A 45,937-nucleotide genomic window follows, 5' to 3' on the forward strand; every position below is an offset into this window, starting at 1 on the left:
AAATGAAGGCATTCGCCTATTGGCATTAGCATAGAAACAAAAACTCTTGGAACAAGAGGGTTAGCTCGGTCAGTTTTCGTTGGCTAGTAAAAGCAACGATAAGTCGAGAAGCCCCCACTTCAATTAGACCGCAAGGTCAATAAGTGGTGGGTAGTTCACAACAGATATTAGCTACCGCACTTTTATTGGTCGTGGTAGTGGTGAGTCTATCCAAATGGCTTTTTCAGGTGAAGGTTTTGTTATTATCCAGCCATTTGAAGAAGTTTATACAGCTGGCACAGAAGGTTGAGTAAAATAGTACAAAGCTACTAGTAAGTGTGTAGCTTTGTATTTTTTTTGCAAAATACACCGAAATTTCAATCAAAGTTCACATTTGTCTTATACAATGAAAAAAGATTTCACATAGACAGGAGCAGATTGAATTGAAAAAAATACTAGCCTTCACATTTTTATTACTAGCAACAACATGGTCAACAGCATTTGCGCATACGCATATTGCGAGCTCAACGCCAGCAGATGGTGATGTGATTACAACACCATTACAAGAAATGACGTTAACATTTGAAGGTAAGCTAGAAGCAGGTAGCACATTTACATTAAAGCAAGATGGTCAAGATGTAGCGGTAACGACAGCAGTTGACGATGCAGTATTAACGGGTACAACAACTGAACCATTAACAAATGGTGCATATGATTTACATTGGCATATTATTGGCGCAGATGGTCACGTGATTGAGGGCGACATTGCCTTTACTGTTGATGCACCTGTAGAAGAGCCTAAAGAAGAAACTATTGAACAAGAAAAAGTAGAAGTTACTTCAGAGGTACAACCAACTGAAACAGTGGAAGCACCTCAACAAGAAAAAGCACAAGCATCTAAGGCACCTTTACTTATTGGTGGCGGTTTAGCCATTATTTTATTATTAGCAGTAGTTATGATGCGCAGAAAGAAATAAGCTGATGCTAATTGTGACACAGGCACTTTTATACACAGGTCTTGCTGTGATGATGGGTGTTATTATTGTGCGCTTAAGCCCGCTAACCATTACAGTACCTCGTAGTGTTTTGCCACTTGCGGTTGTAACAGTAGTGAGCTGTGCGGCACTGCCTGTACTTAAACTTATACTGTTTTTAAATGCACAGTATGATGTGGCAACAAGTACTAAAATGGTGCTCTTTACTTTTGAAGTGGGGCGCTCATGGTTAGTAGTAGCATTACTTGGTGGTGCATTATTACTTAGCTCTCAGCGCTCTACTGCAGTTCAACTAGTGCTCGCTTTAGCGATGATTATTGCCTTTAGTTGGTCGAGTCATGCGAGTTCATTTAATCAATTTACAGGTTTTATGAGTCATACTGTGCATACAATGGCTGTTTCTATTTGGGTGGGCGTATTACTCGTAGCAAGTTTATTTGCGAGTGAGCAACAATTAGGTAAACCATTTTTACGTTGGTTTACACCAATTGCCTTAACAGCATTACTAGCAGTGAGCATAAGCGGTATTTTGTTAGTAACTATTATTACACCTGCCTATGTAACAGCATGGCGAATCCCTTATGGTCAAGCATTAATCATCAAGCATGCATTAATTGTACCGCTAGTATTATATGCATTAATCAATGGTGTACTTAATCGTAATGAGCGTCGTAGCAGTAAAGCCTGGTTACGTGCAGAGAGTATGATTATGTTAACGATATTTACTGCAACGGCTGTGCTCAGTATTAGTTCACCAGATAGTAAAACCGAAAAAACAGCGGCACTGTATCACGCATTTCATGCTAATCTTGCAGCACCTATATTAAGTTGGACGTTTGAAGGTTGTATTTTTTTAGTGGCAACACTCGCATTTAGTGCGTTACTCCTTCAAAGCTTTACTAAAAATCAACCCGCTAAGCTATCACTTATACTTGGCTTTGCAACAGCTTGTAGTATGTATTGCACAGCTATGCTTATGATAAGTGCATAAAAAAACGAGTCGTCATCCTTTGGGTGACGGCTCGCTTTGTTTTAGCTTCTTTTTAACTTGGTAATATAAATAATTTGCCCAACGTGCTCACTATAATGAACAAGCATGCGTGTTAAAGCCTCAATAACCGAAATTTGCTCACCACGTAATAATACATATTTATGAACATCATAAGGGCGTAGGTTTTGTAACATAGCAAGTAATCTGTCCCAGCCTTCTTGCCACAGTGCTAGTAATTCCTTTTTGGAAGAAATATCATTATAAAATTCTGCACTACGATTACGTGTTGGCTTTTCGCCATCTGTATGCAAAAAATTAGTAGCGCGTGATACCATATTGCCATGCAAATGCTTGACCAAAATACTAACACTATTTGAATCTTTATTAGGTTGCCATGTTAAGGCAGATTCAGCGATTTCAGCAAGCATTTCATCACCTTGCTGTTTAATAACGGAAAAACGTCGGTACATTTCTTGTAGGAAAATCGTTTCCATCTAAAAACCTCCTTAAATTAGGTTACAATATGTAAAAGAGAGAGTGACATTGTGGGAAAAACAATTGAGATTGTACGGATGAGCGTGCGCCGTATTATTACGGATCCGCGTGATTACATTATAGGCTTTATGATTTTACAATTACTACAGTGGATTGTCGCAATACCCATTTTATCATTTTTATTTCATCGTGCGTTAAGTGCTGCAGGAATGCAGGGGATAACAGATGGTAACATCGGACAATTACTGCACAGCCCCCTAGCCATTATTTTATTGGTAGTGTTGGTCTTATTATTAACCATATTTATTTATTATGAGTTAGGTTTTTATTTTTTACTAGCGGATTTTCAGCGTAAGCAACAAACGTTTACGTACCGTACCATTTTTAAGCAGTTAAATAAAAAATCTAAATATTTTTTGAGTGTGCATACTTTATTATTTAGCTTATATTTTATGCTAATTGTGCCTGTGGCAACGGTTGGCGTAAACTCAAGTTTTACTGAGCAACTTAAAGTACCTGACTTTATTGTGGATGAAGTAATGACAACGACAAGTGGTCAAATTTTATGGATAGGGTTAATGGCGCTACTATTTTATATTAACTTACGCCTAATTTTTAGCATTATGTTTTTTGTGACAGGTAAAGATACAACTATTTTGCAGGCAATGAAGCAGAGTTGGCAGCTGTCACGTAAAAATATGTGGCTATTAGTATCTGTATTAGGTGGCATTATTATAAGCTTTACACTAACGATGACAGTATTAACTACTTTGATATTAGTACCGTTAGTAGTAATCGAAAGCACAATTAAATTAAGTATGCCTATCTTTGCAGGTATTACATTAACTTTTATTCAAATTTTATTCTTCTGTGGTGGTGCTGTTTTACAACCACTATTAGCAGAGGCTTTAACATCAATTAGTCATAAGGTTGAGCAACAGCCACTTAAACAACTAGAGCGTCATTTGGTACGCCCTAAAATCTTAGGTTGGCTTGCTGACCATAAATTGCTACAAGCAGGGTTAGTACTAGGCTTTATTGTACTATGTGTGAGCAATTATATTACGCTGCAACAAACGGTATATCAGCCTACAACACAAATTGTGGCACACCGTGGCTATGCAAATAAAGCATTAGAAAATAGTATTACCGCTATGGAAAAGGCAGCAGAAGCAGGTGCAGATTTTGTTGAGATGGATATTCAACAAACGAAGGATGGTAAGTTTGTTGTCTACCATGATGCTACATTATCACGCTTAGCAGGACGAAGCGGTCATATTTATAATATGAATTTAGACGAGCTTGTCGGCATTCCAATCAAAAATAATCAATTTAAGGACGAAATCCCGTCCTTTGAAGCGTATGTGGATCGCGCGAAGGAATTAAAAATAAAATTGCTTGTGGAGATTAAAACACATGGGCACGAAACTCAAGATATGGAAGAGCAACTCGTGGATTTATTGCGCGCAAAAGGTGTGGCTAACGATTATATTATCCACTCATTAGACCGCGCCTCATTAGAGCGTGTACTAGCTTATGATCCGACGATTACGACAAGCTATATTTTAGCGATGAGTATAGGGCGCTTGCCTGATGTGCCAATGCCTTACTTAGGTATTGAAGAGTTTTGGATGACGAGTGATTTATTAAAGCAAGCGGATGAGCAAGGTAAGGGAATTATGGTATGGACCGTCAATAAAGAAAACTTATTGCATAAGTATGTGCGTATGAATACCTTTAGCTTAATTACGAATAATGTGGATAAAGCTATTGAAGTGCGTGATTCTTACGATAAGCAAAAAACATTATATGAGCGCATCCAAATTATTATAGAGCGCTTATAATATAACGTAATGCGTTTAAATAAAAGAACGTGGGTATAAGTTGGATAGAGGGGTGAGTGTATGAAGCGGTTAATGAAAATGAGCTTCCAACAATTTATTCAATACAGTTCTAATTATCCTAGAGGGCTCTTTTATTTATACAGCTTGCAGTGGCTACTAGGGTTACCTGTAGCCTTTTTTTTATATTATAAACTCGTTGATATTGCAGGGATGCAAGGGTTTTTAAAAGGGCCTATTACACAGTGGCTGAATTCGCCAGCTATAGTCGTTGTCGTTACGTTATTAGCATTTGGTGCCTGCTGTGCTTATCAGTATACGTTAAATTATTATTTTATGAGTGCGCATTTACAAACGACTGAACCTGCGCCTATTTTTGCGGCACTACGCTTAAAAAAGCGACGTTTTTATTTACTGCCAGCCAGCTTGATGACACTTATGCTATTACTTGTCGTACCTTATTCGCCAATAGGTATAGGGCCTGCACTGTTAAAAAGTTCAGGTTTTTGGATGCCATTTACTACGGTAATTGGCCTCGTGCTGTGGATAATCATTATGGCTATGTTAGTTTATAGTAGTTTACGTTTACTATTTAGTGCTTATTATTACATGGCTGAAGACACAACATTTGTGCAAGCGATGCGTCATAGCATGTATGTTTCACGTATAAAATTAGCGCAGAGCATGGCCATTTTTATAGGCGCATTATTATTATATGGCATTGTACTTATTACGTTAGCTAGCGTTTTTAGCCTACCATTAATTTTAAGCGAAGCTATGATAAACAAGGGCTTACCAATGCTAGCGGGTATTACAGTTAGCGTAATTTTAGTCGCTATGTTTTGGGTGACAGCTTATGCTCAAATTGTACTAGCACAAGTCATAATGCAGTTAGCTGTTTATACAGGGCCAGCACCTAAAGTAAGACCTTGTAATAAAAAGCATAAAATGCATATAGGTATAGTAACGGTTATTAGTGTCGTGTTATTAACAGCAATTAATAGTTATGTATTGACATATAGCGTATATCAACCTACGACAAAAATTGTAGCGCATCGTGGTTATTCTCAAAAAGCGCTCGAAAATACTATTCCGGCAATGGAAAAAGCGAAGCAAGCAGGTGCTAATCTAGTAGAGTTAGATATTCAACAAACAAAAGATGGCAAGTTTATCGTCTATCACGATGAATCTTTAAAGCGTTTAGCAAAGGATAAACAAAAAATTTACAAGGCCACAGAACGAGAGTTAGTAGGTACTGCGATACAAAAGAAATCATTAAAAGGTACAATACCTAGCTTTGTGTCATATCTCGAAGCTGCTAAGGCTACTCATACTAACTTGCTTGTTGAGATTAAAGTACACGGTCATGAAAAGGAAGGTTATGTGGAAGACATTGTGAAAATTTTAAAAAAGTATAACGTAGCTAATGACTACATTGTACAATCACTTGATCAATCAGCAATTGAAGCTGTAAAAAAAGCAGACCCTACTATTAAAACGAGTTATTTAGTTAAAGATGAGGAAACAGATATGTATGATATACCGACGGAGTTTTTAGGCGTCAAAGAAAAATATGTTGATGCTACCTTACAGAAAAAATCCCACGACGCTCATAAAGGTGTAATGGTTTGGACAGTAGAAGGAGAAAAAGACTTGCAAAAGTTTATTGAACACGATGTGTATGCTGTCATTACTAACGAAGTAGCAAAAGCAGTGAAGTTACGTGATGATTATAATAAGACAAAAGGGTTTATCGAGAGATTATGGTTAATTCGTCAACGTTTATGAACGTAAAAGATAGTGAAAAAAACGCACGGCATCCAAAAGATGCTGCGCGTTTTTTATTTAGCCTAATTCATTTTACTAGCAAGTAAACGTTCGTTAACAATGTCCCAATCTACAGTATGCCACCAGTTAGTGACAAATTCAGGGCGACGGTTTTGATATTTCAAATAATATGCATGTTCCCAAACATCAATAATTAATAAAGGATTTTTGCCAGCGGCGAGCGGTGTGTTTTGATTAGCAGTACTTAAAACTTCAAGCTTTCCGTTATGCTCGACTAACCAGCCATAGCCGCTACCGAAACGGCTTATCGCTGCTTTTGATAGTTCGCTTTGAAAATTATCAAACGTAGAAAAATACTTTTCAATTTCACGCTTAATATCGGCAGTAGGTTCGCCGCCCCCGTTAGGTTTCATCGATTCCCAAAATAAAGAATGGCAATAGTGACCGCCACCATTATTTTGCACGGCTGTGCGTATATTTTCAGGCACTTCTTGTAAATTTGCTAAAATTTCTGCAATAGGTTTTTGCTGTAATGCTTCATGTCCTTCTAGGGCAACATTTAGATTATTAACATACGTAGCATGGTGCTTACCATGATGAATTTCAAGCGTTTGTGCGTCGATATAAGGTTCGAGTGCGTCAACAGCATAAGGCAATTTTGGTAATATAAATGGATTCATTTGGAGACCTCCTATATTGTTTTAATGAAACTATCTTTCCTAAAGGAAACTTTAAAGCGAAAATATAAATAAAGCAAGCTATCATTCAATTATTAATAGGTTAAGACGCAAAATATTGAATTATTGTACGATATTATTGTTTTTTCGAGAATAAATTGTTATATTGTATAAAAATATAGAATTTTCAGAAAAAGGAGTGATACTATGCATGTAAGTGAAGCGTTAGCGATTAATGCAACAAGACACCCAAATAAATTAATTTTTGCTTGTGAGGGGCGTGAGTACACGTATCGTCAATTTAATGAGGAGGTTAACCGTTTAGCTCATGGCTTATTAGCAAATGGTTATCATAAGGGCGATAAAATTGGTATCTTTATGAAAAATTCGGATCATTTTATGTTAGTTTTTTTAGCAATTGTGCGTGCTGGCTTTGTAGCTGTACCGATTAATTTTAGGTTAACTAGTACGGAGACATCGTATATTTTAGAGCAGTCAGAGGCTAAGGCAGTATTTTGTGATGACGTGTTTGAAGAAACTGTCGTAGGGGCGAGCGCAAAAACTGAACGCTCGCATGACATTATAGTGCAGCCGATTGCACAGCATGCAGACTCAGTAGATTGGGCAACGGTGCGCACAGATGATACAAGTTATCCACGTGTTTTTATTACCGGTACAGATGATGCCGAAATTTTATACACATCAGGTACGACGGGCTATCCGAAAGGTGCCTTGTTTGATCATCAAACGGTCGTTAATGTGCATATCTCTTATACATTATGTTTAACTTTAACGAGTGAACATCGTGCGTTATGTATTGCACCTTTATTTCATTCGGCACAATTAAATGGCATGACATTAACCGCAATTTATTTAGGTATGTTTACCGTGATTCATCGTGATTTTAATCCAGAGGCAGTGCTTGCAGATATCGAAAAATATAAGCTAAGTGCTTTCTTTGGTGTACCTGCGATGTATACAGCATTACTACAAGTACCCAATAAGGAACAATATGATTTATCCACAATTGATAAATGTATGTATGGTGCAGCGCCAATGGCTCCAGCATTAATTGAGAGTGCTATGCAATTGTTTGGTACACGTTCATTTTATAATTTTTGCGGTATGACAGAGGCAGGGCCAGGCGGCATATTTTTAAAACCTGAGGAGCATGATACTAAACTTGGCGCAGGTGGCAAAGCTATGTTTTTATATAATACGCGTGTGGTGGATGAGGATATGAATGATGTAGCACCTGGTGAAATTGGCGAATTTATTATGCGCGGGGCAACTATTATGAAAGAGTACTACCGTAAGCCAGAAGAAACACAAAAAACATTTCGTGATGGTTGGTTAATGACAGGTGATCTTGCAACGATTGATGAGGATGGTTACATCACAGTAGTGGACCGCAAAAAAGACATGATCATCTCAGGTGGCGAAAATGTATACTCTGTTGAGGTAGAGCAAGTACTAAATAGTCATCCTGACATATTAGAAGCAGCCACTATCGGTTTGCCAGATGAAAAATGGGGAGAGAGTGTAACAGCAGTTATCGTTGCTAAGCCGAATGTAGAGATTGACGAAGAAGCGCTAATTGCATATTGCCGTGAGCATATTGCAAGTTATAAAATTCCGCGTAAATTTTTATACGAAGATGCATTACCACGAAATGCATCGGGTAAAATTTTAAAATACCAATTACGTGATGAGTATATTAAAACGCAAGTTTAGCAAACTGTATGCTACAGTTTGCTAAGAGGTGGCAAAGGATGAATCGTTATTTTTGTACAGCTTGTAAAGTCAAATCAACCGATAGTGCTGAGGAGCTTGCGCGAAAGATGCAACCTCGTATTTGTATTGGTCATGTGGGGCTAGCTATTACAGGCATTATTATTGTAGCAATTGAGTTATTTGTATAGTAGGAATGATGAGGTGAACCTCATCATTCTTTTTTTATGTTATTTTTTATTTTTCGACAGATAACTTGATGTTAAGTAGAAAAATTGGTAAAGTTTTAATTAGAAAGAAAAATCAGAAAATTTTGCTTGAAGGGGAGGAATTGGGATGAGAGAGGTAGTAATTGTTGCGGCAGCTCGTACAGCAGTGGGCAAACGAAAAGGGGCGTTAGCTACGACACGTGCAGATGATTTAGCAGCAGAGGTGTTAGCTGAGGTGGTGCGCCGCGCTACTATTGAAAAGGGGCAAGTTGAGGACGTTATTTTAGGTTGTGTTACCCAGACTGCAGAGCAAGCAGGTAATGTCGCACGTTCAGCACTATTAATTGCTGGCTTCCCTGTACATGTACCGGGTGTAACAATTGACCGACAGTGTGGTTCAAGTCAGCAAGCTGTTCACTTTGCAGCGCAGGCCATTTTAGCGGGGGATATGGATATTGTGATTGCTGGTGGCGTGGAGAGTATGACGCGTATGCCTATGGGCTCTAATTATTTGGATACTAAGCCTAGCCAAAAGTTAACGGCACAACACGAAATTATTCATCAAGGTCTCTCAGCAGAGCGTATTGCAGCACAGTGGGGTTTTAGTGCAGAAAAACTGAATGACTATGCACTCGAGAGTCATAAACGTGCATTAGCAGCTATTGCCGCAGGTCATTTTAAAAAAGAAATTGTTGGTGTTGATGTTACAACAGACGAAGGTATCAAGCATTTTGATACCGATGAGGGACCAAGGGCTAATACTACACGAGAAAGTTTAGCTGAATTAAAAACCGTCTTTAAGGAAGATGGTGTAATTACAGCAGGTAATGCTAGTCAAATGAGCGACGGAGCATCAGCTGTAGTGTTGATGTCTAGTGATAAAGCAAAAGAGCTTGGTATTAAACCCCTCGCTCGTATTGTAGCGCGTTCAGTAGTAGGCTCAGACCCAACGTTGATGCTAACAGGTCCGATTGCAGCAACAGAAAAAGTATTGCAAAAAGCTGGACTTACAATTAACGACATGGATACGTATGAGGTAAATGAAGCATTTGCACCTGTACCACTTGCATGGCTTAAAGATACAGGAGCGGATGCGAGTAAATTAAATGTAGACGGCGGTGCCATTGCCCTAGGTCATCCGCTAGGTGCAACAGGCACGAAACTATTAACGACAATGCTTTATCGTATGCATCGAGAAAATCAACGTTATGGCTTATTAGCAATCTGTGAAGGCATGGGCATGGCTAATGCCACAATCATTGAAAAATTATAAGGGGTGAAGGATATGCAATTAAATGAAGTTGTAGCTTTTATAACAGGTGGTGCTTCGGGGATGGGAGCTGCTACGGCACAACATATCGTGTCAGCAGGAGGTAAGGCTATCTTAGTAGATGTGAATGAACAAAAGGGGCAGGAGCTTGTAGCGAGCAATCCTTCAAGTATAGTGTTTGCCAAAACAGACGTTACAGATGAAGCCTCTGTTAATGCGGCATTAGATAAAGGAATCCAAGCCTTTGGCAAAATAAATGTAGTGGTTAACTGCGCAGGTATCGCGCCACCTGCTAAGTTATTGTCGCGTAAAGGTATCCATACATTGGCACAATTTGAGCAAGTGATTTCCATTAACCTTGTAGGAACATTCAATGTTATTCGGTTAGCATCAGACCGTATGCAACATAATACACCTGATGTTGATGGGCAACGCGGCGTAATTGTTAATACAGCTTCAGTAGCTGCATTTGATGGGCAAATTGGACAAGCAGCCTATAGTGCCTCTAAAGGCGGCGTAGTAGCCATGACTTTACCTATTGCTCGTGAGTTAGCAGAGCATGGCATACGTGTAATGACGATTGCTCCAGGCTTAATCGAAACCCCGATGTTTGCGGGGCTACCAGAGCCAGCACAACAAGCATTAGCAAAAATGACACCGTTTCCAAAGCGTTTAGGGAAACCATCGGAGTATGCCTTTTTAGTAGAGAGTATTATTCGTAATACGATGTTAAACGGTGAAGTAATCCGCTTTGATGGCGGAATTCGTATGCAACCAAAATAAAGGAGTGTGGGGATATGGTACGTTATCGATTTGAAACAAAGGAGCATGATTTATTTCGTAAATCATTACGTCAGTTTTTAGCAGAGGAAGCTGTGCCCTATTACGACGAGTGGGAGCAAAACCACCTTATCCCTAAGGATTTTTGGCGCAAGCTTGGAGAGATGGGATATTTATGCCCTCAAGTAGAAGAAAAGTATGGCGGTCTTGATTTAGATTTTAGCTTTGGCGTAGTTATAGGTGAGGAGCTAGAGCGCGTAGGTAGTGGTTTAATTGGTGTTGGTTTACACAATGATATTGTAGTGCCTTATATCGAAGCCTACGGTAATGAAGAGCAAAAAGAGCGCTGGTTACCGAAATGTGTAACAGGTGAGTATATTACTGCTATTGCAATGACAGAGCCCGGGGCAGGGTCTGATTTAGCAAGTATTAAAACGACAGCTATTCGAGATGGTGATCATTATATTGTAAATGGGCAAAAAACATTCATTACAAATGGCATTCATACAAATCTCGCAGTAGTAGCAGTAAAGACAGACCCAAAGGAGCGCCATCATGGTGTAAGTTTACTTGTCATTGAAGAAGGGACACCAGGTTTTACTAAAGGGCAAAAATTGAACAAGGTAGGTATGCATTCGCAGGATACTGCAGAGTTATACTTTGAAGATTGTCGTGTGCCTGTAGCTAATTTATTAGGTGAGGAAGGTAAGGGTTTTACCTACTTAATGGAAAAGTTACAACAAGAACGTTTATTTGTAGCTATTTCAGCACAAATTGCAGCTGAGGATATGTTTGAGCTAACAATGACTTACATTAAGGAACGCGAGGCTTTTGGGAAGTCAATTAGCCAATTTCAAAATACACAATTTAAAATGGCGGAGATGGCAACACAATTAGAGTTAGGTAAAACATTTCTCGAGTCATTAATTGAGGATCATATTGCAGGCAAGGATGTTGTCACTAAAGTATCTATGGCAAAGTATTGGATTACCGAAAAGGCACGTGATATTGCTACGGAGTGTATGCAATTGCACGGTGGTTACGGCTATATGGAGGAGTACAAAATCGCAAGACGTTACCGCGATATTCCGGTAATGTCGATTTATGCAGGTACTAATGAAATTATGAAGGTCATTATTGCTAAAAATTTAGGTATATAAAAGCCCATAGCATAGGGCTACGGGCAAATTACTTATTTAAAGGCTACAAAAATTTCGACACGACCATCTTCTAGGTAGCGTTCAAAATCAATAGTGTAGGCACGGTTAATCGAGCCTTCAGACTCACGTTGCCAAATTGATTCCCACGTATCAAAAATATGGGGAGCAGAAGTAATATACGTTGTGTACTTAGTTTGAGGTAGTGTTAGCACATCATCACTAATTGGTGATGTGGTAGCTACGCTTAACGTATAGTCTCCGCGGTAGTCACTTTCGTAATTATGATAAATACCATAAAGCATGCCACCATCATTTTTTTCGCGAGCTGTGTGCCAAACTGCACGAACTTTATCTTGCAAGGCATCATCTGTAAAATTATTCGTACGTATCGACGATAGTATGTAAACTTCTTTTTCCATAGTAACAACTCCTTTCTCTAGATTGTAGCATGCTTGCGCAGTGTAATCGAAAAATACGTTTAAAAATATGAGGAGTGATGAGTAATGATGATGGATACACCTTTATTATTAACGGGATTTTTGGAGAGGGCTAGACGCTATTACCCTAATAAAATGATTGTGTCACGCACAAGCGAAACGATGATACATCGCTTTACGTATACGACATATGTTGAACGCACAAAGCGTTTAGCTGATGCATTAACAAAGCTTGGAATGACAAAGGGGATGAAAGTAGGCTCTTTTGCATGGAATCATCATCGACATTTAGAGGCCTATTTCGCTGTACCTTGTACAGGTGCGGTATTGCATATGATTAATATTAGGTTAGCACCTGAGCATATCGTTTATGTAATTAATCATGCAGAAGACGAAATCCTATTAGTAGATAGCGATTTATATACGCTAATGGCACCCTTAGTGCCACAGCTTACAACGGTTAAAAAAATTGTCATTATGCAAGATATGCCTAAGTTACCACCAGCGCCGACAGGTATTACACTTTATGATTATGAAACATTATTAGCTGAAGCCTCGGCAGCGTTTACTTTCCCAGAAGATTTAGACGAAAACACACCAGCGGGCATGTGTTATACGAGCGCAACAACAGGGATGCCAAAGGGTGTAGTGTACACGCACCGAAGCCTTGTCTTGCACAGTATGATTAGTGGTTTATCAGATACACTTGCGCTTGCAGAGCGCGATGTGGTGATGCCAATTGTACCGATGTTTCATGCTAATGCTTGGGGGCTACCATTTGCGGCAGTTAACTTTGGCGCTACACAAGTATTGCCAGGTCCAGCATTTACACCAGCATTGTTACTAGACCTAATTGAACAGGAAAAGGTAACGATTACTGCAGGTGTACCAACGATTTGGTTAGGTCTGGTTAAGGAGCAGGATAATGCGCCGCGTGATTTATCCTCATTACGTCTTGTAGTAAGTGGTGGCTCAGCGTCGCCAAAAGGCTTAATTCGTAAATTTGAACAGGACTACGGCGTGCCATTTTTAGTAGGCTATGGCATGACGGAAACCTCGCCCCTTGTTAGTGTTTCTAATTTTAAAGAGGAAATGGACGACTGGACTTACGAAGATAAATTAGAGCTACGGGCTACCCAAGGTTTAACAACACCTCTGATTGAAACGCGTGTGATTAATCAGCATGGTGAAGTGCCATGGGATAATGAAACGATGGGTGAGCTAATTATTAAAGGGCCATGGATTGCGAGTGGTTATTATAAAGATGAGCGAACAGCAGAAGCGTTCCAAGATGGTTGGTTATATACGGGGGACATTGCGGTTATGACGCCTGAAGGTTATATTCGCATTACGGACCGTACGAAAGATTTAATTAAATCAGGCGGTGAATGGATTTCTTCTGTTGATTTAGAAAATGCTTTAATGACACATCCTGCGGTTTTTGAAGCAGCCGTAGTAGCCATGCCGCACGAAAAGTGGCAGGAGCGTCCTTTAGCTTGTGTGGTATTAAAGGAGGAAGGCGCTGCTACTAAGGAAGAATTGATGGCGTATTTAGAACAACATGTAGCAAAATGGTGGTTACCTGATGAAATTGTCTTTATTGATGAGGTGCCTAAAACATCAGTAGGGAAGTTTTTAAAGGCTAAGATTCGTGATAATATTGCGACGTATTTAGACCAAGTATAATAAAACACCTAGCGAAAATTTCGCTAGGTGTTTTTGATTAGCTCTCTACAGTTGCATAGATGCCGTCATTTTCATTAAATTGAAGTTGAATACGTGAAGCGAATGGGTCCATATGCATTTGTTCCTTCACCCACATGCGTAGCGCGCCAACCATATCGCCAGCGTCTAACATAATTGATTTACCTGGTAAGAAAACCTCAGCACTGTATTGCTCCTCGTCATAGCCAAGCTCCACTTCAACTTGCTCAAGTGCCACATTATTGTGGTAAGCCTGTGACAGGCAGATTGCGTTAATGATATCGTCTTCACAAATTATCGCCATTGTTTAGCTTCCTCTTCATCACGTTTTTTCTTTGTAACCATCGTCCAAATTTTAGCGGCTAAAAATACCACAAGTAAAATGGCACCTACGTTAACGAGCAAACCTAAGATTGAACCTAACATGCCCATACCACTAAATAGACTACCGAATAATAGACCTGCAAGACCACCCATCATTAAGCCTTTCATTAAACCACCGCTTTTATTCGCTGTGTTTTTAGCAGTAGGAGATTGGTTTTTATTCGTTTGGTTTTGGTCTTTCTTTTGGAAATTAGAATTATTATTCGTGTTATTGCTTTTATTAAACCCTTTTTTGCCTGATTTATAGCCTTTTGCTTCTGCTGTTATACCGTCATCAAAAGGTAAAAATACACCGACAGATGAGAACATTAACGTCATCGCGAAAAGAGCTGCTACTAATTTTTTCATGGTATGCTATTCCTCCAAAAAGTTGATATGTTTATTTTACATGAATAAAGCGGAAAATAACAATAAACATGCTAACAAATGATTATATCATGAAAAATTTGCAGATGTTATACTAGAAATAAGTTGGAATAGAAGAGGAGGCCTCTTGAAGTGGTACTCATTATCCCTTTATTGTGTATATTTATTATAATGTATGTGCAAGAAAAACGGCGTTTTGCAAATGCTGTAGTGTTTGGCATTTTAATGATGATAATAGGAATGGATGTATTGCTATATGTCATCCCATCATTAAGTAAGGACTCGCAAATATTTACGCTCATTTACTTAGCGCTATTAGCCGCGCTTGTACCTATTACTATATTTAGCATGACGATTGCGACATTTTTTAATAGTAAAATACTGTTGGAAAAAGAAGGTCGCAGGTTGAGTAATTTATTTTTTGGTTTACTTGGTTTTGGTATCTCTTTTTTAATCATTACCTTTGTCGTAATGGTATTTACAGGACAGGCGGCGAATAATCGCTTAATGTTACTTTATTTATGGGGCGCATTATTGTTTGGCTATGCGTTATTTTTGTATAGTTGCGTTATTTTATATGCGACATTGTATTATTTCACGCCTATTTTTTATAAACCGGATTACATTATTGCCTTAGGATCAGGTTTAATTGGTGACAAAGTACCTCCTTTATTGGCGAGTCGTGTTGATAAGGCTGTTAGCTTATATGATAAATACGCAGCTAAAAAAGGTGTGCCACCTATATTAGTTATGTCAGGTGGACAGGGCAGTGATGAGTTAGTAGCAGAAGCTGTCGCTATGCGAGACTATATTGTAGAAAAGTACGGCATCCCTTCTGAACATATTTTAGTTGAAGACCAATCGACTAACACCGCACAAAATATGCGTTTTTCGAAACAAGTCATTGAACAGCATTGTGGTGGAAGACCTTATCGTTCGGTATTTGTGACCAATGAATTTCACCTTTTTAGAGCGAGCATTTATGCAAGGAAAGCAGGACTCGATGCAGAGGGAATCGGTTCACGAACAGCGCTGTATTACGTGCCAAACGCCTTTACAAGAGAGTTTATCGGTCTGTTAGAAATGAACAAAAAATATCATATTACAATCTTTATCCTAGTAACGATGTTTATTGCATTATTATTACGTGCTTATTGGTAAGGAAGTGTGTACAGTGGAACAGGCAGAGGAATTATATTTACAAGGAAATGCGGCTTACGAAGACGGGCAATTAGTTCATGCTTTTCGAAGCTATGAAGCCGCATCCGCACTAGGGCATCCCGATGCTACAAACAATTTAGCGGATATGTATTTACACGGAGAATATGTTGGGAAAAATACGAAGCGTGCTTTCCAATTGTTTTTAGTAGCGGCAAAAGCAGGCGTCCATGAGGCGATGTTTACACTTGGTTTATTATGCGAAAATGGTATTGGTGTAGTCGTTGCACCTGAACAAGCGTACTTTTGGTATCATCGTTCTGCAAAATATCAAGATAGTTTAGCGCAGTATCGTCTTGGTTCTATTTATTATGAGGGCTTACTAAATAAAAAAAGAAATGTAGCCAAGGCTCTTTATTGGTACGGCCTTGCTGCGCAACAAGGTCATTTGGATGCTCAATATAATTTGGGTTATATTTATAATAATGAACAAGATGAATATGTGGACTATGCTAAAGGGCGATTTTGGTATAAAGAAGCGGCACGACAAGGGGATGTTTTGGCTTGTCGGCGCTTAGAAGAAATTTATGAGATAGGGCTAGGTACGAAAGTAGATAAACAAAAAGCTCACTACTGGGGTGAGCAAGCAGCGCAGTTTGAATGCATGAGAGGAGAAAACAACGAATGAAAACAGTAGCAGTTATAGGTGGCGGTATTACAGGTTTATGCACCATGCACTATTTACAACGTCAAGTGCGCGCGAACAACTTAGCGGTGAATTTAGTATTAATCGAAAAAAATGATTATATTGGTGGCAAAATTCATAGTGAAACGACGGATGGATTTATTATGGAAACAGGAGCTGACTCTATCGTTGCTCGTCATCCAGGGGTTTTAGATTTAGTGCGTGAAGTTAATTATGAAGATGAACTCGTTTATAACGAAACGGGTACATCCTTTATTTATACGAATAATGAATTGCATGCGATTCCTAAGGACTCTACATTTGGTATCCCGATGTCTTTAGCTTCATTAGAAGCGAGTACATTAGTGTCAGCTGAGGGAAAGGAAGAAGCGTTGAAAGATTTACATATGCCTAATAAGCAGTTCACAAAAGAAAGTTCAATTGGCGAATTTTTAACGTATTATTTAGGCGAAGAGCTTGTACAAAAGCAAATTGCACCTGTATTATCGGGCGTATATTCAGGTAATTTACATGAGTTATCCATCGCATCTACTTTGCCGTACTTAATTGATTATAAAAACGATTATGGTAGCATTATTAAAGGTTTTGAAGCTAATAAAGAACAGTTTACACGGGCAGCTGATAAAAAATTTATTTCATTTAAAAAAGGTTTGGATTCATTGCTTTATCGTATTCTAGAAACATTAACAGATGTTGAGGTAATTACAGGTGCCCAAGTGACGGCTATTGAAAACGGTCACACCTTACACCTAACGACAGGTGAGCAGCGATATGCGGATATTATTGTATTAGCGTTGCCTAATGAAGTAATTGCCGGCATTTTATCCAACGATACCTTACAGCCTTATTTCGAAAAATTTACGACAGCTTCGGTCATTACGATGTACTTAGGATTTACGATTCCAGATGCCTTACTACCGGCAGATGGTACGGGTTATATCGTATCAGAAAATACGAATGTCGTTTGTAATGCTGCTACATGGACGAGCCGTAAATGGAAGCATACATCAGCTGAAGGCAATTTACTCGTGCGTCTATTTTATAAAAATAGTAATCCACGCTACGAGGAGCTACAAAAAATGACCGAAGATGAGTTAGCTCAAATTGGCATAGCAGATATAAAAAATAGCTTAGGAATCGAAGCGGAGCCAAAAGTAGTGAACGTCACGAAATGGATAGATCAAATGCCACGCTATGATTTAGCACATCGTGAAGCGCTAGAAGGATTAGAGCGAGCGCTAGCTAAAGAGTACCCTAACGTACATTTAGCAGGTTGTTCTTATTACGGTGTAGGAATTGGCGCTTGCATTCAAAACGGTAAAGCGATTGGCGAAAAAATAGCTACATTATTATAAAAGAGGTGCATTTTGCGCCTCTTTTTTTATTTGTGAAAAGGTTTTAATTTGTACTTTGTGTAGCGATACTTGTTAGAAACGATTAATAGTGTTGACGTAATACGTTACTAACGATATGATACTTTTCAATAGTTAGAAATTTCATAACATTCTTATCAAGAGAAGCGGAGGGACTGGCCCTGTGAAGCTTCAGCAACCAACATATTGTCAGGTGCTAAATCCAGCTAGCGAATAGCTAGGCAGATGAGGAGGAACGATACGCGAAGTAGCCCCCCTTTTTTGTATATAAAAAAGAGGGTTTTTTTAATGGAGTAAAGGGAGGAAGAAGGATGGGCTTATTAGAAAAATTACAAACATCAATTTTGATTGGTGATGGTGCAATGGGAACGATGCTCTATAGTACAGGATTAGCCTCTTGTCATGAAGAGTTAAACTTGTTGCAGCCTGCCCTCGTTGAAAAAATACACCAAGATTATATCGCAGCAGGTGCAGATGTTATTCAAACTAATACGTACGGTGCCAATGCGATTAAATTAGCACGCTATGGTTTAGAAAATAAAGTACAAGAAATTAATATTGCTGCCACTCAACTAGCAAAAAAAGCAGCAAATAATGAAGCGTATATTCTTGGCACAATCGGGGGTATTCGAGATATCCGAAATACGGACTATACGTTAGCAGAAATTTTAGAAGGTGTGAAGGCACAAGCTACAGTCTTTTTGACAGAAGGTGTAGATGGCATTTTACTCGAGACCTATTATGACTTTGATGAACTGATTGCGACCTTAGATATGTTGCGCGGCATGACGACATTACCGATTATTGCACAAGTATCGATGCACGAGGCAGGCGTGCTACAAAATGGTAAGGCACTAAATGAGGCACTTGTAGAGTTAGAAGCACACGGTGCTGATGTAGTAGGTGTTAACTGTCGACTTGGTCCGTTTCATACTATCCAAGCTTTTGAACAAGTAGATTTACCAGATCATGCCTTTTTATCTACGTACCCTAATGCCTCGCTATTAGATGTAGAAGACGGTCGTATCGTTTATGAGTCAGAGTACGATTACTTTGGTCGTGCGGCAGCAACGCTTTGTCAGCAAGGCGTCCGTTTAATTGGTGGTTGCTGTGGTACGACGCCAAAACATATCGCTGCGGTTAAACAACATGTTGCACATTTACAACCGATCACGGCAAAAACAAAGCGTTCTATTGCAGTAGATTTTGTAAAAGAAGCAGAGCCACGTACAGTGGAGCCGTTGCATGAAAAAGTCAAACGGGAACGTTCAATTATTGTAGAATTAGATACACCACGTCATTTAGAAGTAGAAGGCTTTATTGAAGGGGCAAAGCAATTATATGCAGCAGGTGCAGATGTCGTAATGATGGCAGATAATTCGCTAGCATCTCCTCGTATTAGTAATAGTGCAATGGGCGCGATGATTAAAGAACAAGGTGTACGTCCGTTAACGCATATTACTTGTCGAGACCGTAATTTAATTGGTTTGCAGTCGCATTTAATGGGATTAAATGCACTTGGCATTCACGACGTCTTAGCGGTAACTGGAGACCCAACAAAAGTAGGTGATTTCCCAGGCGCAACGAGTGTATATGACGTTACTTCTTTTGAATTAATCGCGCTAATCAAGCAGTTAAACGAAGGGGTTTCATTTTCAGGTAAGCCGCTACGTAAAAAAGCAAACTTCTCTGTAGCCGCAGCGTTCAACCCTAATGTGCGTGTAGTAGAACGAGCGATTCCTCGCTTAGAAAAGAAGATTGAACATGGCGCAGATTACTTTATTTCGCAACCGGTATATACAAAAGAAAAAATTATTGAAACGTATGAAGCGACGAAACATTTAACGACACCGATTTATATTGGCATTATGCCAGTAACAAGCTACCGCAGTGCTGAATTTTTACATCACGAGGTTCCTGGCATTAAGCTATCAGATGAAGTGTTAGCGCGTATGCGTGCATGCGGTGAAGATAAGGAACTGGCGACAGCTGAAGGTATTGCGATTGCAAAAGAGTTAGTGGATACAGCGATGCAATATTTCAACGGTATTTATTTAATCACACCATTTTTACGTTATGATATGACATTACAATTAATCGCACACATTCAACAGCAGGATGCGATAACAAAAGGAGTTTCGATTAATGGTTAAGCATATAGTAGAACAACAGCTACAGGAACGAATTTTAATTATGGATGGCGCAATGGGAACGATGTTACAAAATGAAAAACTTACTGAAGAAGACTTTGGCGGTGAAGCGTTGGACGGTTGTAACGAAAATCTCGTCTTAACACGTCCAGATGTACTGCGTAAAATTCATACACTTTACCTAGAAGCGGGCGCAGATTTAATTTGTACGAACACATTTGGCGCAACACCACTTGTATTAGATGACTATGATATTGGTTATAAAGCAGAGGAAATTAATAAGCGCGCTGCTCAACTAGCAAGAGAAGCTGTGGATCAATTTTCAACACCTGAATGGCCACGCTTTGTCGTAGGCGCAATGGGACCTACTACGAAAACATTATCTGTAACAGGTGGTGTAACGTTTGAAACATTAGAAGAAAATTTCTACGTGCAAGCCAAAGCATTAATTGAAGGTGGCGTGGATATTTTACTGTTAGAGACGACACAAGATACCCTTAATTTAAAAGCGGGTACTATTGGTGTGAAAAGAGCGTTTGAGGCGACTAAAAAAGAAGTGCCAATTATGATTTCAGGAACAATTGAGCCAATGGGTACAACATTAGCTGGTCAAACGATAGAAGCCTTTTACATTTCCATTGAGCATGTTAAACCACTTTCTGTAGGTTTAAATTGTGCGACAGGGCCAGAATTTATGACAGATCATCTTCGTTCATTGTCCGCTTTAGCTACAAGCTATGTCAGCTGTTATCCTAATGCGGGGTTGCCTGATGAGGAAGGATGTTACCACGAATCTCCAGAGTCGCTATCCATCAAGTTAAAAGGTTTTGCAGAAAAAGGCTGGCTTAATATCGTTGGTGGTTGTTGCGGCACTACACCAGCACATATTAAAGCGATTCGTGAAGTAGTAGACGGCTTCCCGCCACGTACACCAAAAGAAATAAACGAACAACATCGTGTAGCTGGGATTGAATCATTGCAGTATGACGACTCTATGCGACCTCTATTTATTGGAGAGCGTACGAACGTTATCGGTTCGCGCAAGTTTAAAAATCTCATCATCGAAGAAAAGTACGAAGAAGCGGCAGAAGTAGCGCGTGCACAAGTGAAAAATGGTGCCCATGTTATTGATATTTGTTTAGCTAACCCTGACCGTGATGAAATTGCGGACATGAAAGGCTTTATGCAGGAAGTTGTAAAAAAAGTAAAAGTGCCATTAGTCATTGATTCTACCGACGAAAAAGTAATGGAAGAAGCTTTGAAATTTTCTCAAGGTAAGGCGATTATTAACTCAATTAACTTAGAAGACGGGGAAGAGCGCTTTGATGCAGTAGTACCTTTAGCAAAAAAATACGGTGCAGCTTTAGTTGTCGGCACAATTGATGAAACAGGCATGGCAGTGACGCGAGAACGCAAGCTTGAAATTGCGAAACGTTCGCACCAATTGCTCGTAGAAAAGTGGGGTTTCCCCGCAGAAGATATTATTTTTGATCCGCTGGTCTTCCCTGTAGGCACCGGAGATGAGCAATATATCGGGTCAGCTGTAGAAACAATTGAGGGAATACGTTTGATCAAAGAAGCGTTGCCAAATTGTTTAACAGTATTAGGTGTGAGCAATGTTTCATTTGGTTTACCACCAGTAGGGCGCGAAGTGTTAAATGCGGTGTATTTATACAACTGTACACGTGCAGGCTTAGATTATGCGATTGTCAATACAGAGAAGCTTGAGCGTTATGCTTCGATTCCTGAAAAAGAGATTTCGATGGCTAACGAATTGTTGTTTAATACAACAGATGAGACACTCGCTGTATTTACGGATTTTTATCGCGGTAAAAAGAAAGAAAAAACAGAAGCTGTTTTGCCTGATACGGTAGAGGAGCGTCTAGCTTACTATATTGTAGAAGGAACAAAAGAAGGTTTAATTGAAGATTTACAACAAGCGTTAACGACATATGATACACCGCTAGATATTATTAATGGACCGCTTATGACAGGCATGGCTGAAGTAGGTCGTCTATTTAATGAAAACCAACTCATTGTAGCGGAAGTTTTACAATCAGCAGGCGTAATGAAAGCAGCTGTTTCCTTCCTAGAAGACTTTATGGAAAAAGGCGATAGCGACGCTGGTAAAGGAAAAGTAGTGCTTGCTACTGTAAAGGGCGATGTGCATGATATCGGTAAAAACTTAGTCGAAATTATTTTAAGTAACAATGGTTATAAAGTGGTAGACCTTGGTATTAAAGTGACACCTACTGAATTGATTGAAGCAATTAAAAAAGAGCAACCTGATATTGTAGGGCTGTCTGGTTTACTTGTAAAGTCGGCACAACAAATGGTAATTACAGCACAAGATTTTAAAGATGCAGGTATTGATGTGCCAATTTTAGTAGGTGGCGCCGCTTTATCTCGTCGCTTTACGGAAACTAAAATTTCAGCACAATACAATGGTCCTGTACTTTACGCTAAAGATGCGATGCAAGGCTTAGCGATTGCTAACCGTTTGCAAGATGAAGTAGACCGCGCGCTATTACTAGCCGAGCTAGCCGAAGCGATTGAAAAGCGTAAAGTAGCAGATGAGTTACGCGCTGCACGACCTGCGAAGGCGGTAACCGAAAAGCCGGTACGTACAGTAGGTGACGCGCCGGTGCGTGTACCTAATGATTTACGTCGCCATGTACGTCATAGTTATGCGGTACAACATTTATATCCGTATGTAAATATGCGTACATTAATCGGTCACCATCTCGGCTATAAAGGAAATGTACTAAAAGCATTAGAAGAAAAAGAGCCACGTGCTACAGACTTACATGAGTTAGTAACCAGTTATTTAGCGCAAGATTTATTTAAACCAGCTGCACTTTATCAATTTTATAAAGCGCAAGCTGAAGGTGATGACGTTGTCCTTTATGCTGAAGACGGTACGACTGAAATTCAGCGCTTTACTTTCCCACGTCAACAACAAGCGCCTTACCTATGTCTTGCGGACTTCTTAAAGACGAAGGAAAGTGGCGAAATGGATTACGTAGGTTTGCTATGTGTAACAGCCGGACATGGTGTTACGGACTATGCTAATGCACTGAAAGAACAAGGTAAGTTTTTAGAAAGTCATGCTTTCCAATCGACAGCGCTTGAACTAGCTGAAGGGTTAGCGGAACGTATTCATCAAGAGATGCGTGACCAATGGGGCTTCCCCGATGCTACAGATTTTACAATGCGCGATCGTTTTGCAGCCAAGTATGAGGGGCAACGCTTCTCCTTCGGTTACCCGGCATGTCCAAATTTAGAAGACCAAGAAAAATTATTCGCGACATTACGTCCTGAAGATATCGGTGTACAGTTAACCGATGGCTTTATGATGCAACCAGAAGCTTCGGTATCAGCCATTGTTTTTGCACATCCTGATGCACGCTACTTCAATGTTTAATCTAAACAGCTATCCTACAAAATAGGGTAGCTGTTTTTTATGACAGTTGTCATATAAAAGATATGACGTTTTCTTCTACAGGCATTTGCTGTGTTGTCTTATGATTAGGTCATAAAGAAAAAACGTAGGGAGTGCAATAGACATGACAAGCTTTACAGAGAAGAAAAATCAGTTGCGTAAAGATGTTGCAAAATTTGCAAAGTCAAATACACGAAAAAGTATAATGCAATTAATTAATACGATTGGTCCATTGTTTATTTTATGGGTTTTAGCTTATCAAACTATCGATATTTCGCCTTGGCTAACGGTTGGTATTAGCGTCTTAGCAGCAGGCTTTGTAGTACGTACATTTATTATTTTCCATGATTGTACGCACGGTTCATTTTTTAAAAATAAAAAAGCGAATGATATCGTTGGTTTTTGGACAGGGGTTTTAACATCATTTCCTTATGAAAAATGGAAGCGCGAGCATACTATTCATCATGCAACGAGTTCGAATTTAGATAAACGCGGTATCGGTGATATTGATATGTTAACGCTAGAAGAATATGAGCAAACATCAAAGCTTGGTCGCCTTGGTTATCGTTTATACCGTAATCCTATTGTGATGTTTGGTTTAGGACCATTGTATATGGTGCTCGTGTTAAATCGTTTTAATCGTAAAGATGCTAAACGTAAAGAGCGCCGTAACACGTATTTAACAAATTTAACTGTTATTTTAATTTGCGCTGTAGCTATTAGTTTTGTTGGTTGGCAATCGTTTTTATTAGTACAAGGCACAACATTATTTGTAGCAGGCTCATTAGGTATTTGGTTGTTTTATATTCAACATACGTACGAAGATTCATATTTTGAGCATGAAGCGGAATGGGATTATGTAAAAGCAGCAGTAGAAGGTAGCTCATATTATAAATTGCCACGCATCTTGCAATTTTTAACAGGTAACATCGGTTTCCACCATGTGCATCACTTATCACCACGTGTGCCCAACTATAATTTAGAGAAAGCTCACGAAGAGGTAAAACCGCTACAACGCGCAACGACGATTACATTAGTAACGAGTTTAGAATGCATTCGTTATAAGTTATATGATGAAGAAAATCAAAAATTTGTAACGTTCCGTGAAGCTGGCGAGCGTCTGCGCATGAAAAATGCTGTAAATATTTAAAGATAAGCTGTTTCATTAAGCGGTCCATTCGGCTAATGAAACAGCTTTTTTGTTATACTAGAAACAAAAACAAGAAAGTTTGTGAATGTAATGAGGAAAAAATGGTACACGATTATTCCGAATAGTCCGTGGCTTAGTATTTATTTATGGATTATTTTTTGTTTATTACCGTTTTTTTCGTTATTTAAAGATGCTAGCGCTACGGAAATAGGCGTAGCTGGTATGTTAGTAACGATTTATGTGATTTTCAATCGCTGCTCAGCGCTATCACGTAGCGGTTTGTTGTATATGTGGATCAGCTTTGAAATGATTGTTAGCTTAATTCTGATTGTCTTTTTCGGCTATGTGTACCTTGCCATTTTTACTGCATTTTCAATCGGTACCATTCGACGTCCTGTAGGCTTTTATGTCATGTATGGCTTGCATGTTGGTTTTACTATTATTGCGACAGGCGTCATGTTTTTTGTGAAATTTGATATTTTATTCTCTCAGTTACCTTTTGTTGTTTTCACATTAATTGGCGTTGTGTTAATGCCATTTACGCTCTATAGCAAAACGCGAAGAGAAAAATTAGAAGGGCAATTAGAAACAGCGAAAGATCGTATTGCAGAGTTAATCGTTTTTGAAGAACGTCAGCGTATTGCGCGTGACTTGCACGATACATTAGGGCAAAAGCTATCGATGATAGGACTGAAAAGTGATTTAGCAGCTCGATTAATTGAGCGAGATAAAGATCAAGCTTTACACGAAATTAAAGAAATTCGGCAGACGGCAAGTATCGCTTTAAAAGAAGTGCGAGAGCTAGTAGCTAATATGCGTACGACACGCTTTGAAGATGAATTGATGCGCGTCTCACAAATTTTAGATGCAGCGGAGATGACATTTATTTTTGATGGTGATGTGGATAAATTAGACGTGCCACCACTTGTAGAAAATGTGTTGAGTATGTGTCTAAAAGAAGCTGTAACGAACGTAGTCAAACATAGTAACGCAACGAAGTGCGAAATAGCGTTTCATCAAAACTTTAAAGAAGTTTATTTAGTCGTAATGGATAACGGCACAGGGATAGTGAATAAGCAGAAGACAGGCAATGGTTTAAAAGGTATGCAAGAACGATTAGAGTTTATTAATGGTTCGTTTAAGTTAGAAAATGATAGTGGCACAGCGCTAACGATTACAATCCCCGTGACCATTACACATCAAGATGTAACAGATAAAGCAGATAGTTTATATAACAAGGAGTGAGGGACATGATACGTGTCGTTATTGCTGAAGATCAAGGCATGTTATTAGGTGCACTGCGTTCATTATTAAATATGGAAGATGATATTGAAGTAGTTGGTATCGGAAAAAATGGCGAGGAAGCTGTAGCGCTCGTGCATGAGTTACAACCTGATATTTGTATTATGGATATCGAAATGCCGGTTAAAACAGGGCTAGATGCCGCAGAGGCGCTACAAGATGAGGCGTGTAAAATTATTATTTTAACGACATTTGCCCGTCCAGGTTACTTTGAACGAGCGCGCAAAGCAGGGGTAAGAGGGTATTTACTTAAAGATAACCCGATTGAAGAGTTGGTTGGGGCAATCCGAGATATTATGAAAGGCAAGCGCATTTACGCACCTGAACTCGTAGACTTTGTTTACGAAATGGATAGTGAAAATCCATTAACAGATCGAGAAAGTCAAGTGCTTGAGCTAGTAGCAGAAGGTAAAACGACGAAGGAAATTGCTTCGACATTATTTCTATCCGCTGGCACTGTTCGCAACTATATTTCTACGATTTTAGAAAAACTACAAGTGAGTAATCGTATTGAAGCAATTGCACGTGTAAAAGAAAAAGGCTGGAATAAATAAAATAGCATCGTTAGTCACCATTGACTAGCGATGCTATTTTTATTTTTGTAATTAACGTTTTGTCCATCTACGCACTAACCATAAGCCAGCGAGTACTGCGAGTACAGTGTTTGTTTTCTTTGTAAATACTTTATCTGATACGTATTTAAGATGTTGCGGTCGATTAGCTAAGTGGGTTGTAAAATGCGTATGCCAATGAGCACCTGCTGGGAAGTAAGTGCGGACATTATAGCCTTCTTGCACAAGTGATTCTTGTAAGGCTACATCTTGCCCAATATGGAATTGAAACTCGTATGACGTTTGTGGCAAATTGTATTCTGCTGCACGGCGTTTAGCAAAGGCAATGATATTTTTATCATGTGTAGCGATGACTGTATAGTTGCCTGTTGCAAAACGTTGTTCAATGAGTTCAATCATATTTAAATCAATATCCATTTTGTCTTGGAATGCTACCGCTTCTGACTCATTACATATTTTTTTCGTTACGACGACTGTCGCTTCACGAAAAGCCTCGATATCTTCTTGTGAGCGGTAAAAATGTGCCTGTACGACTGTTGCCACATGATCGAACGTTTCTTGAAGTTGTTGTGTCATACTAATAATTGTTTGAACGTGTGCATAATTGCTCGTCTGCAATGTGATGGAGTGGTTGTAAGATGCTGCGGCTTCTGCTAAAGCAAAAAGTACGTTATAGCACTCATCAACGTCAAGTAATAAACCGAATTGCTCTGGTTGAAGGTCAAAATTAACATTCAACCCTTCTGCATGAAGTTGGGTCATCAACGTAAGCAACGCGTTTTTTTCAGCCATTACGTCAGCTGCATCAATGATGGCATGGCCGATATAATCGATAGCAACGCGTTGACCAGATGCATGTAGCACCTTGCACGTCTCGATGATTTCGGCGTGTGTTGTTCCGCCAATATATGGTTTTAGTCCAAGCTTAGGGGCAATTTTTTGCACACCTGTTGTAAATGTATCGCTATATGCGAGTTGTTTCGTTACATCTCGTAACACCATTTGTATATCCACCTCTACTTTAGGTCATTTCTATTTTAGTTAACTGTTGGCATTGCTTAAGTATATCATACGTTAAGTAGCTGTTTGCGTTCATTAAATAATGCAGGGTAGCTCAAAAACCCTAACATTAAACTTGAAATAGTAGCGTTTGTTAACAATGCAAAAATAATTAAAATTTGAAACTGTACGGCTTGCATCGGATCTGCGCCTCCGATAATTTGTCCACTCATCATCCCTGGAAGTTGCACGAGTCCGATAGTTTTTTGGCTTTCAATTGTAGGTATCATACTTGCTTTAATGGCTTGCATTAACTGATGATGAATCGCTTGTTTAGGTGAGCCGCCGAGCGATAAAATTAACTCTACTTCATCTTTATGCGCTTGTACCTCAGCATCAAAGCGATTTAAAAATAAAATGGATAAAACCATGGCATTACCAATCATCATCCCGCTAATCGGAATAATATATTGTGCGGTAGCAGGTACGATATGAAAGCCTAATAAAATGCCTTGCGTGACGACTTCTACTGTTGTAATCGTAGCGACAAGTTTCCAAGTGATGCCCTTAATATGTTTTCCTTTTTTGCGTGCGTTAAGGGTAGCTGTCGTAATCATAATTAAAATCATAATTAGCATATAAGCAGGATGATCGCCGTCAAAGACGAACGTTAAAATATAGCCTACAGCTAATAATTGAATAATAGCGCGTACTGTCGCGATGACAACGTCGCGTTCTAAACCGAGGTTTAATGTTTTAGATAGTACGAGCGGAATAAGTACGAAAAATAAAGTAAGGGATAGTGAAAGATAACTCATCGTAGCGCTCCTTCGACAAATTGGCGTATGACTTCATTTGTAGGGTGAGTTAAAATAGTCGGCTCGCCTGTAGCGATAAGTTCACCATCGACCATTACCCAAACATTATCACTTAGGGCAATTGCTTGTTGTAAATTATGCGTAATCCAAATGATCGTAACACCGTGTTGTTGATTGAGTGTCGTAATGAGTTGTTCAATTTCACTTACAGCTGTACGGTCTAAGGCAGATGTGATTTCATCCAACAATAAAACATGTGAATGGTTAACAAGGGTTCGTGCAATGGACACGCGTTGGCGTTGTCCTCCTGATAAGTCATTAGCGACTTGTTGTAAAAGCGAAGAGCTTAACCCTACGGCATGTAAAAACTTTTCTGCTTCTGTTATAGATAGTGATTGATTGGCTAGTTTACGAGGTAACTGTAAGTTATCATACACACTACCATTAATCATAGGCGCAGCTTGAAGTGCCATCCCTACTTCTCTTCGCAGTACGGTAGGCTCAATTTCACTAAATGGTTGGCCATCAAGGTATAATGTGCCACTCGTCGGTGTCAGCAGATTATTACATAATTTGAGTAATGTTGTTTTACCAGCTCCTGATGGGCCAACGAGCGTAGTAATTTTACCTTTATGAAAACGCCCTGTAATGTTTTTTAAAATGGTTGTGTGATCGATTGTAAACGACACATTTTGTAATTCAAGTACCATGCAAAAACTCCTTTTTCATAACGATAGGCGCCATAAGACGCCTACTATTATAGTGTATCAAAAATAGGGAGTTTTTCTAAATAAATAATGTCTTTACGTTTAGCGGCGTAGCCTTCAGCCAAAATAGCAACACGTGTAATTACGGTTGCACCGGCTAGCGTGACAAGTTGTTCGAGGTTGTTTAATGACTCACCTGTTGAAATAATATCATCTACAAGGATGACGCGTTTGTCTTTTATTAACTGCGCATCACGACCATCAAGTGTCAAATCAGTATGTGCTAGTGTAAGGGGCTCTTTCATGTACGCTTTTTTGGATTGGCGAGCCACAATGTATGTAGGTTGTAATAATAGACGCGCGAGTTCGTGGGCTAGTGGGATACCTTTTGCATCCGCTGTTACTAAATAATCAACAGGTGGGAGTTGCCCTACGAGTTGTTGCGCCGAGGTCGTTGTAAGTTCAGCATCACCTAGCAATGTAAAATTAGCGACAGCTAAATGATTACCGATGTCCACAAGTGGTAATAGACGAGTAAGCCCTGCAATCGTAAGTTCATAACTTTTCAATAATGTCAGCACCTTCCGTAAGTAGTATTTTGTACCTAAATCAAGTATAACGTAAAACATTAAACAAGTCTTGATAGAAAGAAAAATGTCGAAATAGTGTATACTATGACTATCAAAATGGGAAGAAGGGGTTTTTATGAGAACCGATTATGCAGATGATAGCTTAGCGTTACACACTGACTTATACCAAATTAATATGGCCGAGTCGTATTGGGCAGATAATATGCACGAACGTAAGGCAATATTTGAGTTGTATTTCCGCAAGCTACCTTTTGGTAATGGTTATGCCGTGTTCGCGGGATTAGAGCGTATGCTTTCTTATTTAAAAGATTTTTCATTTAGCGAATCAGATATTGCGTATTTACGTGAAGAGGTTGGTTATAAAGATGATTTTATTAATTATTTAAAAGATGTACGCTTTACAGGGGATATGTATGCAATGGTTGAAGGTGAGTTAGTGTTTGCGAATGAGCCTATCGTGCGAATTGAAGCACCGTTAGTTGAAGCACAACTTATTGAAACAGCACTACTAAACATTGTAAATTACCAAACGTTAATCGCTACAAAAGCGAGCCGTATTAAACAAATTATTCCGAATGAAGTAGCGATGGAATTCGGCACAAGACGAGCACAAGAAATGGACGCTGCGATTTGGGGTACACGTGCAGCAGTCATTGGAGGCTTCGAATCAACGAGCAATGTACGTGCGGGCAAATTATTTGATATTCCTGTAGCAGGAACGCATGCTCACGCTTTAGTCCAAGCGTATAAAAATGATTATGATGCTTTTCATTCTTACGCGAAACGCCATAAAGATTGCGTATTTTTAGTTGATACGTATAATACGCTGAAATCAGGCGTGCCGACCGCTATTAAAGTAGCGAAAGAATTAGGCGATAAAATCAACTTTATTGGTATTCGACTTGATAGTGGGGATATAGCCTTTTTATCAAAAGAAGCACGACGTATGTTAGATGAAGCGGGATTCCCTGACGCTAAAATTGTCGTTTCGAATGATTTAGATGAATATACGATTTTAAATTTAAAGGCACAAGGCGCACGCGTTGATATGTGGGGGATTGGTACGAAGCTGATTACCGCTTATGATCAACCTGCTCTTGGTGCTGTATATAAAATGGTAGCCATTGAAGACGAAAATGGCATTATGCGAGATACGATGAAAATTTCGGCTAATGCTGAAAAGGTGACAACGCCAGGACAAAAGAAATTATATCGCATTATTAATAAAGCAAGTGGGAAAGCAGAAGGCGATTATATTGCGATGGCGGACGAAAATCCACAGCAAGAGGAACGTTTAAAAATGTTCCACCCTGTGCATACGTTTATTTCGAAATTTGTTACGAACTTTGAAGCGCGTAATTTACATGCGCATGTTATTCAAAATGGCAAAATTACGTATCAGTTACCAAAGCTTATGGACAGTAGAGCGTACGCGAAAGCAAATTTAGATTTACTGTGGGATGAGTATAAGCGTTCATTAAATCCAGAAGAATATCCTGTCGATCTAAGTCAAAAATGTTGGGATAATAAGATGAGTAATATTGCAGAAGTGCGAGAAATGGTAGAGCGATTGGAGGCGTTATAATGACGTTACAACAACAAATTATTCAAGCGTTACGTGTACAACCTGCTATTGATGTCGAATATGAGATAAGACGCTCTATTGATTTTTTAAAGCGATATGCGAAAGCACATTCCTTTGTGAAAGGGTTTGTGTTAGGCATCTCAGGTGGTCAAGACTCTACGCTAGTTGGTAAGTTAGCACAATTGGCTGTAAACGAACTCAATGAAGAAGCGCAAGAAAATCGTTACGCTTTTTATGCGGTGCGATTGCCGTATGGTAAGCAATTTGACGAAGCGGACTGCAATGATGCACTTGCATTCATTCAGCCGAGCACAACGTACACTGTTAACATTAAACCTGCAGTGGATGCAAGCGTGGCTAGTTTACAGCAAGCAGGTATTACCATTAGTGATTTTACCAAAGGTAATGAAAAAGCTCGTGAGCGCATGAAAGTACAGTTTTCGATTGCCGCGACAAATAGTGCTGTTGTATTAGGAAGCGACCATGCAGCAGAAGCAATCACAGGTTTCTTCACAAAGTTTGGTGATGGGGCTGCAGACTTGATGCCGATTTGGCGACTAAATAAGCGGCAAGGCAAGCAATTGCTCCAAGCGCTAGGATGCCCGCCTCATTTATATGAGAAAGTGCCGACTGCTGATTTAGAAGAACAAAAGCCTGCGCAACCTGATGAGGAAGCGCTTGGTGTAAATTATAGTGAGATTGATGATTATTTAGAAGGTAAGCGTGTGAGCGCATCAGCACAAGCTATAATTGAAGGGCATTATTTACGTTCAATGCATAAGCGCCATATGCCAATTACAGTGTTTGACGAGTTTTGGCATGAGTAAGTCAACTTATTTGCTCAAAATGTGAAGAAAAATTGCATATTTTGCAAATACCTCACAGTTATTTCGAACTTACTTCACAGTTAGTTGCTAAAGTATGAAGTATAAGAAAAAGAACTGGGGGAAATAGTAAATGAAAAAGTTAGGGTTATCTGTAATGATGGTAGCGGCATTAGGCTTAGCAGCTTGTGGCGCGGACGACAAAAATGAGAAAGCTGATGAGCCAGAAAAAGTAGAAGAGCCTGCAGCTGCTGAAGTAGAGAAGCCAGAGGCAACAGAAACTGAAGATATTATGGCAAAGTTAGAAGAGCCAACAGAAGATACAATCTGTGAAGTATGTAATATGAAAGTATATGTGAAAGATCATGAGATGGGTATGTTCTCAGCACAAGCTATTAAAGCAGACGGTTCAAATGCTTTCTATGATGATATCGGCTGTTTATTAAATGCAGAGTTAATGTTCGATGAAGAAAACACAAAATTTGTTCGCGACTTTAACACAAAAGACTGGGTACAAGTTGATGATGCAACAATCGTAAAAACAGACTTAAAATCACCGATGAACTGGGGCTATATTTCATTTGCAGACAAAGCAGATGCTGAAAAGTATATGGCTGATCATGAAGGTAGCGAAGTAATTGAATTAGCTACTGTACAAGCAGAAGCTAAAGAACGCTATGAGAAAAAGAAAGCTAAAATGGCTGAAGAAGGTAACCAAGAAGAAGGACATGATATGCATGGCGAGCACGATATGCACAACATGGAAGAAGAGGACCATAGCGGTCACAATCATTAATAATAAACGATGAGGCTAGAGATAAAATATCTCTAGTTTTTTCGGCGTTTAGTGAGGGGATAGATTGAGAAAAATCATATTGACACTTATGTTTTGGCTAACGCTATCGCTAAGCGCTTCTGCTAATTTACAGCAACAAATTGATGAGGCTGAGCCAGGCGCAACGATTGAGGTGACGGGCGAACATAGCGGTAACTTTCTCATTACAAAACCATTAACTTTAATTGGGAAAGATGCGACTTTACGTGCGACAGGGATGAAGCCGGCCTTAACGATCGACAACACGCAAGACGTGATCATTGATAATTTTAAGGTGATAGCTAATCAGCGTGGTATTGTAGTGAAAGATGTAGACAATGCCCGCATTGTAAACATCGCAGCGAGTGATATGCTTATTGGCATTCAACTTCACCGCAGTAAAAATATTGAGTTAGCCTATAATAGCATTGAAGGTACGGATGCACACTATGCGAAAAAAGGTAATGGTTTAGCGTTGTTTCAAAGTGAAGATTTACATGTGCATCATAATCAAATAACGAAAGTGCAAGATGGCATTTATATCGAAGAAATTCAAGGCATTCATGTCCATGATAATACCGTTACAAATAGTCGTTATGGCACGCATTTTATGTATAGCGATGCCGGCTTGGTAGAAAATAATACGTATGAGCGCAACGTAACGGGTTTAATGGTAATGATGGTAGATGGGTTTACAGCTCGCTATAACACATCTCGTTATCATAATGAAATGAACGGAAGCGGTGTGCTATTTTATGATGTAAAAAATGCTACGTTAGCGCATAATACGATTAGCGAAAATCGGCTGGGATTAGTGTTGCAAAAATGCGATACGGTACGCATAGAAGATAATGAGTTTTTAGTGAATCAAACTGCGCTAGAAGCGACGCGAGTAGATGATGTGAGCCTCGTGATGAACAATACATTTATCGGCAATATTTTAACAGCGCGTTCAGATAAGGAAGGCGTTACTTTATACGCTAATTATTATGACGACTATAACGGTATCGATGCAGACGGCGATCGGTACGGAGATACACCTTATACTGCTTATTCAAGTTTTGGTCAGTGGATGGTGCGTCAACCTGCTTATCAATACTTTGTTGCTTCACCGAGTGTAGAGCTATTAACAGTGTTAGATCAGCAAACGCCTGTTGCACAGCACATGTTAGTCGATGATAAACCGCAAATGATAAAAAATGAAGCGCACATGATGGGCATTAATTATGCGCAAGCATTACTAGGTGGTCTATTACTTATGAGTACATTAATTGTTTGGAGAAAGGGGAGCAAGCGATGAAGAAATATTTATTAGCAGCATTTGCTATCGTAATATTAGCAGGATGCGGTGATAAAAATTATGAGCCACGTGCATTAAACGAGGAAACGGACGTTTGTCAAATTTGTCAAATGACGGTCGTACATCAAGACTTCGCTGGACAAATTATCGAAAAGAACGGTGATTATGAAGTGTTTGATGATATCGGCTGTCTAGTGGAAAAGTTAGAACGTGATCAACAAAGTGAAAAAGATGTAGGGGCAGCTTATATTAAAGATGCAAATACCGGTGAGTGGATTAATGTATTTGAAGCTACGTATTTATATGATAAAGAGTTTTGGACACCGATGAATTATGGCGTACTCGTATTTGAAGATGTAACAGAAGCAGAAGCTTATCGCTCAAAATCAGGTTACGGGAAATTGATGAACTTTGAAGACTTGCAAGGTTTTAAATGGGGCATTCATCAATGATGTTTATTAAATTAGAGTGGAAACAAATGTTGCGAAGCCGTTGGATGCAAATGGTTGGGGTCTTATTCACTTTTGTTTTCACTGCGATTGTCGTAATTCAGCAAATGGCATTACCTGAGACAGAAGGTTTTTCGCGCCAAACGGCTTCTTTTTTAAATTTACTACTTTTTTTACTCCCTCTATTTATTTTAACGATTGGTAGTATGAGTGTCGCAAGTGATATCGAATCGCGTTGGCTATCGCTATTAAAAACCTACCCACTCACCATGCGTCATTATATTTTAGGAAAGTTTATAGCTACTGTTTTCGCATTCTTTTTAATTGTAATTGCAGCCTTTAGTGTCGTGTTGCTACTAGGTGGATTTTTAGGTGGGGTGACATTACCACCCGTGTTTATTTTTATTACGGTAGCAAGTATTTTTATTTTCTCAGCGCTGTCAGTTGTAGTAGGTGTAATCGCAAAAACAAGGCTATATGCCCTAGCGGTAGCGCTCATTATTTGGTCGCTGTTATTATTGTTAATTTCTTATGCGCTCATGGCGATTGGTACAGTCGTCGCAGGTCATGTATTGCAAAAAATTACGGTCGTCGTTATTCACCTTAATCCTGTGGAATGGCTGCGCTTTGGTTATTTGTTATTTGCTGAGCAGGCGAGCGTTCTAGGCCCTTCTTATTTTGACCTTATCGCATTTTATAATAGCACGCTTGGTAACATCGTATATTTCGCTGTAACCATTGCTTGGGTAATTGTACCGCTAGCACTTGCGCGTCTATTAATTACAAGAAAGGGGAAGGAAGCATGATTGTCGAAGCGAAACATTTAGCTAATGCTTATAAAAATGGTAGAGGCTTACATGATGCAAGTTTCTCCTTACGTGAAGGTACAATTATGGCATTAGCAGGAGGTAACGGAGCGGGTAAAAGTACACTTATTCGATTGCTAACAGGGCAAGACAAACCAACCGCTGGCGAACTTATTTGGCATACAAGTCAAGATGTACGCTATATGCCAGATGATGTCGATTTTCCTGTTACACTGACAGCAGAGGAAATTATCGCGTTATTAGCATCTTTAAAAAAAGTGAGTAAGGCCGAGCAAAAACAAGTATTAGAACGCGTCGGCTTATGGGAAGTTCGCAAGCAACGTGTGCAACAGTATTCAAAAGGGATGCGTCAACGACTAAATTTAGCGCAAAGTTTGTTAGGCGAGGGTAAACTGCTAATTTTAGACGAGCCTACGAATGGACTTGATCCTTATTGGATAGCACAATTAAAGAAAATGGTAGACGAAGAGCGCGACAAAGGATGTACAGTGTTGTTTTCTACGCATCTTTTACCATTTGCTGAAAGCCTAGCTGATGATGTGTTAATTTTACATGAAGGTCATGTGCTAGCAACAGGTGAACTAAAGGAAGTCTTTGCGAAACATCAAGCACATGATTTAGAAACGTTATGGTTAGCTGAAATTGAACGAGAACGTGGCTGAATTATTCGGTCATGTCCTTTGTTGTCACAACACGGTGTTTTCGTTATGCTAAGAAGAAGCAGTCGATAGGAGGCTACAATAATGAATGAAGAAGTGCAAAAAATTATTACAAATATCGAGCACGTGATGATAGGTAAAACAGATGTGGCAACACTTAGTGTAGTGGCATTGTTAGCGAATGGTCATGTTTTATTAGAAGACGTACCTGGCGTAGGAAAAACGATGATGGTACGTTCGCTTGCTAAGTCTATCAGCGCTAGTTTTAAACGTATACAATTTACACCAGACTTACTACCATCAGATGTGATAGGTGTTTCGATTTATAATCCACAAACGATGCAATTTGAGTATCGTCCTGGCCCTTTAATGGGCAATATTATTTTAGCGGATGAGATTAACCGTACTTCGCCTAAAACACAGTCTGCACTACTTGAAGCGATGGAGGAATCGTCAATTACCGTAGAAGGTGAAACGATGCCACTAGCAAAGCCTTTTTTTGTAATGGCTACGCAAAACCCAATTGAATATGAAGGTACGTATCCTTTGCCAGAGGCGCAGTTAGACCGCTTTTTATTAAAATTAAAGATGGGCTATCCTAGCGTAACAGAAGAGTATGAAATTTTAAGTCGGGTGCAAGAGGGTACACCAATTGAACAATTAGAAGCGGTCATGTCACTAGAAGAGCTACGCGCATTACAACAACAGGCAAGTGCAATTTTTGTTGATGCTACAGTAAGGGAGTACATTGTACAACTCGCAACAGCTACGCGTACGAATCCTTATATTTACTTAGGGGTTTCACCTCGTGCTTCCATTGCTCTTATGCGTGCCTCAAAAGCATATGCGTTTATTCAAGGGCGCGACTACGTCTTACCTGATGATGTACAGTATTTAGCACCTTTCGTCTTTAGTCACCGTGTGATTTTACAGCCGGAAGCACGCTATGACGGCATTAGTGCAGAAGAAATTATGATGCGTGTCATCGCAAGTGTTACCGTGCCTGCTAGAGGCTTTGCAGCGCGATGAAGGTACGTAAATTACTACAAGTAATCGTGTTACAAGTAGTGGTATTTTGTTTTGCTATGTTTCAGGGAGGCTTCGTAAGCTGGTTTATTTTCTTTACGGTAACGCCTTTTTTAGTATACGCTGGCCTAATGTTAGTATGGCGCGAGAAAATTGTTTTTGTGCACCGCGAAATTACCCCAAACCAAATTACGAGTGGGGAAAGTGTAGAAGTGCACGTACATGTTCGTCGCAAAACTGTTTTTCCGATAGCTTATGCGATGTTAGAAGAGCATGTAAATCAGCCTAACTTGCAACATTTTAGACAAAATACAACACCCATTATTAAAATTGGAAGCTTTAGTCGCAATTTTATATGGACATATACATTAGAAAACTTGCCTCGCGGAGAATATCGCTTTGTAGGTGCTGACTTTTATGGCACAGACTTCTTTGGATTAGGGTCATTACAGGCGAGTGATACGAGTTCGAAATCTATCATTGTTTATCCTAAGCGCTATCCTATACGCTACGTTCCTATTCAAGCTGTTTATGAAGTGGGTATGTCTACAACACCGCGCAGCAGCGTCAGTGATTCGACAATTGCTGTTGGGGTTAGAGATTACGAACAAGGAGACCGCCTATCTTGGATTCATTGGAAGTCGTTTGCGAAATCGCAACAACTTAGAACGAAAGAGTTTGAAGAGCGTCAATCCGAAGTTGTCGGCATAGTGGTCGATACCCGTACCTCGCCAAACTTTGAAGCGGTAGTTACGCTAGCCGCATCGCTAGCAACAACTTTCTTTAACGCTCAAGGTGAGTTAGCTTATGTCGCTACTAGTGATATAACACGCGTGATGCATGTGCATCATAAAAATCATTTTGAAGACGTTTTATACCAACTCGCTACAGTACAAGTGACAGCAAAAACGATTAATTTAAGAGCGTTGCCCGTACGAGGGTTTGCTTCTTTATTATTTATTACAGCTCGCCTTGAAGATGAGGATATGGCTGTTTTTGCACACTATCCTTGCCGTGTCATTTGCTTCGTCTTTGAAGTGAGTAAAATCGCTTATGTAGCGCCTAATGTACAAATTATTCATGTCACGCCGCAACAGTATCATAATGTGTTACAGGAGGTGACGCGTAAATGATACAGAAAATAGTACCCAAATTATTTGTTTACAGCTTACTTTTTTTACTGTTACGTGAATGGTTGTTACCTGTAGTAGCACTTACCAATACGGGCTATGTTACGTACATCGTCGGCTTTGTAGGCGTGGCGTTATTATTACGCTTAATTAATGCCCATTGGCTAATAACAACGGTTGTGCAACTCAGTTACATTATTATATTTATTTTTTACGTTTATACCGATAATATGCAGCTGCTATCGAGCGATGCTTGGCATTTCTTTTTAACAGAATGGCGTAGAAATTTACAAGCGATTTTTGCGCTAGAGTTAGGACAAGTGACGGATGTTTTTAGAAGTGTATTGCTTTTTATTTTAATTTGGATGCTCGTTTATTTAGTGCACCAGTGGGTGACGATGGGCTATAACATTTTTTATTTTTTTGCTATGACTGTATTTTTTATTGCGACACTTGATACGTTTACAGCATATGACGGGCAACGCTCAATCATTATTGTTATGTTTACAGGCTTCCTGCTCATAGGTGCTTTGTTTATTAAGCGATTAGCAAGACAAACGCAAGATCACCTGTCTTTATGGTATCGCTTACGTCTGTATATTCCTTTTGCTATGCTCATTATTGGCGTAATTGGTATCGGTATATTTTTACCAAAATCGGGGCCTACATGGGCAGACCCCGTAGCGTATATAACGAATGGTAAAGTGAGTGATACAACGCAGCGTAAAGTAGGCTATGGTGACGATGATACGCGCCTAGGTGGTAGCGTAGCAGATGACGATACGTTAGTATTTATAGCTGAAGCAGAGCGCTCGCATTATTTTAGAATTGAAACAAAAGATACGTATACTTCTAAAGGATGGGTGCAACAAATTAGCGAAGAAACGCTAGTGCCTTATCAAACAGGAGATACGATTGATTCATCTTTTATACATGGCGATGAAAAAGAAAAGGTAACAATTTATAATACGGAAGTCGCAAAAAAGGCAGGCTTTATCGTTCAACCTTATGCTACAGTCGAAGTGAAGAGTGTAAAGGGAGCGCTAACCTTTAATCAAGGTACCGAAAAAATGACGACGGACAAGTCACTTGCCACATATGAGTCCATTTATAGCCCTATGCATTTTATGTATGAGGATATCGTCCAAACCGATGATATTGCGCTCGAGGTACTGCCAGCCGAATTCGACCGCTTTTTACAACTTCCTGCATTATTGCCACAACGCATCGTTGATTTAGCACAACAAGTAACAGAAGATAAGCCTTATGTGTTAGAGAAAGCACAAGCTATTGAAGACTATTTTAAGCACAATCAGTTTGTTTATGATAAACAAAATATTGCAATGCCAGAAGAAGACCAGGATTATGTCGATCAATTTTTATTCGAAACGAAGCGAGGGTATTGTGATAATTTTTCTACCGCTATGGTCGTCATGTTGCGTTCAGTTGGGATTCCGGCACGTTGGACAAAAGGCTTTGCACCTGGAACGTTAAACGATGAGGGGCGCTATGCCATTACTAATAATGAAGCGCATTCTTGGGTAGAAGCGTATATTCCGGGGATTGGGTGGTTGCCATTTGAGCCTACTATTGGCTTTGAAGGAATCGACACGATTGACTATACGACTGAACAGCAAGAACTCGAACCAACAGAGCCTGAACGAGAAACACCAGAAGCACAAGAAGAAGAGCAAACGGTTACTGAAGAAACAGCTAGTAAGCCAACGCTTTGGTCAAAAATTAACACATGGTTACAACAAAACACTTGGCTGTATTATGTACTTCTGATTGTCATTTGTTTAACTGTCCTTGCGATGGTGATATTACGTAAGCAGTGGTTGCCAGGCTATTATGTGCGTAAGTTTAAAAACAAAGCGCGCAATCGTGAAAACTTTATGACAACCTATACATTGCTTGTAGCTCAATTAGAGCGTTTTGGTTATGCGAGACGCACAGGTGAAACGCTTAAGCAATATGCCAAACGCATCGACGAAGCCTATGCTACAACAAAAATGCAAGAGCTTACTGAAATTTATGAGCAGCTCGTGTATAGTGAGAGTGGGCAATCAGCCAATTATGAGCAGTTGCACGAAAGTTGGGAATATTTAATCAATCGTACAACAGGTTGATTTTACACGCTTAAGTAGAGTAAAATTAAACAAATATATGCTTTCATATAAGTTTGGGGATATGGCCTAGATGTTTCTACGAAGTTACCGTAAATAACTTCTCTATGACGGCAAGAGAGCAAGCTGCTTTTTTGTCTAAGATGGACGCGTACGAATTTTTCGGCGCGTCTTTTCGCAATAAGTAGCTTAACAATTATAAAGAGGTGGAAAACGTGTCAAACAGTTCGATTATTACAGAACAAGAAAAAATCGTTGTACTTGATTTCGGTAGTCAATACAATCAATTAATTACGCGCCGTATCCGTGAGTTCGGCGTATTTAGTGAATTACACGCACACACAACAACAGCAGAAGAAATCAAAGCTATGAATGCAACAGGTATTATTTTCTCTGGTGGCCCTAACTCAGTTTATGGCGAAGAAGCATTCCATATTGATCCTGCAATCTTTGACTTAGGCTTACCTATTTTAGGTATTTGCTACGGCATGCAATTAATGGCGCACCAATTTGGCGGTAAAGTAGAAAGCTCTGACAAACGTGAATACGGTAAAGCAGACATTAGCCTTACAGCAGATAGCACGCTATTTGGCGACCTACCAACAAACCAAGTCGTATGGATGAGCCACGGTGACCACGTAACAGTAGCACCAGAAGGTTTCACAGTAAACGTAACAAGCCCATCTTGCAAAATTGCAGGTATGGTAAATGAAGAACGTAAAATGTATGCTGTACAATTCCACCCAGAAGTACAACACTCTGTACATGGTAACGATTTATTACGTAACTTCGTATTTGAAATTTGCGGTGCTAAAGGCGACTGGTCAATGCAAAACTTTATTGACATCGAAATCGCTAAAATCCGTGAAACAGTAGGCGATAAAAAAGTACTTTGTGCATTATCAGGCGGCGTAGACTCTTCAGTTGTAGCTGTACTTATCCACAAAGCAATCGGCGACCAATTAACATGTATTTTCGTTGACCACGGTTTATTACGTAAAGGCGAAGCGGATCAAGTAATGGAAACATTATCAGATGGCTTTAACTTAAATATTATTAAAGTAGACGCACAACGTCGTTTCCTAGATAAATTAGCTGGCGTTTCTGATCCAGAGCAAAAACGTAAAATCATCGGTAACGAATTTATTTACGTATTTGATGACGAAGCATCAAAACTTGAAGGTATTGATTATTTAGCACAAGGTACACTTTACACTGACATTATCGAGTCAGGTACAGCGACAGCGCAAACAATCAAATCACACCATAACGTAGGCGGTCTTCCAGAAGACATGGAATTTGAGTTAATCGAGCCACTTGCTGCGTTATTTAAAGACGAAGTACGCGCACTAGGTACAGAAATGGGTATGCCAGACCACATCGTATGGCGTCAACCATTCCCAGGTCCTGGTCTTGGTATCCGTGTACTTGGCGAAATCACAGATGAAAAGCTTGAAATCGTACGCGAATCAGACGCTATCCTACGTGAAGAAATCGCTAACCACGGTTTAGAGCGTGACATCTGGCAATACTTCACAGTACTACCTAACATCCAATCAGTAGGTGTAATGGGCGACCAACGCACATACGATCACACAGTAGGTATCCGTGCTGTAACATCAATCGACGGCATGACTTCTGACTGGGCACGTATCCCTTGGGAAGTGCTAGAAGTAATCTCTCGTCGTATCGTTAACGAAGTACCACACGTTAACCGTATCGTCTATGACATCACATCTAAGCCACCAGCAACGATTGAGTGGGAATAGTAGTAGGAGAGTTAGAAACCCTTGATATATAAGGGTTTCTGACTCCCTTTTTTGCTTCTATTGCACTTTTTTGTTTTCTTGTTGCGTAAATAGCTTGCAGTAAATTGATTTTTAGGAGAGGAATCATGATTTTGTTTCGCTTCTTTAAACGAAATGATTCCGTTTAATTTGTTAGCAACTTCAAAATTACTATGAGGATATAAATGTCCATATATACCTAAAGTTGTTTCAATATCTTCATGCCCTAAACGGTCTTTAATAATCAGTGGATTTTCCCCATGCTAATGAGTAGGGAGGCATGGGAATGGCGTAAGGCATGAATTTTAATTCTATGGACACCTGCTAATTTTGCATAACGCTCTATGGCATGTGCAATGGTATGTTTTTGTGTAGGTATTCCATTGTAACTCATTACAAAGCCTGTTTTGATTAGATTCTGTTGTACGTCTTTCCATTCTGATAACAAATCTAACGTACACTGGTCTAATACAATATAGCGAATACTCGCCTTTGTTTTTGGCTCTACAAATCTGTAATCATTTTGATTTTTGTAATATAGGGTTTTATTGATAGTGAGTACACCTGAATCAAAATTAATATCATCCCATTGAATAGCAGTAGCTTCACCAATCCGCATACCTGTCATAAACAGAAACCATAAAGAGATAAAAAGAAAGTGTTGGTAGTAATCTTCTTTATAAATGAAAGAGATTACTTTTTCAAATTCTTCTTTTGTCCAAAATTCTATTTTAGGCTTTTGCTTTTTGACATTTCCGATAATCTTAGATGGGTTTGTAGAAGTGATTCCTAATACGATTGCTCTGTCTATAGCAACAGAAAACATACCTTGAACAGCTCTTACATAGGAAGGCTTTAAGCCTTTTGCTAATTTAAGCTGCCAATCTTGAACATGAATAGGCTCAATATCACAAACTGCCATCTTATAAAAGTAAGGGAAGTGTTTATTAATACTTGGTAGGCGATTTTCATACGTTTGTAACTTCACTTTTGTTTTATACCAAGGAAGAAAAATTTCATGGATATAATGCTCAAATTCATTTTCTCTTTTGTTTCTGCTAATTCTTCTGGTGGCATTAATAACAACTTTGAGTATTCAGTTCTTGCTTCTTTTTTAGTAGTAAAACCACTACGGTATTTTTGAATCTTTTTTCCTTTTGAATCATAACCTAAATTGGCTCGGAAATAGTACGTACCATCTTTTGCTGTTTTGATAGGGTCTTTTGTCATAGTTTTTACTCCTAACCGTGCAAAAACTAATCAGACCTGTTCTCATCTTCCTCATAGCTATCTAGCGTAAAAAGCTGATTTTCTTCTTGTGGTGTAAGGTCAGAAAAGGTTGATTCTTGTGCCTGGTGTTTTTTCTCCTTTGGTTATAAGCATCGACAGCTTCATGCTTCAATACTTGCTTGCAAAAGCTATTAAATGCACAACGCACTTGCCACTCAGTACGAATAGATTTCATGCGCTCACCTCCCTTCACTATCGCAAAGGTGTTGGTGATTCCCCTTTCATAACCTTCAACGGATTTTTTGACAAAATGCCAAAAATTATGATGAAATTTTTAGGAATTTGAACTAAATAAGCTAAATTAAACCATAGTAGAATGCATCTCCTTTTTCTTGCTGTTTCAGCATAAAAATACATGGAAAATTCTGAAATATTATATATTGACAAAAACTAAATAGCCATAGTAGACTTTACTATAAGGTTATAGTTTATAAAACTAAATAATTATAGTGAATGTTACTATAAGATTGTAGTTTAATGATATAGAATTCACAGGAAAGAGGAAAAAAATGACTGAATTTCAAAAGCTAACTGATACAGAACTGGAAGTTATGCAAGTTATTTGGAAATTAAATCGTTCTGTTACATCAAGAGAATTGTTAGAAATCTTTTCAAAAAAGTCTTGGAAAGGGCAAACTATTAATACCTTTTTATCCAAATTAGTTGATAAGGGGTTACTATCTGTCACAAGAGGAAAATGGCGTGTGAATCATTATAGTCCTTGTGTAACATTTAAAGAGTATAAAAAACGTGAAGCAAAAAGTGTATTAGACACGATGTATCAAGGCTCTATGACAACTTTTTTAGCAACACTCTATGATGATGAAGTAACAGAGGAGGAATTGGTTGAACTAAAACAATGGCTTTCCGAAAAGTAGGTGAATAAATGCATGCATGGTTAAATAGTGTGGTAGCTTTATCAGTTGCTGGTAGTAGCATGTTCATTCTTTATTATGGTATGACGGTTATTTCAAGAGAGGCACTAACAGCGAGATGGTATTACTGGAATAGAAAATTGGCGCTTTTCTTTTTCCTAGTACCTGTATTTCTCCTATTGAATGTTCCCCTCTTATTAAGGAAAAATCATCAGCCAATAGAAGAGGAACAGCTATTTTCTGTACAACAAAATACAGTTTGGTTAACAGAAAATTTTGTACAAATACTGTTTATTATTTGGTTAGTTGGTGCGATTGTAGCAAGTGGATGGTTTTTATTTATGTATCAAAGTGGATATCGAAAATTATATCGAAACTTGATACCAGTGCCTAAAGACCATGAAGTATGGAGAATTTTAGCGCAACAACAAAGTGATATGAAATTAAAAAATAGAATTCGCCTTACATATTGTCAAGAAAATATTAGCCCTATTTTGGTAGGTCTATTTAAGCCAACGATTGTGTTGCCCATGTACGGGATTCCGAGTGACGAGTTAGCCATGATTCTCAAACATGAATTGATCCATTATAAGAAAAAGGATTTATGGGTGAAAAGATTAGGCATTTTCGCCATCATTCTACACTGGTATAATCCGTTGATTTATCTTTTACAAAAAGAGTTAACGAAATGGTGTGAGCTTTCTTGCGATGAGTATGTTGTCATGTCCATGTCTTTGTCAGAGCGAAAAAAGTATGCTGAAACCATTTTAAATACGATGCAGCGTGCTAAAAGGCATTCCCCAGCTCCTTTTTCAACTCCCTTTTTTACAGCAGGGAAAAAGAAATTAAAAAAGAGATTACAGCGAATGTTAAATGACAAAAAGATAAGTAGACCAATCAGTGTGTTGTCTATGGGGTTATTCTTCATTTTTAGCGGTGTAGGTCTAGCGAGTTCTGAGTTTACTCATAACCATGTCACTTCCATCGAGGAGGAGGTTTTAGTAGTAACACCAACCCCTTTTGATACTTCAACAGAAGTAGAAGCGCATTCTGAAATACTATCAGTTAAATTGTCTGACAAAGCGCATTTTTCTAAAAAAGAATGGGAAGAAATTTTAAAAAAAATTGAAAGAAATGAAATTATTTTAGAGGAAGAGTAAGAAAGAAGCTCTGTACAAATGGATAGGGCTTCTTAAATAAAAATTGTTATATAGAGTGTATATTTTTTTAGTTTAAAAGTAATTTATATCTAAAATTAATAAATTATCACATTTTAGTAAATCGTATCTTTTTGTAATCTATTTCTTATCAAGGAGGAATATAGTATGTTCAAAAAATTTTTTATATATATAAGGTGATTAACTTTTAGACTTACACTCTTTTTCTTCGTTTTCCTGTATACTATTCTTAATAGATATGAAACGGAGAAAAATGATGCGTAAAATTGTCCTAATTCCTGAAGAACAAATTC

The 45,937-nt window shown here is 39.0% G+C and carries 41 protein-coding genes, 2 pseudogenes and 2 riboswitches; of the genes and pseudogenes, 32 read left to right on the plus strand and 11 right to left on the minus strand.

Features of this window, described 5'->3' with window-relative positions:
• Nucleotides 1-154: 154 nt before the first annotated feature.
• The 3 genes and pseudogenes from DDE80_RS15400 to DDE80_RS07365 all read left to right on the plus strand — a co-directional run.
• Nucleotides 155-289, plus strand: a pseudogene (locus DDE80_RS15400) (AIM24 family protein); the annotation flags it as partial.
• Nucleotides 290-422: 133 nt separating this feature from the next.
• Complete coding sequence (locus tag DDE80_RS07360; RefSeq protein WP_161952292.1) at nucleotides 423-956, plus strand: copper resistance CopC family protein; 534 nt, start codon at nucleotides 423-425, stop codon at nucleotides 954-956.
• Nucleotides 957-960: 4 nt separating this feature from the next.
• Nucleotides 961-1,965 (plus strand): copper resistance D family protein, encoded by a 1,005-nt coding sequence (locus tag DDE80_RS07365; RefSeq protein ID WP_108307026.1) that lies wholly within the window; start codon nucleotides 961-963, stop codon nucleotides 1,963-1,965.
• A gap of 41 nt (nucleotides 1,966-2,006) precedes the next feature.
• Here the strand turns inward: DDE80_RS07365 and DDE80_RS07370 are convergent, their stop codons facing one another.
• Complete coding sequence (locus tag DDE80_RS07370; protein WP_108307027.1) at nucleotides 2,007-2,459, minus strand: DUF1572 family protein; 453 nt, start codon at nucleotides 2,457-2,459, stop codon at nucleotides 2,007-2,009.
• A gap of 51 nt (nucleotides 2,460-2,510) precedes the next feature.
• On the opposite strand from DDE80_RS07370, the gene DDE80_RS07375 reads away from it, so the two are divergent.
• Nucleotides 2,511-4,304 carry a glycerophosphoryl diester phosphodiesterase membrane domain-containing protein gene (locus tag DDE80_RS07375; protein WP_108307028.1) on the plus strand — a complete coding sequence of 598 codons (1,794 nt, stop codon included), beginning with the start codon at nucleotides 2,511-2,513 and terminating at the stop codon, nucleotides 4,302-4,304.
• Nucleotides 4,305-4,364: 60 nt separating this feature from the next.
• Nucleotides 4,365-6,089, plus strand: a complete 1,725-nt coding sequence (locus DDE80_RS07380; protein WP_108307029.1) for a glycerophosphodiester phosphodiesterase family protein — start codon at nucleotides 4,365-4,367, stop codon at nucleotides 6,087-6,089.
• A gap of 62 nt (nucleotides 6,090-6,151) precedes the next feature.
• Here DDE80_RS07380 and DDE80_RS07385 read toward each other — a convergent pair whose 3' ends face one another.
• Nucleotides 6,152-6,769 (minus strand): superoxide dismutase, encoded by a 618-nt coding sequence (locus tag DDE80_RS07385; RefSeq protein WP_108307030.1) that lies wholly within the window; start codon nucleotides 6,767-6,769, stop codon nucleotides 6,152-6,154.
• 204 nt (nucleotides 6,770-6,973) lie between these two features.
• On the opposite strand from DDE80_RS07385, the gene DDE80_RS07390 reads away from it, so the two are divergent.
• The 5 genes from DDE80_RS07390 to DDE80_RS07405 all read left to right on the plus strand — a co-directional run bounded on the left by DDE80_RS07390 (nucleotide 6,974) and on the right by DDE80_RS07405 (nucleotide 11,916).
• Entirely contained in the window at nucleotides 6,974-8,500 is a 1,527-nt protein-coding gene (locus tag DDE80_RS07390; RefSeq protein WP_108307031.1) for a class I adenylate-forming enzyme family protein, read from the plus strand.
• Nucleotides 8,501-8,538: 38 nt separating this feature from the next.
• The gene (locus tag DDE80_RS15125; RefSeq protein ID WP_161952293.1) at nucleotides 8,539-8,688 is read left to right on the plus strand and encodes a hypothetical protein; all 150 of its coding nucleotides are present in this window, start codon (nucleotides 8,539-8,541) and stop codon (nucleotides 8,686-8,688) included.
• A 145-nt stretch (nucleotides 8,689-8,833) separates the two neighbouring features.
• Entirely contained in the window at nucleotides 8,834-9,979 is a 1,146-nt protein-coding gene (locus DDE80_RS07395; RefSeq protein ID WP_108307032.1) for a thiolase family protein, read from the plus strand.
• Between the two features lie 12 nt (nucleotides 9,980-9,991).
• Entirely contained in the window at nucleotides 9,992-10,759 is a 768-nt protein-coding gene (locus DDE80_RS07400) for a 3-hydroxyacyl-CoA dehydrogenase (protein WP_108307033.1), read from the plus strand.
• Nucleotides 10,760-10,773: 14 nt separating this feature from the next.
• Nucleotides 10,774-11,916: an acyl-CoA dehydrogenase family protein gene (locus DDE80_RS07405; RefSeq protein WP_108307034.1), complete on the plus strand. Its 1,143-nt coding sequence runs from the start codon at nucleotides 10,774-10,776 to the stop codon at nucleotides 11,914-11,916.
• A 32-nt stretch (nucleotides 11,917-11,948) separates the two neighbouring features.
• On the opposite strand, the gene DDE80_RS07410 is transcribed toward DDE80_RS07405, so the two are convergent.
• Nucleotides 11,949-12,335, minus strand: coding sequence for an effector binding domain-containing protein (locus DDE80_RS07410; protein ID WP_108307035.1), 387 nt, complete (start codon nucleotides 12,333-12,335; stop codon nucleotides 11,949-11,951).
• An 87-nt stretch (nucleotides 12,336-12,422) separates the two neighbouring features.
• Between DDE80_RS07410 and DDE80_RS07415 the strand changes: the two genes are divergently transcribed.
• Nucleotides 12,423-14,039, plus strand: coding sequence for a long-chain fatty acid--CoA ligase (locus tag DDE80_RS07415; RefSeq protein ID WP_108307060.1), 1,617 nt, complete (start codon nucleotides 12,423-12,425; stop codon nucleotides 14,037-14,039).
• Between the two features lie 37 nt (nucleotides 14,040-14,076).
• On the opposite strand, the gene DDE80_RS07420 is transcribed toward DDE80_RS07415, so the two are convergent.
• Nucleotides 14,077-14,361 carry a DUF2653 family protein gene (locus DDE80_RS07420; RefSeq protein WP_036142942.1) on the minus strand — a complete coding sequence of 95 codons (285 nt, stop codon included), beginning with the start codon at nucleotides 14,359-14,361 and terminating at the stop codon, nucleotides 14,077-14,079.
• Nucleotides 14,352-14,789: a hypothetical protein gene (locus tag DDE80_RS07425; protein ID WP_108307036.1), complete on the minus strand. Its 438-nt coding sequence runs from the start codon at nucleotides 14,787-14,789 to the stop codon at nucleotides 14,352-14,354. The genes DDE80_RS07420 and DDE80_RS07425 overlap by 10 nt, the downstream gene beginning before the upstream one ends.
• Before the next feature lie 150 nt (nucleotides 14,790-14,939).
• Here DDE80_RS07425 and DDE80_RS07430 point away from each other — a divergent pair, with 150 nt between their 5' ends.
• The 8 genes from DDE80_RS07430 (at nucleotide 14,940) to DDE80_RS07465 (ending at nucleotide 26,642) form a co-directional block, all read left to right on the plus strand.
• Entirely contained in the window at nucleotides 14,940-15,968 is a 1,029-nt protein-coding gene (locus DDE80_RS07430; protein ID WP_108307037.1) for a YdcF family protein, read from the plus strand.
• A 13-nt stretch (nucleotides 15,969-15,981) separates the two neighbouring features.
• Nucleotides 15,982-16,653: a tetratricopeptide repeat protein gene (locus DDE80_RS07435; protein ID WP_108307038.1), complete on the plus strand. Its 672-nt coding sequence runs from the start codon at nucleotides 15,982-15,984 to the stop codon at nucleotides 16,651-16,653.
• Nucleotides 16,650-18,026, plus strand: coding sequence for a protoporphyrinogen oxidase (gene hemG, locus DDE80_RS07440; RefSeq protein ID WP_108307039.1), 1,377 nt, complete (start codon nucleotides 16,650-16,652; stop codon nucleotides 18,024-18,026). Before DDE80_RS07435 ends, hemG begins: the two co-directional genes overlap by 4 nt.
• A 149-nt stretch (nucleotides 18,027-18,175) precedes the next feature.
• A riboswitch (SAM riboswitch) is annotated at nucleotides 18,176-18,276 on the plus strand.
• Nucleotides 18,277-18,355: 79 nt separating this feature from the next.
• On the plus strand, nucleotides 18,356-20,197 hold the full coding sequence (locus DDE80_RS07445; protein WP_108307040.1) for a bifunctional homocysteine S-methyltransferase/methylenetetrahydrofolate reductase: 1,842 nt from the start codon (nucleotides 18,356-18,358) through the stop codon (nucleotides 20,195-20,197).
• Nucleotides 20,190-23,618: a methionine synthase gene (gene metH / locus DDE80_RS07450; protein ID WP_108307041.1), complete on the plus strand. Its 3,429-nt coding sequence runs from the start codon at nucleotides 20,190-20,192 to the stop codon at nucleotides 23,616-23,618. Before DDE80_RS07445 ends, metH begins: the two co-directional genes overlap by 8 nt.
• 142 nt (nucleotides 23,619-23,760) lie before the next feature.
• Nucleotides 23,761-24,786 carry a Delta(5) desaturase DesA gene (gene desA, locus DDE80_RS07455; RefSeq protein ID WP_108307042.1) on the plus strand — a complete coding sequence of 342 codons (1,026 nt, stop codon included), beginning with the start codon at nucleotides 23,761-23,763 and terminating at the stop codon, nucleotides 24,784-24,786.
• A 90-nt stretch (nucleotides 24,787-24,876) separates the two neighbouring features.
• Nucleotides 24,877-26,031, plus strand: a complete 1,155-nt coding sequence (locus DDE80_RS07460) for a sensor histidine kinase (protein WP_201261508.1) — start codon at nucleotides 24,877-24,879, stop codon at nucleotides 26,029-26,031.
• Nucleotides 26,032-26,036: 5 nt separating this feature from the next.
• Complete coding sequence (locus DDE80_RS07465; RefSeq protein ID WP_108307043.1) at nucleotides 26,037-26,642, plus strand: response regulator transcription factor; 606 nt, start codon at nucleotides 26,037-26,039, stop codon at nucleotides 26,640-26,642.
• A 51-nt stretch (nucleotides 26,643-26,693) separates the two neighbouring features.
• On the opposite strand, the gene DDE80_RS07470 is transcribed toward DDE80_RS07465, so the two are convergent.
• From DDE80_RS07470 to DDE80_RS07485, 4 genes are all read right to left on the minus strand, one after another.
• The gene (locus tag DDE80_RS07470) at nucleotides 26,694-27,662 is read right to left on the minus strand and encodes a proline dehydrogenase family protein (protein ID WP_108307044.1); all 969 of its coding nucleotides are present in this window, start codon (nucleotides 27,660-27,662) and stop codon (nucleotides 26,694-26,696) included.
• 65 nt (nucleotides 27,663-27,727) lie between these two features.
• Entirely contained in the window at nucleotides 27,728-28,477 is a 750-nt protein-coding gene (locus DDE80_RS07475; RefSeq protein WP_108307045.1) for an ABC transporter permease, read from the minus strand.
• Complete coding sequence (locus tag DDE80_RS07480) at nucleotides 28,474-29,187, minus strand: ABC transporter ATP-binding protein (protein ID WP_108307046.1); 714 nt, start codon at nucleotides 29,185-29,187, stop codon at nucleotides 28,474-28,476. Before DDE80_RS07480 ends, DDE80_RS07475 begins: the two co-directional genes overlap by 4 nt.
• A 47-nt stretch (nucleotides 29,188-29,234) precedes the next feature.
• The gene (locus DDE80_RS07485) at nucleotides 29,235-29,753 is read right to left on the minus strand and encodes a phosphoribosyltransferase family protein (protein WP_108307047.1); all 519 of its coding nucleotides are present in this window, start codon (nucleotides 29,751-29,753) and stop codon (nucleotides 29,235-29,237) included.
• A 136-nt stretch (nucleotides 29,754-29,889) separates the two neighbouring features.
• On the opposite strand from DDE80_RS07485, the gene DDE80_RS07490 reads away from it, so the two are divergent.
• From DDE80_RS07490 to guaA, 11 genes are all read left to right on the plus strand, one after another.
• Nucleotides 29,890-31,359, plus strand: a complete 1,470-nt coding sequence (locus tag DDE80_RS07490; RefSeq protein ID WP_108307048.1) for a nicotinate phosphoribosyltransferase — start codon at nucleotides 29,890-29,892, stop codon at nucleotides 31,357-31,359.
• On the plus strand, nucleotides 31,359-32,186 hold the full coding sequence (gene nadE / locus DDE80_RS07495; protein WP_108307049.1) for an ammonia-dependent NAD(+) synthetase: 828 nt from the start codon (nucleotides 31,359-31,361) through the stop codon (nucleotides 32,184-32,186). The genes DDE80_RS07490 and nadE overlap by 1 nt, the downstream gene beginning before the upstream one ends.
• Before the next feature lie 130 nt (nucleotides 32,187-32,316).
• The gene (locus DDE80_RS07500) at nucleotides 32,317-32,979 is read left to right on the plus strand and encodes a nitrous oxide reductase accessory protein NosL (protein ID WP_108307050.1); all 663 of its coding nucleotides are present in this window, start codon (nucleotides 32,317-32,319) and stop codon (nucleotides 32,977-32,979) included.
• A gap of 64 nt (nucleotides 32,980-33,043) precedes the next feature.
• Entirely contained in the window at nucleotides 33,044-34,297 is a 1,254-nt protein-coding gene (locus DDE80_RS07505) for a NosD domain-containing protein (RefSeq protein ID WP_153060879.1), read from the plus strand.
• The gene (locus DDE80_RS07510) at nucleotides 34,294-34,749 is read left to right on the plus strand and encodes a nitrous oxide reductase accessory protein NosL (RefSeq protein ID WP_108307052.1); all 456 of its coding nucleotides are present in this window, start codon (nucleotides 34,294-34,296) and stop codon (nucleotides 34,747-34,749) included. Before DDE80_RS07505 ends, DDE80_RS07510 begins: the two co-directional genes overlap by 4 nt.
• Nucleotides 34,746-35,552: an ABC transporter permease gene (locus DDE80_RS07515; protein WP_235612298.1), complete on the plus strand. Its 807-nt coding sequence runs from the start codon at nucleotides 34,746-34,748 to the stop codon at nucleotides 35,550-35,552. Before DDE80_RS07510 ends, DDE80_RS07515 begins: the two co-directional genes overlap by 4 nt.
• Nucleotides 35,549-36,235 carry an ABC transporter ATP-binding protein gene (locus DDE80_RS07520; RefSeq protein WP_108307053.1) on the plus strand — a complete coding sequence of 229 codons (687 nt, stop codon included), beginning with the start codon at nucleotides 35,549-35,551 and terminating at the stop codon, nucleotides 36,233-36,235. Before DDE80_RS07515 ends, DDE80_RS07520 begins: the two co-directional genes overlap by 4 nt.
• A gap of 81 nt (nucleotides 36,236-36,316) precedes the next feature.
• Complete coding sequence (locus DDE80_RS07525) at nucleotides 36,317-37,261, plus strand: AAA family ATPase (RefSeq protein WP_108307054.1); 945 nt, start codon at nucleotides 36,317-36,319, stop codon at nucleotides 37,259-37,261.
• Nucleotides 37,258-38,391 (plus strand): DUF58 domain-containing protein, encoded by a 1,134-nt coding sequence (locus DDE80_RS07530; protein WP_108307055.1) that lies wholly within the window; start codon nucleotides 37,258-37,260, stop codon nucleotides 38,389-38,391. The genes DDE80_RS07525 and DDE80_RS07530 overlap by 4 nt, the downstream gene beginning before the upstream one ends.
• Nucleotides 38,388-40,517 (plus strand): DUF4129 domain-containing transglutaminase family protein, encoded by a 2,130-nt coding sequence (locus DDE80_RS07535; protein WP_108307056.1) that lies wholly within the window; start codon nucleotides 38,388-38,390, stop codon nucleotides 40,515-40,517. Before DDE80_RS07530 ends, DDE80_RS07535 begins: the two co-directional genes overlap by 4 nt.
• A gap of 23 nt (nucleotides 40,518-40,540) precedes the next feature.
• A riboswitch (purine riboswitch) is annotated at nucleotides 40,541-40,642 on the plus strand.
• An 87-nt stretch (nucleotides 40,643-40,729) separates the two neighbouring features.
• The gene (guaA, locus tag DDE80_RS07540) at nucleotides 40,730-42,283 is read left to right on the plus strand and encodes a glutamine-hydrolyzing GMP synthase (protein WP_108307057.1); all 1,554 of its coding nucleotides are present in this window, start codon (nucleotides 40,730-40,732) and stop codon (nucleotides 42,281-42,283) included.
• 11 nt (nucleotides 42,284-42,294) lie between these two features.
• On the opposite strand, the pseudogene DDE80_RS07545 reads toward guaA, so the two are convergent.
• A pseudogene (locus tag DDE80_RS07545) lies at nucleotides 42,295-43,531 on the minus strand (tyrosine-type recombinase/integrase).
• Nucleotides 43,532-43,592: 61 nt separating this feature from the next.
• Nucleotides 43,593-43,766 carry a hypothetical protein gene (locus DDE80_RS07550; protein ID WP_201261509.1) on the minus strand — a complete coding sequence of 58 codons (174 nt, stop codon included), beginning with the start codon at nucleotides 43,764-43,766 and terminating at the stop codon, nucleotides 43,593-43,595.
• A gap of 334 nt (nucleotides 43,767-44,100) precedes the next feature.
• Here DDE80_RS07550 and DDE80_RS07555 point away from each other — a divergent pair, with 334 nt between their 5' ends.
• Nucleotides 44,101-44,469: a BlaI/MecI/CopY family transcriptional regulator gene (locus DDE80_RS07555; protein WP_108307058.1), complete on the plus strand. Its 369-nt coding sequence runs from the start codon at nucleotides 44,101-44,103 to the stop codon at nucleotides 44,467-44,469.
• 8 nt (nucleotides 44,470-44,477) lie between these two features.
• Nucleotides 44,478-45,626: a M56 family metallopeptidase gene (locus DDE80_RS07560; RefSeq protein ID WP_108307059.1), complete on the plus strand. Its 1,149-nt coding sequence runs from the start codon at nucleotides 44,478-44,480 to the stop codon at nucleotides 45,624-45,626.
• The last annotated feature ends 311 nt before the right edge of the window (nucleotides 45,627-45,937 follow it).

It is taken from the genome of Metalysinibacillus jejuensis, from assembly GCF_003057615.1.
Taxonomy (GTDB): domain Bacteria; phylum Bacillota; class Bacilli; order Bacillales_A; family Planococcaceae; genus Metalysinibacillus; species Metalysinibacillus jejuensis.

Excerpts from the sequence above, each read along its gene's own strand:
- DDE80_RS07410 (WP_108307035.1), bottom strand. The coding sequence starts at position 12,335 with ATGGAAAAAGAAGTTTACATACTATCGTCGATACGTACGAATAATTTT.
- DDE80_RS07510 (WP_108307052.1), top strand. The coding sequence starts at position 34,294 with ATGAAGAAATATTTATTAGCAGCATTTGCTATCGTAATATTAGCAGGA.
- DDE80_RS15125 (WP_161952293.1), top strand. The coding sequence starts at position 8,539 with ATGAATCGTTATTTTTGTACAGCTTGTAAAGTCAAATCAACCGATAGT.
- DDE80_RS07490 (WP_108307048.1), top strand. The coding sequence starts at position 29,890 with ATGAGAACCGATTATGCAGATGATAGCTTAGCGTTACACACTGACTTA.
- DDE80_RS07470 (WP_108307044.1), bottom strand. The coding sequence starts at position 27,662 with ATGGTGTTACGAGATGTAACGAAACAACTCGCATATAGCGATACATTT.
- DDE80_RS07415 (WP_108307060.1), top strand. The coding sequence starts at position 12,423 with ATGATGGATACACCTTTATTATTAACGGGATTTTTGGAGAGGGCTAGA.
- DDE80_RS07370 (WP_108307027.1), bottom strand. The coding sequence starts at position 2,459 with ATGGAAACGATTTTCCTACAAGAAATGTACCGACGTTTTTCCGTTATT.
- DDE80_RS07525 (WP_108307054.1), top strand. The coding sequence starts at position 36,317 with ATGAATGAAGAAGTGCAAAAAATTATTACAAATATCGAGCACGTGATG.
- DDE80_RS07520 (WP_108307053.1), top strand. The coding sequence starts at position 35,549 with ATGATTGTCGAAGCGAAACATTTAGCTAATGCTTATAAAAATGGTAGA.
- DDE80_RS07460 (WP_201261508.1), top strand. The coding sequence starts at position 24,877 with ATGAGGAAAAAATGGTACACGATTATTCCGAATAGTCCGTGGCTTAGT.
- DDE80_RS07380 (WP_108307029.1), top strand. The coding sequence starts at position 4,365 with ATGAAGCGGTTAATGAAAATGAGCTTCCAACAATTTATTCAATACAGT.
- DDE80_RS07515 (WP_235612298.1), top strand. The coding sequence starts at position 34,746 with ATGATGTTTATTAAATTAGAGTGGAAACAAATGTTGCGAAGCCGTTGG.
- DDE80_RS07420 (WP_036142942.1), bottom strand. The coding sequence starts at position 14,361 with ATGGCGATAATTTGTGAAGACGATATCATTAACGCAATCTGCCTGTCA.
- DDE80_RS07395 (WP_108307032.1), top strand. The coding sequence starts at position 8,834 with ATGAGAGAGGTAGTAATTGTTGCGGCAGCTCGTACAGCAGTGGGCAAA.
- DDE80_RS07535 (WP_108307056.1), top strand. The coding sequence starts at position 38,388 with ATGATACAGAAAATAGTACCCAAATTATTTGTTTACAGCTTACTTTTT.
- DDE80_RS07405 (WP_108307034.1), top strand. The coding sequence starts at position 10,774 with ATGGTACGTTATCGATTTGAAACAAAGGAGCATGATTTATTTCGTAAA.
- nadE (WP_108307049.1), top strand. The coding sequence starts at position 31,359 with ATGACGTTACAACAACAAATTATTCAAGCGTTACGTGTACAACCTGCT.
- metH (WP_108307041.1), top strand. The coding sequence starts at position 20,190 with ATGGTTAAGCATATAGTAGAACAACAGCTACAGGAACGAATTTTAATT.
- DDE80_RS07400 (WP_108307033.1), top strand. The coding sequence starts at position 9,992 with ATGCAATTAAATGAAGTTGTAGCTTTTATAACAGGTGGTGCTTCGGGG.
- DDE80_RS07425 (WP_108307036.1), bottom strand. The coding sequence starts at position 14,789 with ATGAAAAAATTAGTAGCAGCTCTTTTCGCGATGACGTTAATGTTCTCA.
- DDE80_RS07390 (WP_108307031.1), top strand. The coding sequence starts at position 6,974 with ATGCATGTAAGTGAAGCGTTAGCGATTAATGCAACAAGACACCCAAAT.
- DDE80_RS07550 (WP_201261509.1), bottom strand. The coding sequence starts at position 43,766 with ATGAAATCTATTCGTACTGAGTGGCAAGTGCGTTGTGCATTTAATAGC.
- DDE80_RS07555 (WP_108307058.1), top strand. The coding sequence starts at position 44,101 with ATGACTGAATTTCAAAAGCTAACTGATACAGAACTGGAAGTTATGCAA.
- DDE80_RS07560 (WP_108307059.1), top strand. The coding sequence starts at position 44,478 with ATGCATGCATGGTTAAATAGTGTGGTAGCTTTATCAGTTGCTGGTAGT.
- DDE80_RS07365 (WP_108307026.1), top strand. The coding sequence starts at position 961 with ATGCTAATTGTGACACAGGCACTTTTATACACAGGTCTTGCTGTGATG.
- DDE80_RS07385 (WP_108307030.1), bottom strand. The coding sequence starts at position 6,769 with ATGAATCCATTTATATTACCAAAATTGCCTTATGCTGTTGACGCACTC.
- desA (WP_108307042.1), top strand. The coding sequence starts at position 23,761 with ATGACAAGCTTTACAGAGAAGAAAAATCAGTTGCGTAAAGATGTTGCA.
- hemG (WP_108307039.1), top strand. The coding sequence starts at position 16,650 with ATGAAAACAGTAGCAGTTATAGGTGGCGGTATTACAGGTTTATGCACC.
- DDE80_RS07530 (WP_108307055.1), top strand. The coding sequence starts at position 37,258 with ATGAAGGTACGTAAATTACTACAAGTAATCGTGTTACAAGTAGTGGTA.
- DDE80_RS07480 (WP_108307046.1), bottom strand. The coding sequence starts at position 29,187 with ATGGTACTTGAATTACAAAATGTGTCGTTTACAATCGATCACACAACC.
- DDE80_RS07475 (WP_108307045.1), bottom strand. The coding sequence starts at position 28,477 with ATGAGTTATCTTTCACTATCCCTTACTTTATTTTTCGTACTTATTCCG.
- DDE80_RS07465 (WP_108307043.1), top strand. The coding sequence starts at position 26,037 with ATGATACGTGTCGTTATTGCTGAAGATCAAGGCATGTTATTAGGTGCA.
- DDE80_RS07445 (WP_108307040.1), top strand. The coding sequence starts at position 18,356 with ATGGGCTTATTAGAAAAATTACAAACATCAATTTTGATTGGTGATGGT.
- DDE80_RS07500 (WP_108307050.1), top strand. The coding sequence starts at position 32,317 with ATGAAAAAGTTAGGGTTATCTGTAATGATGGTAGCGGCATTAGGCTTA.